General features: G+C 66.9%; 32 protein-coding genes and 2 pseudogenes. 15 read left to right on the top strand and 19 right to left on the bottom strand.

Going from position 1 to position 40,905, the window contains the following annotated elements; all coding sequences use genetic code 11:
- Positions 1 to 117: pseudogene (locus WAL33_RS01065) on the top strand (hypothetical protein); the annotation flags it as partial.
- On the opposite strand, the gene WAL33_RS01060 reads toward WAL33_RS01065, so the two are convergent.
- On the bottom strand, positions 114 to 278 hold the full coding sequence (locus WAL33_RS01060; protein WP_422177634.1) for a hypothetical protein: 165 nt from the start codon (positions 276 to 278) through the stop codon (positions 114 to 116). The pseudogene WAL33_RS01065 and the gene WAL33_RS01060 overlap by 4 nt on opposite strands.
- A gap of 129 nt (positions 279 to 407) precedes the next feature.
- Complete coding sequence (locus WAL33_RS01055; RefSeq protein ID WP_422177632.1) at positions 408 to 1,448, bottom strand: substrate-binding domain-containing protein; 1,041 nt, start codon at positions 1,446 to 1,448, stop codon at positions 408 to 410.
- Between the two features lie 324 nt (positions 1,449 to 1,772).
- Here WAL33_RS01055 and WAL33_RS01050 point away from each other — a divergent pair, with 324 nt between their 5' ends.
- Positions 1,773 to 2,192 carry an ester cyclase gene (locus WAL33_RS01050; RefSeq protein WP_422177630.1) on the top strand — a complete coding sequence of 140 codons (420 nt, stop codon included), beginning with the start codon at positions 1,773 to 1,775 and terminating at the stop codon, positions 2,190 to 2,192.
- Between the two features lie 7 nt (positions 2,193 to 2,199).
- Complete coding sequence (locus WAL33_RS01045; protein ID WP_422177628.1) at positions 2,200 to 2,799, top strand: TetR/AcrR family transcriptional regulator; 600 nt, start codon at positions 2,200 to 2,202, stop codon at positions 2,797 to 2,799.
- A gap of 9 nt (positions 2,800 to 2,808) precedes the next feature.
- Here WAL33_RS01045 and WAL33_RS01040 read toward each other — a convergent pair whose 3' ends face one another.
- The 4 genes from WAL33_RS01040 to WAL33_RS01025 form a co-directional block, all read right to left on the bottom strand.
- Complete coding sequence (locus tag WAL33_RS01040; RefSeq protein ID WP_422177626.1) at positions 2,809 to 3,951, bottom strand: aldose epimerase family protein; 1,143 nt, start codon at positions 3,949 to 3,951, stop codon at positions 2,809 to 2,811.
- Positions 3,952 to 4,264: 313 nt separating this feature from the next.
- On the bottom strand, positions 4,265 to 4,543 hold the full coding sequence (locus tag WAL33_RS01035) for an HU family DNA-binding protein (RefSeq protein ID WP_056447131.1): 279 nt from the start codon (positions 4,541 to 4,543) through the stop codon (positions 4,265 to 4,267).
- Positions 4,544 to 4,885: 342 nt separating this feature from the next.
- Positions 4,886 to 5,089 carry a hypothetical protein gene (locus WAL33_RS01030; protein ID WP_422177624.1) on the bottom strand — a complete coding sequence of 68 codons (204 nt, stop codon included), beginning with the start codon at positions 5,087 to 5,089 and terminating at the stop codon, positions 4,886 to 4,888.
- A 350-nt stretch (positions 5,090 to 5,439) separates the two neighbouring features.
- The gene (locus tag WAL33_RS01025) at positions 5,440 to 6,705 is read right to left on the bottom strand and encodes an SGNH/GDSL hydrolase family protein (RefSeq protein ID WP_422177623.1); all 1,266 of its coding nucleotides are present in this window, start codon (positions 6,703 to 6,705) and stop codon (positions 5,440 to 5,442) included.
- 184 nt (positions 6,706 to 6,889) lie between these two features.
- Here WAL33_RS01025 and WAL33_RS01020 point away from each other — a divergent pair, with 184 nt between their 5' ends.
- Complete coding sequence (locus WAL33_RS01020; RefSeq protein WP_422177621.1) at positions 6,890 to 9,295, top strand: glycoside hydrolase family 3 N-terminal domain-containing protein; 2,406 nt, start codon at positions 6,890 to 6,892, stop codon at positions 9,293 to 9,295.
- 182 nt (positions 9,296 to 9,477) lie between these two features.
- On the opposite strand, the gene WAL33_RS01015 is transcribed toward WAL33_RS01020, so the two are convergent.
- Positions 9,478 to 10,230 carry a FadR/GntR family transcriptional regulator gene (locus WAL33_RS01015; RefSeq protein WP_422177619.1) on the bottom strand — a complete coding sequence of 251 codons (753 nt, stop codon included), beginning with the start codon at positions 10,228 to 10,230 and terminating at the stop codon, positions 9,478 to 9,480.
- 137 nt (positions 10,231 to 10,367) lie between these two features.
- Entirely contained in the window at positions 10,368 to 11,579 is a 1,212-nt protein-coding gene (gene manD, locus WAL33_RS01010) for a mannonate dehydratase (protein WP_422177617.1), read from the bottom strand.
- A 235-nt stretch (positions 11,580 to 11,814) separates the two neighbouring features.
- Between manD and WAL33_RS01005 the strand changes: the two genes are divergently transcribed.
- The gene (locus tag WAL33_RS01005) at positions 11,815 to 13,929 is read left to right on the top strand and encodes an alpha-glucuronidase family glycosyl hydrolase (RefSeq protein ID WP_422177638.1); all 2,115 of its coding nucleotides are present in this window, start codon (positions 11,815 to 11,817) and stop codon (positions 13,927 to 13,929) included.
- Positions 13,930 to 13,936: 7 nt separating this feature from the next.
- Here the strand turns inward: WAL33_RS01005 and WAL33_RS01000 are convergent, their stop codons facing one another.
- The 6 genes from WAL33_RS01000 to WAL33_RS00975 all read right to left on the bottom strand — a co-directional run bounded on the left by WAL33_RS01000 (position 13,937) and on the right by WAL33_RS00975 (position 25,598).
- A complete protein-coding gene (locus tag WAL33_RS01000) occupies positions 13,937 to 14,569 on the bottom strand; it encodes a DJ-1/PfpI family protein (RefSeq protein WP_422177615.1) in 633 nt (210 codons plus the stop codon).
- Between the two features lie 241 nt (positions 14,570 to 14,810).
- Entirely contained in the window at positions 14,811 to 17,906 is a 3,096-nt protein-coding gene (locus tag WAL33_RS00995) for a TonB-dependent receptor (protein ID WP_422177613.1), read from the bottom strand.
- Positions 17,907 to 18,235: 329 nt separating this feature from the next.
- Positions 18,236 to 18,991, bottom strand: a complete 756-nt coding sequence (tpiA, locus tag WAL33_RS00990) for a triose-phosphate isomerase (protein WP_422177611.1) — start codon at positions 18,989 to 18,991, stop codon at positions 18,236 to 18,238.
- A gap of 64 nt (positions 18,992 to 19,055) precedes the next feature.
- On the bottom strand, positions 19,056 to 20,906 hold the full coding sequence (locus tag WAL33_RS00985; RefSeq protein WP_422177609.1) for a phosphoenolpyruvate carboxykinase (GTP): 1,851 nt from the start codon (positions 20,904 to 20,906) through the stop codon (positions 19,056 to 19,058).
- Between the two features lie 254 nt (positions 20,907 to 21,160).
- Positions 21,161 to 22,489 (bottom strand): glycoside hydrolase family 1 protein, encoded by a 1,329-nt coding sequence (locus WAL33_RS00980; protein WP_422177607.1) that lies wholly within the window; start codon positions 22,487 to 22,489, stop codon positions 21,161 to 21,163.
- Positions 22,490 to 22,598: 109 nt separating this feature from the next.
- Positions 22,599 to 25,598 carry a TonB-dependent receptor domain-containing protein gene (locus tag WAL33_RS00975; RefSeq protein WP_422177605.1) on the bottom strand — a complete coding sequence of 1,000 codons (3,000 nt, stop codon included), beginning with the start codon at positions 25,596 to 25,598 and terminating at the stop codon, positions 22,599 to 22,601.
- A gap of 237 nt (positions 25,599 to 25,835) precedes the next feature.
- On the opposite strand from WAL33_RS00975, the gene WAL33_RS00970 reads away from it, so the two are divergent.
- The gene (locus WAL33_RS00970) at positions 25,836 to 26,513 is read left to right on the top strand and encodes a TetR/AcrR family transcriptional regulator (protein WP_422177603.1); all 678 of its coding nucleotides are present in this window, start codon (positions 25,836 to 25,838) and stop codon (positions 26,511 to 26,513) included.
- 109 nt (positions 26,514 to 26,622) lie between these two features.
- Here WAL33_RS00970 and WAL33_RS00965 read toward each other — a convergent pair whose 3' ends face one another.
- Positions 26,623 to 27,933 (bottom strand): spinster family MFS transporter, encoded by a 1,311-nt coding sequence (locus tag WAL33_RS00965; RefSeq protein ID WP_422177601.1) that lies wholly within the window; start codon positions 27,931 to 27,933, stop codon positions 26,623 to 26,625.
- Between the two features lie 243 nt (positions 27,934 to 28,176).
- On the opposite strand from WAL33_RS00965, the gene WAL33_RS00960 reads away from it, so the two are divergent.
- The 5 genes from WAL33_RS00960 (at position 28,177) to WAL33_RS00940 (ending at position 34,494) form a co-directional block, all read left to right on the top strand.
- Complete coding sequence (locus WAL33_RS00960; RefSeq protein ID WP_422177599.1) at positions 28,177 to 29,865, top strand: carboxylesterase/lipase family protein; 1,689 nt, start codon at positions 28,177 to 28,179, stop codon at positions 29,863 to 29,865.
- Between the two features lie 12 nt (positions 29,866 to 29,877).
- Complete coding sequence (locus tag WAL33_RS00955; protein WP_422177597.1) at positions 29,878 to 31,455, top strand: AMP-binding protein; 1,578 nt, start codon at positions 29,878 to 29,880, stop codon at positions 31,453 to 31,455.
- A 128-nt stretch (positions 31,456 to 31,583) separates the two neighbouring features.
- Complete coding sequence (locus tag WAL33_RS00950) at positions 31,584 to 32,219, top strand: TetR/AcrR family transcriptional regulator (RefSeq protein WP_422177636.1); 636 nt, start codon at positions 31,584 to 31,586, stop codon at positions 32,217 to 32,219.
- A 101-nt stretch (positions 32,220 to 32,320) separates the two neighbouring features.
- Positions 32,321 to 33,211: an SDR family NAD(P)-dependent oxidoreductase gene (locus tag WAL33_RS00945; RefSeq protein WP_422177595.1), complete on the top strand. Its 891-nt coding sequence runs from the start codon at positions 32,321 to 32,323 to the stop codon at positions 33,209 to 33,211.
- A gap of 74 nt (positions 33,212 to 33,285) precedes the next feature.
- The gene (locus tag WAL33_RS00940) at positions 33,286 to 34,494 is read left to right on the top strand and encodes a DUF3089 domain-containing protein (protein ID WP_422177593.1); all 1,209 of its coding nucleotides are present in this window, start codon (positions 33,286 to 33,288) and stop codon (positions 34,492 to 34,494) included.
- 63 nt (positions 34,495 to 34,557) lie between these two features.
- On the opposite strand, the gene WAL33_RS00935 is transcribed toward WAL33_RS00940, so the two are convergent.
- Together WAL33_RS00935 and WAL33_RS00930 are read right to left on the bottom strand one after the other, a co-directional pair.
- Positions 34,558 to 35,274 carry a response regulator transcription factor gene (locus WAL33_RS00935; RefSeq protein ID WP_422177591.1) on the bottom strand — a complete coding sequence of 239 codons (717 nt, stop codon included), beginning with the start codon at positions 35,272 to 35,274 and terminating at the stop codon, positions 34,558 to 34,560.
- A complete protein-coding gene (locus tag WAL33_RS00930) occupies positions 35,271 to 36,431 on the bottom strand; it encodes a sensor histidine kinase (RefSeq protein ID WP_422177589.1) in 1,161 nt (386 codons plus the stop codon). The genes WAL33_RS00935 and WAL33_RS00930 overlap by 4 nt, the downstream gene beginning before the upstream one ends.
- A gap of 450 nt (positions 36,432 to 36,881) precedes the next feature.
- On the opposite strand from WAL33_RS00930, the gene WAL33_RS00925 reads away from it, so the two are divergent.
- Both WAL33_RS00925 and dusA read left to right on the top strand, forming a co-directional pair.
- A complete protein-coding gene (locus WAL33_RS00925; protein WP_422177587.1) occupies positions 36,882 to 37,856 on the top strand; it encodes a DUF3313 domain-containing protein in 975 nt (324 codons plus the stop codon).
- 337 nt (positions 37,857 to 38,193) lie between these two features.
- Positions 38,194 to 39,243 (top strand): tRNA dihydrouridine(20/20a) synthase DusA, encoded by a 1,050-nt coding sequence (gene dusA, locus WAL33_RS00920; RefSeq protein ID WP_422177585.1) that lies wholly within the window; start codon positions 38,194 to 38,196, stop codon positions 39,241 to 39,243.
- Between the two features lies 1 nt (position 39,244).
- Here the strand turns inward: dusA and WAL33_RS00915 are convergent, their stop codons facing one another.
- Positions 39,245 to 39,745 (bottom strand): TIGR02281 family clan AA aspartic protease, encoded by a 501-nt coding sequence (locus WAL33_RS00915; RefSeq protein WP_422177583.1) that lies wholly within the window; start codon positions 39,743 to 39,745, stop codon positions 39,245 to 39,247.
- Positions 39,746 to 40,021: 276 nt separating this feature from the next.
- Here WAL33_RS00915 and WAL33_RS00910 point away from each other — a divergent pair, with 276 nt between their 5' ends.
- Entirely contained in the window at positions 40,022 to 40,354 is a 333-nt protein-coding gene (locus WAL33_RS00910; RefSeq protein ID WP_422177581.1) for a hypothetical protein, read from the top strand.
- Between the two features lie 3 nt (positions 40,355 to 40,357).
- On the opposite strand, the gene WAL33_RS00905 is transcribed toward WAL33_RS00910, so the two are convergent.
- The gene (locus WAL33_RS00905; protein WP_422177579.1) at positions 40,358 to 40,576 is read right to left on the bottom strand and encodes a DUF1289 domain-containing protein; all 219 of its coding nucleotides are present in this window, start codon (positions 40,574 to 40,576) and stop codon (positions 40,358 to 40,360) included.
- Between the two features lie 80 nt (positions 40,577 to 40,656).
- On the opposite strand from WAL33_RS00905, the pseudogene WAL33_RS00900 reads away from it, so the two are divergent.
- Positions 40,657 to 40,905, top strand: a pseudogene (locus tag WAL33_RS00900) (nicotinate-nucleotide--dimethylbenzimidazole phosphoribosyltransferase); the annotation flags it as partial.

The following is a 40,905-nucleotide window of genomic DNA, read 5'->3' as shown; positions in this document are numbered from 1 at the left end:
ACCCCAGCCTCGCCCCCGCCGCCCGCCCAGCCGTCCGTCGACGCCCAGATGGCCGAAGACGCCGCCGCCGCGGGCATGACCTCGCGGGCGCCGGCGGAGCCGCAGCCGGCGAACTAGGCGGTTTCGTTTTCGGTAGACTTGCCGGTCCTGGCCAGAAGATCCCGCTGCGCCGTACGGCGCATGACCGCAAGGGCGTCCTCCAGGGCGTCGATGCGCTCGGCCTGCTTGAGGACAAGGCGTTCCAGGTCCTGCAGGCGCTCCTCGATAGGGTCTTTCATGGCGTCCTCCACGCGTCTGCTCATCGAACGCCAACGGCCCCAGCAGGTCAAGATTTGTGCGTTTGCACATGAATGAAAAAAGCCCCGGAGCGATCCGGGGCTTTTTCCGATCTGGGCGTGACGAAAACCCTACGACTTCGGTGCGGCCATCGGCGTCAGCTTGCCGGCGGCGGACTTCATGGCCTCGTGCTGGGCGGGGGGCAGGGGGATCAGGCCGCGACCCTGCAGATAGCCGCCCCGGCCGGTGGCCGCGTCGGACACGAATTCGGCGACGAACTCCTTCAGGCCGGGGGTCACGCCGACCTGGTCCTTCTTGACGTAGATGTAGAGCGAGCGCGACAGCGGGTACTGACCGCTGGCGATGGTCTGGGCCGTGGGCTTCACGCCGTTGATGCTGGCGCCCTTGATGCGGTTGCCGTTCTCTTCGAGGAAGCTGTAGCCGAACACGCCCAGGGCGCCCGGGGTCTTCTCGATCGTGCCGATGATGGCGTTGTCGTTCTCGCCGGCGTCGACCCAGGACCCGTCGGTGCGCAGCGGATCGACCTTGGCCTTGAAACCCTTCTCGTCCGTCTCGGCCAGGGCCTTGGCGGTCGGGAACTTCTTGGCGCCGGCCTCGATGCCCAGTTCGATGAAGGCGTCGCGGGTGCCCGAGGTGGGCGGCGGACCGTAGACCAGGATGCGGTTGGCCGGCAGGCCGGCCCCGACGTCCTTCCAGGTCTTGTACGGGTTGGCCGTGAACTGACCGCCGCGCAACACGGTCTGGCCCAGGCCCAGGAACAGGTGCTCGACCTTGAAATTGTAGTCGGGCGCGGACTTGTCCATGGCCACGACGATGCCGTCGAAGCCGATCTTCAGCTCGACGATGTTGTTGACGCCCTTGGCCTTGCAGGCCTCGAACTCGGACTTCTTCATCGGACGCGAGGCGTTGGCGATGTCGGGGAACTTCTCGCCCATGCCGCCGCAGAACATCTTGATGCCGCCGCCGGTGCCCAGGCTCTCGACCTTGGGCGCCTTCTTGCCGGTCTTCTTGGCGAAGTTCTCGGCGGTGCGGGTGGAGAACGGAAACACGGTCGACGAGCCGGCGGCCCAGACGTAGTCGCGGGCGGCGTGGGCGCTGGACGCTCCGGCCATCAGGCCGAGCGCGGCGGCGGCTCCAAGCAGGGTCTTCATGGTGGCCATTCCTACTTTACAAGGGGCGAGAAGAGGGGAACGAACAGACTTTACGCTTTGTGCCGCTGTCATTTGTCACAGTTTGGCGACAGATTTGCGACGGATTCCGTTCACGGACGATCAGCAGGCCCCGGAAATCCAGCCGCGCGGTCGGACGACCCCGCCGTCTTCCTGGTGATGCTTCTGGGCAGGACTCCAGAAGGTCGAGCTTTCGCGCCGAAAGTGGGCGTGTGAGGCATCGTCGCGCATTGCGAGATTCGCGTATTGCAATGAGACGAATATCTCATTAGTAACGCCGCTATCTCAATCACAAGGAAATCCCTCATGGCGCTCAGTCGCGCGGAGATGGATCGTAAGATCGACGAGCATTTCGGTTTCGAGGCCCTGGACGACATCGAGGGCGTTCTGTCCACCCTGGCGCCCGACGTCGAGCACGACATCGTCGGCTGGCCCACCGGCCCGACCGATCGGGAAGGCGCGCGGTCGTTCTACCAGACCCTGTTCGCCGATCTGGCCGACGGCCGGGCGGAAAGTCTGCGCCGGCTCTATGGCGAGGACTTCCTGGTCGACGAGGCTCTCTGGAAAGGCACGGCCGTGGGGCGCCCGTTCGGCCTGGAAGGGCGCGGCCGGCCGCTGGAGTTCCGCATGCTCCACGTCGTCCAGTTCGCCGACAACGGCGACATCAAGCGCGAGAACGTCTGGCTGGATCTGTCCGCGATCCTTCAACAATTGCCCCAGGCCTGAGGCGGCGATGAGCGACGGCAAGACGCGCCCCAACCAGCGGCGGCGCACGCGCAAGGATCTGCTGGAGGCGGCCGCTCGGCTGATGAAGCTAGGGCTCACCCCCAACCTCGAGGACATCGCCCAGGAGGCCCTGGTGTCGCGCGCCACGGCCTATCGCTACTTCCCCAGCGTCGAGGCCCTGCTGCTGGAGGCGGCGTTGGATCTGGAGACGCCCAGTCCCGAGGCGTTGTTCCCGCCGCACGCGTCGGAAGATCCTCTGGCCCGCCTGGAGCGGCTGGACGCGGCCATGGACGAGATGATGGCCGCCAACGAGGCGTCGCTGCGGATGATGCTGGCCAACTCGATGCAGCGCATCGTGCGGGGCGAAGTGGACGGCGAGGCGCCGCCCCGCCAGAACCGTCGCGGACCGCTGATCGAGGCGGCGCTCGAACCGGCCCGCGACCAGTTCGCGCCGGCCGATCTGGACCGCCTGGGCAAGGCCCTGGCGCTGATCATCGGCACCGAGGCGATGGTGGTGGTCAAGGACGTGCTGCAGATCGACGAGGCCGAGGCCCGGGACGTCAGGCTCTGGGCGATCCGGGCGCTGGTCGAGGCGGCGCGGAAATAGGGTCCAGCGCTATCGGCTCACCCCGAACCGGAACTCCGTCGTCTCCTTGAACACCTTCCCCGGCCGCAGCACGGTCGAGGGGAAGTTGGGATGGTTGGGGCTGTCGGCGAAGTGCTGGGTCTCGATGGCCAGGCCCGCCCCCTTTTCAAGCGGACGCCCGTCGGGCGTCTTCAGGGTTCCGTTGAAGCTGTTGGCGGTGAACAGCTGGACGCCGGGCTGGGTGGTGGCGACCTCCAGGGTGCGGCCGCTGGCGGGGTCGGCCAGGCGGACGGCCGGGACCAGCTTGCCGCGCCCGCCGCCGTCGACGACGAAGTTATGGTCAAAGCCGTTGCCGAACTTGATCTGCGGATCGTCGGCCGCGACCCGATCACCCAGGCGGACGGGCTTGCGCAGGTCCAGCGCCGTGCCGGCGACGGGCGCGATCTGGCCGACGGCCAGTTTGCGGGCGTTGATCGGGGTGAAGGCGCCGGCCAGCACCTGGACGGTCTGGTCGTAGACGGTCCCACCGCCCGCCAGGTTGAAATAGACGTGGTGGCTGAGGTTGATCACCGTCGGCTTGTCGGTGGTGGCGCGGTAGTCGATGCGCAGGACGTTCTTGCGGGTGACCGTGTAGGTCACGGTCGTCTTCAGGGTTCCCGGATAGCCGCCTTCGCCGTCGGCGGCGGTGTAGGCCAGGGTCACGCCGGCCTCGCCATGGCGCTGGAACGGCGCGCCGGTCCATAGCCGCGTGGAAAAGCCCGTGGCGCCGCCGTGCGACGAGACGCCGTCGGCGTTGCTGGGCAGGTCGTGGCGGACGCCGTCGATCGTGAAGCCGCCGTTCGAGATCCGGTTGGCGTAGCGGCCCAGCAGCGAACTGAAGTTGGCCCGCGCCTCGTAGGTCTTCAGATCGGCCAACTCCAGGGCGACGTTCTCGATCTTGCCCTTGCGGTCCGGAACGGCGACCTGGGTGATGACGCCGCCATAGGACAGCACCTTGACGGTCATGCCGTGGTCGTTCGTCAGCGTGAAGACCTCGACCGGGCCGCCGGCGGCGGTGACGCCGTAGGGCGCTCGGGTCGCGGCGGCGGTCAGGGCTTTCGTGGGGGCAAGGCCGGCGGCGAGCAGCAGGGCGGCGGCCAGCGCGGCCCGGGTCTGGTTCGCTGCGGGGGCCATGGCGTCCTTCCAAGATCGCTCGCGCCGAGCTGTCATGGAAACCGCTGTCAGCCAAACCGGAGCCGAGATCAAGAGGGCAGGCGAGACCTATGGTCGTCTGCGGTCGGGGCGCTGGGGGGCGAGAGCGTCGCAAGCGCCGCGAACGGGCGATCGGCGGGCCGACGGCCGGGAGGGGGCTTAGCGGGTGCTGGTGTTCGACGCCGAAGGCTGTCCGAAAACCGCGCCGGTCGAACCGACGGGCGGGCGCTTCAGGCTGTAGGCCTTTGAAGGCCGATGAGCGGCCGGCCTGAGAGACCGGCCGCTCGCCGAGGGATTAGCCGTTGACGGCGTCCTTCAGTTGCTTGGCCGGCGTGAAGGCGACCTTCTTGCTGGCCGCGATCTGGATGGCGGCGCCCGTCGAGGGGTTGCGGCCGGTGCGGGCCGGCTTGGCCTGGACCTTGAACTTGCCGAAGCCCGGGATCGAGACTTCTTCGCCCTTCACGGCGGCATCGGTCAGCGACTTGAAGACGCCGTCGATGATGGCCTTGGCCTGAGTCTTGGTCAGCTTGTCGTCGGCGGCCACGGCGGCGTCGACCAGATCCGAAACGTTCATAAATCAGCTCATCTGCTGGAATCAAAAGAGAACCAACCCTGCCGGGCGAAACGCGCTTTGTCACCTCATCATGAAAACAAGGGTTAACGCGCCCGTTCGGCGAGGATCGGCGGTCGTCAGGTTGCGGAAAATCTTCGCTATATCAACCCTTTATTGATGGGTGGCGAAGATGAGGCCTCGGCGCGCGGAACGGCCGGCGGGCAAGCGAGCCGATTGTGCGTTTGCGAAGACGACGGATTGAGCCTCGAGAATCGGTGCTCGAGACGATTTTCGAAGCCTGGGGATTCGGGTTCTCGGCCGCGTCGCCTGGGCGTCTGGAATCCCCTTCAAGGCGGTCCGGCGTCACGCCGCCTGGGCGAGCAGCCGTTCGTAGCGCTGCAGGATGCGCTCCATCGTCGAGCGCTTGATCGGCTTGCCGTCGCGCAGCTTGGTCCAGGTGGTTTCGCTGATCGCGTAGCAGTCGAACAGGTGCTCGCGTGTCACGGCGGGCAGCCGGGCGCGCAGACGCTGAACGATATCGCAGGGGACGGTGAGGGTTTCGGCCATGGGCTAAGCAACGCCCCCGAAGCGCGTCCGCTCCGGGGTCTCCAAGCTAAATCAGGGGCGGCGACAGTATTGGTGGCGGGGAGTTTCCAGTGCGCCCACGCGGGGAGGATGCGAAGGCGGGCGTGGGTCTTCTAGTCGGCTTTTGGCGCAAGCTGAACGGTTTTGGGTTTCAGGTCGCTCCGGCGTGGTCGGGAAAGGATCATCATGGTCGGCGGCGAAGCGACCTTGAGGGCCTGGCTTCGACGGTCATTGACGGTTCCCTAGGGTCATTCGTCTCAAGTCTTTAGCGGAAACCGGTGTCATTCAAAGCCTCCAAAATTAAGATGGTCGGGGCTCGGGCCGCGACCTGGTCAAGGAACAAACAGCTCCAGCGGCGCGGCGTCGGCCATGGCCTTGTAGCCGACCAGCGAGGGATGCAGCCCGTCGCCGGAATCGTAGGCGGGCGCCAGGCGGCTGGGATTGGCCGGGTCGGCCATCAGCTTGTCGAAATCGATCACCGCGTCGAAGCGGCCCGGAGCGCGGATCCAGGCGTTGATCGTCTGGCGGTCCTGCTCGTTGGCCGCGTCGGGATGATAATAGGCCGACCCGCCGTAGGGCATGACGGTGGCGCCGTAGATCTTGATCCCGCGCTCGCGGGCGCGGCGGATCATCTGGTCGTAGGACGCGATCATCCGGGTCACCAGGGCGGCATGGGCCTCGGGGCCGGCGGGCTGGTCGCGGGTCAGCGTGCCCAGGTCGTTTACGCCCTCCAGCAGGATCACGTATTTGACGCCCGCCTGGTTCAGCACGTCGCGGTCAAAACGGGCCATGGCGTTGGGGCCCAGGCCGTCCAGCAACAGCCGGTTGCCGCCGATGCCGGCGTTCAGCACCCCCACGCCCCTGGTGCGGGGATCGGCCTGCAGGCGGGCGGCCAGGACGTCGGGCCAACGGTTGTCGCCGTTGGTGGTGACGCCGTAGCCGTCGGTGATCGAGTCGCCGAAGGTCACCAGACTGGCGCCGGCCGGACGCTGCACGTCGACGCCCGAGATCACGAACCAGCGGTCGATCGACTTGCCGCCGGTCAGCTCTTTCGCCGCCAACTGGTCGCCGGGTCCGAACCACGACGTGGTGCGTGATCCTGGGTGGCTGGTCTGCTGAGCAGGGGGCGCGCCGTCGAAGCGGAGGGTGATCGCCACGCTCGCCAGGGGCATGGCGGGAAAGTCGATCGGGTCGGACAGGTATTCGGCCCCGGCCGGAAGGGTCACCTCCGGGCGGCCGGAAAAGGTCAGGGCCGTGTCGCTGGCGGTGTCGATGCGCGCCGAACCGGACGCCGCCGCCAGGGCGACATGGACGCCCGACAGCTTCAGCGGCTCGGTCCCGAAGGCGTTGGACAGGCGCACGCGGATCTTGCCGCCGCCAGTGCTGAGCCTCAACGTCTGGCGCAGGGTCCCGTCCGTGACGTCGGCGGCGGGCAGGGCGTCCTTGGCCGCCGGTATCATCTGGGCGGTGGCCCACGAGCCCACCCAGCGTTGGGCCGCCGGCGCCTTGGCCGCACCGGCCTGAGCGGTCGTGACGGGGGCGTTTGCGATCGAAACAGCGATCGCCAGCGCGATCAGGGCGCGTCTTCCGATATCCAATGTTTCCTCCAGCCCGTCCGACGAGGGTCTTGCCTTCACCCAATTCTAGGCGAGGAAATGAGACCGGTACCATAAAAAACTTGAGTGGTCTGATCTCACCTTCCATACTGCTGGGCAACGTCGGCGAGCAACGCCGCCACCGTCCGTTCGACGGTCCGTTCCATCGTGGGGAAACGAAAAGATCATGAGCCAGACCGTCACTCGCCGCACGCTCGGCGTCAGCCTGGCCGCCCTGGCCGCCGCCTCCTCGACCATCGCCCGCGCCGCCGTGCCGGCCGGCGGCAAGCCGCTCTACAAGGACCCCAAGCAGCCGGTTGAACTGCGGGTTCGCGACCTGCTCTCGCGCATGACGCTGGAAGAGAAGGCCGCCCAGCTGGTCGGCATCTGGCTGACCAAGAACAAGATCCAGACCGCGACCGGCGACTTCTCGCCCGCCGAGGCCAGCAAGAACTTCCCCAACGGCCTGGGCCAGATCTCGCGTCCGAGCGACCGCAAGGGCCTCAAGCCCGCCGCGGTGGTCGACGCCGCCGCCGGCGCCGATGACGGTTCGGTCAACCGCAACGCCAAGGAAACCGCCCGCTACATCAACGCCGCCCAGAAGTGGTCGATGGAGAAGACCCGTCTGGGCATTCCCATGCTGATGCACGACGAGGCCCTGCACGGCTATGTCGCCCGCGACGCCACCAGCTTCCCGCAGGCCATCGCCCTGGCCTCGACCTTCGACACCGACCTGACCGAAAAGATCTTCGCCGTCGCCGCCCGTGAAATGCGCGCCCGCGGTTCGAACCTGGCCCTGGCCCCCGTGGTCGACGTGGCCCGCGACCCGCGTTGGGGCCGCATCGAGGAGACCTACGGCGAGGACCCGCACCTGTGCGCCGAGATCGGCCTGGCGGCGATCCGCGGCTTCCAGGGCAAGACCCTGCCGCTGGCCCCCGACAAGGTGTTCGTCACCCTCAAGCACATGACCGGCCACGGCCAGCCCGAGAACGGCACCAATGTGGGCCCGGCCCAGATCGCCGAGCGGACGCTGCGCGAGAACTTCTTCCCGCCGTTCGAACGGGCGGTGAAGGAGCTGCCGGTCCGCGCGGTCATGCCGTCGTACAACGAGATCGACGGGGTGCCCTCGCACGCCAACCACTGGCTGCTGACCGACATCCTGCGCAACGAGTGGGGCTACAAGGGTTCGGTCCAGAGCGACTATTTCGCGATCAAGGAACTGATCGCCCGCCACAAGCTGACCGACAGCCTGGCGGACACGGCCGTGATGGCGCTGAACGCCGGCGTCGATGTCGAATTGCCGGACGGCGAGGCCTACGCGTTGATCCCGGAGCTGGTGAAGTCGGGCCGCATTCCTCAGGCCGTCGTCGACCAAGCCGTCGAGCGCGTCCTGTCGATGAAGTTCGAGGGGGGGCTGTTCGAGAACCCCTACGCCGACGAGAAGACCGCCGACGCCAAGACCGCCACGCCGGACGCGATCGCCCTGGCCCGGGAAGCCGCCCGCAAGGCGGTGGTGCTGCTGAAGAACGACAAGGGCGTGCTGCCGCTCAACCCGACCAAGTTCAAGCGCCTGGCCCTGCTGGGCACCCACGCCAAGGACACGCCGATCGGCGGCTACAGCGACATCCCGCGCCATGTGGTGTCGATCTATGAAGGCCTTGAGGCCGAGGCCAAGAAGAGCGGCTTTACGCTGGACTACGCCGAGGCCGTGCGGATCACCGAGGCGCGCATCTGGGCTCAGGACGAGGTCAAGCTGGTCGATCCGGCCGTCAACGCCAAGCTGATCGCCGAGGCCGTCGAGGTCGCCAAGAAGGCCGACGTCGTGGTCATGGTGTTGGGCGACAACGAGCAGACCAGCCGCGAGGCCTGGGCCGACAACCACCTGGGCGACCGCGACAGCCTGGACCTGATCGGTCAGCAGAACGACCTGGCCAAGGCGATCTTCGACCTGGGCAAGCCCACTGTGGTCTTCCTGCTGAACGGCCGTCCGCTGTCGATCAACCTCCTGGCCGAACGCGCCGACGCCATTGTCGAGGGCTGGTACCTGGGCCAGGAGACGGGCAACGCCGCCGCCGACATCCTGTTCGGCCGGGCCAATCCGGGCGGCAAGCTGCCGGTCAGCATCGCCCGCGACGTGGGCCAGCTGCCGATCTACTACAACCGCAAGCCCACCTCGCGCCGGGGCTATCTGTTCGACGAGACGACGCCGCTCTATCCGTTCGGTTTCGGTCTGTCCTACACCACCTTCGACATCTCGGCCCCGCGCCTGGCCAAGGCCAGCATCGGGACCAACGAGAGCGTCAAGGTCGAGGTCGATGTGACCAACACCGGCAAGGTGGCCGGCGACGAGGTGGTGCAGCTCTACATCCACGACGAGGCCGCCTCGGTGACCCGCCCGCTGCTGGAGCTGAAGCACTTCAAGCGCGTGACCCTGGCGCCCGGCGCCAAGACCACGGTCGCCTTCGAGGTGTCGCCGCTGGACCTGTCGCTGTGGAACCTGGAGATGAAGCGGGTGGTCGAGCCGGGCAAGTTCACCCTGCTGTCGGGCCCCAGCTCGGCCCAGCTGAAGTCGGCGACGCTGACGGTGGTCTAGGGCGCTGACCCTACTCCCTCTCCCCTTGCGGGAGAGGGTGGCCCCGCGAAGCGGGGTCGGGTGAGGGGTCGAAGATAAAAAAAGCCGCGGTCAGCCGAAAGGCCGGTCGCGGCTTTTGTCGTTTGAGAGACCCCTCATCCGTCAGCTTCGCTGACACCTTCTCCCACAAGGGGAGAAGGGTGTTAGATCGCGACCCGCTTGGCGATCGCGCTGCGGCGGGCGCCGGTTTCCTGCTTGGCCCGCTCGACGGCCTCGGTCTCGGTGGCGTGCAACAGGTGATCGATGACCCGTTCCAGGTGGTCGCGCATGGCCTGGCGCGCGGCGGCGGGATCATGGGCCTTCAGGGCCTCGAACACCCGGCGGTGCTCGACGATCCGGGGCTCCAGCCCCATGCCGCGGGCGCGCGTCAGGATGTTGCGGGCCAGGGCAGAGCGGTTGCGCCAGTCCCACAGGTTCTCGATCGTGGCGATGATCGCGCCGTTGCCGGAAGCGCGGGCGATGACCATGTGGAACTCGCGATCGGCGTCCTCGCCGAGTATCTCTTCTTCGCGGGCCATGCGCTCCATCAGCCCCTCGAGCTGCTGGATCTGGTCGTCGGTGATGGCCGTGGCGGCCAGGGCGGCGGCCTCGCCTTCGAACAGGCGGCGGGCCTCGATCAGTTCGAACGCCCCGATCTCGGAGGCGGGCTCGGCGTTGGGCGGCGTGGCGGGGCGCACATCGCCGGTGACATAGATGCCCAGACCGTGACGGGCCTCGATCATGCCCAGCATTTCCAAGGCGATCATCGCCTCGCGCAGGGTGGGGCGGCTGACCCCGAACTGCTCGGCCAGCTCGCGTTCCGTGGGCAGGCGGTCGCCAAGCTTGTACTGGCCGCTCTCGATGGCGTCGGCGATCGAGTCGGCGATACGGCGGTAGAGCTTGACGTTCTCGGCCATAGTTTTCGTCAGTTTCTCGGCGACGGACCTAGCGGCCCCCTGGACACGCGATAGCATAGCTGACCTGTGCCGCGGGGGCTATTTTTGACAGCGGTTGTCAAAGCTTGCCGACTGTCTGGAATAGCGTCGCTACGGCCTCACCAGTCGTGCATGGAGCCGTCCTCGCGGCGAGCGATGGGCAGGTAGGCGCGCTTGTACGGATACTTGGCGGCTTGCGCCTCGTCGATGTCGACGCCCAAGCCGATCGTTTCGCCCGGATGCAGCATGCCGTCGTCGAAGGTGTAGGCGTGCGGGAACACTTCGTCGGTCGCCTCGGTGTGGCGCATGTATTCCTGGATGCCGAAGTTGGGGATCGACAGGTCGAAGTGCAGGGCCGCGGCCATGCAGATCGGCGACAGGTCGGTGGCGCCGTGGCAACCGGTGCGCACGTGGTGCAGGTCGGCGAAGCTGGCGATCTTGCGCAGGTGGGAGATGCCCCCGGCATGGACAACGGTGGCGCGGATGTAGTCGATCAGCTGTTCCTCGATCAGCTGCTTGCAGTCCCAGATCGAGTTGAAGATCTCGCCCACCGCCAGCGGGGTGGTGGTGTGCTGGCGAATGATGCGGAAACTGGCCTGGTTCTCGGCGGGGACGGCGTCCTCCATCCAGAACGGGCGGTAGGGCTCCAGGTCCTTGCCCAGGCGTCCGGCCTCGATCGGGGTCAGGCGATGGTGGACGTCGTGCAGCAGGTGCAGGTCCCAGCCCAGCTTGTCGCGAGCGGCCTCGAACAGGCCCGGCGCGCTGCGCAGATATTTTTCGGTCGACCAAAGGCTTTCGGTCGGCAGGTCGCCGTCGGCGGGCTCGTAGAAGAACTTGTCCTTGGAGACGCCGTAGACGCCCTTCAGGCCGGGCACGCCCGACTGCAGGCGGATGGCCTTGTAGCCCTTCTCGGCATAGGCCTGGGCGTTCTCCAGGGTCTCCTCGATCGTCGCGCCGTTGGCGTGGCCGTAGACCATCACGCCGGTGCGGCAGGCGCCGCCCAGCAGTTGGTACAGCGGCAGGCCGGCGATCTTGGCCTTGATGTCCCACAGCGCCATGTCGACGGCGGCGATGGCGGCCATGGTCACCGGGCCGCGACGCCAATAGGCGCCCTTGTACAGGTACTGCCAGATGTCCTCGATCTGATGGGCGTCGCGCCCGATCAGGCAGGGAATGACGTGATCGGTCAGGTAGCTGGCGACGGCCAGTTCACGGCCGTTCAGCGTGGCGTCGCCGACGCCGTGGACGCCGTCGCTGGTCTCGATCTTGAGGGTGACGAAGTTTCGCCCCGGGCAGGTGACGATGACTCGAGCGGCGGTGATCTTAGGCATGTGACGCTTTCGTTGACCGCCATTGGCCTAGCTTGGCAAAAGTCGGATGGTAGCGGTATCGATCTAAATCAGGCGTGGCAGTTGTCAACCTATTGGTCTGACCATTAAGGTCGTAGTCCCTCGACCTTTCCTGAAGGTAGCGGTATCACAAGATCAAGACCGTCGCGCCCCCCAGCGCCGTACGGCATGGTGTCGCCAGGGAGAAAACATGCGTCTTGTGTCGTTTGTACCGTTTGTGCGGGGGCTGTGCCTGGCCGTAGGCCTGATTTCGGCGACCTTGACGGCCTCGGCCGCGCGGGCCGAAGACGGCTATGATCTGTGGCTGCGCTATCGGCCATTGCCGACGGCTCAAAGACCGACGGTCAGGACCATCGCCCCCAGCGCCGACACCCCGACCTTGAAGATCGCGCGCGCTGAACTGCAGCGCGGGCTGGACGGCTTGGTCGGCGGCGTGGCGACCTCGGACGGGTCCTCGATCCTGCTGGGAACCCCGGCCGGTTCGCCGGCCGTCGCGGCCCTGAACCTGCCGCTGAAAGGCGCGGGCGAGGAGGGCTATCTGATCCGCACCGTTGGGAAGACGACGGTGATCGCCGCCAACAGCGACGTCGGCGTATTGTACGGCGTGTTCCACTATCTGCGCCTGGTCCAGACAGGGCAGGGCGTCGACAGGCTGGACCTGCTGTCGGCTCCCAAGGTCAATCACCGCCTGCTGAACCACTGGGACAACCTGGATGGCCACGTCGAGCGCGGCTATGCCGGCGCCTCGTTGTGGGATTGGTGGAAGCTGCCGGACTACACCGATCCGCGCTATGCCGACTATGCCCGCGCCAACGCCTCGATCGGCATCAACGGCACGGTGCTGAACAACGTCAACGCCAAGGCCGACAGCCTGACCGCGCCCTATATCGCCAAGGCGGGAGCCCTGGCCGACGTGTTCCGGCCCTATGGGATCAAGGTCTATCTGTCGGCCCGGTTCTCGGCCCCGATCGAGATCGGCGGGCTGAAGACCGCCGACCCGCTGGACCCGGCGGTGCGCGCCTTCTGGAAGGCCAAGGCCGACGAGATCTACAAGGTCATTCCCGACTTCGGCGGCTTTCTGGTGAAGGCCAATTCCGAGGGCCAACCCGGCCCGCAGGACTACGGCCGCACCCATGTCGACGGCGCCAACATGCTGGCCGACGCGGTGGGACCGCACGGCGGCGTCGTGATGTGGCGCGCCTTCGTCTATTCGCACGAACAGCCGGACGATCGCGCCAAGCAGGGCTACAGCGAGTTCAAGCCGTTCGACGGCCAGTTCCGCGACAATGTCATCGTCCAGGTCAAGAACGGGGCGATCGACTTCCAGCCGCGCGAGCCGTTCCATCCGCTGTTCGGCGCCATGCCCAAGACCAATCTCGGCATGGAGTTCCAGATCACCAAGGAATACCTCGGCTTCGCCACCCACCTGGTCTATCTGGGCCCGCTGTTCGAGGAGACCCTGAAGGCGGACACCTACGCCGAAGGCAAGGGCTCGACCGTGGCCAAGGTGGTGGACGGGACGCTGGACAACCGGCCCCTGACCCTGATGGCCGGGGTCGCCAATATCGGCCGCGACCGCAACTGGTCGGGCTCGCAGTTCGATCAGGCCAATTGGTACGTCTTCGGCCGCCTGGCCTGGGACCCGGAGGCCTCGACCCAGGACATCGCCGCCGACTGGGCCAAGATGACCTTCTCGACCGATCCGCGCTTCGTCGCCCCGACCGTGGCGATGATGATGGGCTCGCGCGAGGCGGCCGTGGACTACATGACCCCGCTGGGCCTGCACCACCAGATGGGCCGCAGCCACCATTATGGGCCTGGCCCATGGGTGACGGGCGGGCCGCGCGCCGACTGGACCAGCGTCTACTACGCCAAGGCCGGCAAGGACGGGATCGGCTTTGACCGCACCGCCACCGGCAGCAACGCCACGGCCCAGTACGCCCCCGTCGTCGCCAAGCGCTTCTCCGACCTGAAGACCGTCGACGAGAAGGACCTGCTGTGGTTCCACCACCTGCCGTGGACCTACAAGCTGAAGTCCGGCCAGACCCTGTGGGACGGCCTGGTGACCCACTATTCGCGCGGTGTCGCCACGGTGGACGGCATGGGCAAGACCTGGGCGGGCCTGGCCCCCTATGTCGACCCCGAGCGCCACGAGCAGGTCGCCGACTTCCTGGTCATCCAGCGCAACGAGGCCCAGTGGTGGCGCGACGCCTCTATCGCCTACTTCCAGACCTTCTCGGGCCTGCCGCTGCCGGCCGGCGAAGCGCCGCCGGCCCATTCGCTGGAGTACTATGAGGGGCAGAGCTTCCCCTACGCGCCGGGAGGCGGCTGAACCCGCCTTACGACCAGGTCACCGGGCACGTCGGGGTGGGGGGAATGGTCCCCATCACCGGCGGGTCGGGGAAGTACTGGGTCGTCACCTGAACGCTCTCGGCTGCCGCCTGGCCGAACAGCATCATGATCAGCTGTAGGGACTCGTCGAGCCCCGACGAGATGCCGCCGCCGGTCAGCCGGTTGCCCGACACCACGAAGCGCGGATTGCTGGTGTCGACGTCGATCTCGCAGAAGCTCTGCAGACAGGCGATGAACGCCCAATGCGTCGTGGCCTTGTGCCCGTCCAGCAGCCCCGCCTGAGCCAGCAGCAGCGCGCCCTCGCACACCGAGCAGACCCAGCTCGCGGTCTGGGCCACCTGACGCAGATAGGCCAGATAGGGCGAGCAGGGATCGCTCATGATCTGGCCCAGCACGACGGGATCGCCGCCGGGCACCCAAAGCAGGTCCAGGCTCGGAACCTGGTCAAAGCTGGCCTGGGCTTCGAAACGGATGCCGTTCATCGCGGTCACCGGACCGCCGTCCTCCGACAGGATCAGGGTTTCCAGCGGCTGAGCCTTGCCGGCCCAGTAGAACATCTCGGCCGGACCGGTGACGTCGAGCAGATCGACTCCCTCATAGACGGGTATGCCCAGTCTCATCTCGCCCCTCCCTTGCACCGTCTCGGCTAGACAACCTTGGCGCGCCGACCCTCTCCCGGTCAATCCACGATGGCCGAGGCCAAAAAAAACGGCGCGTCCGAAGACACGCCGTTGAGGGACGCGAGGGGGAAAGGTTCGCGTCGGGGTTAGAACTGGCCGCGGACGCCGATCAGATAGGTGGCGCCCCGCGTAGCGTCGACGAGAACGGACGGCGTTGGCGCCGTCCGTTCCCGTCTCGCGCCTAGAAGGTCGCCCGCATACCCACGAGAAACTGGCGGCCGGGCTTGTAGTAAGTGAACGTGGCGTTGTCGTACTGGAAGTAAGAGCGCAGCTTTTCGTTCGTGATGTTGGTCACGTTGAAGGTCAGCTCCGGCACCCTCTCAAGGCCGAACATCTTCTCCAGATTGAAGCTGGAAGAGAAGTCGGTCTGCTTGTAGTCGTCCGAGAATAGCGCCGCGGCGGTGACACCGTTCTGGTTGGCGCCGCTGGACTGCGAGCCCTTCCGATAGGTGTGGCTCAGACGCAGGCTGACGCCGTCGTGCTCGTAATAGCCCGTCAGGTTGTAGGTGTACTTGGCCACGCCGTAGGCGACGGCCGGGCCGTTGCTGGTCTGGTCGACGATGGTGGCGTTGGCGTTGAAGCCCAGGCCTTCCACGCCGAAGCGGCTGGTCACGAAGTCCAGCGGTTGGACCCACTGGAATTCCAGGCCGTTGATCGTCAGCTTGTTCTCCACGTTGATCTGCGACTGGACCTGGACCGTCGCCGAGTTCGGGCCGCCGCGCGCATCGATCGCCGTCCTTTGGGAGGGGTTCAGCGTGTCGTAGGTGACACCGTATTGGGCCAGGTAAGAGAACGGTTGGGTGTCTGTCTTGTTCGTGGTGAAGCCGGTGATCGACTTGCGGAACGCATTAACCGCGACCACGCCTTCCGCGCCCGTGTAGAGCTCGAAGCCCAGGTCCAGGTTCTTGGAGAAGTAGGGCTCAAGCGCCGAATTGCCGATGCTGGCCTGGTCGGCTGACGGCGCGGAGAAGTTCAGGCCCGGCAACTGGGCGTTTGGATCCGGACGCGTCATCGTCTCCGACGCCGCCACGCGAACAACAGCGTGCTCGCCGACATCATAGGCGATGTTGGCGGCCGGCAGCCACTTCGAATAGGTGTTCTCGGTGGTGACGATGTTGACGGTGTTCGGATATAGCGCGCCGTCCGTCAGAGTGCCGTTTCGCGGATCCAGCGCCGTCACGCGGCCGGAGATCGTCTGCTTGGTATGAACGTAGCGGACGCCGACGTTGAAGCGCAGATCGCTGTCCATCACCTGGGTGACGCCGTTCACCTCAGTATAGGCCGCGCTGTTCTTCTCGTTGATGTAGCCGGCGTTGGCGCTGGTGTTGGTGGCGCCCGCTTCCGGCGTGCTGTCGTGCAGTTGGTCGTAGTTGGTGGCCTTCTTGACCGCGTCCCAGTCGACCGTGACGAAGCCGGCCCGTCCGGGCTTCAGGTAGCTGGCCAGGCTGGCGGTCGGGATCAGCGAGCCGCCATAGGTCACCGTCCCGGTTTGGCCGGCCGTGTAGCCCGTGCCGTAGCCTGGATAGGTCGGATAGCCCGCCGGCGCGGCGCCGGGCTGGTTCAAGCCCTGGCAGCTCGGCTGCGTGTTTGGCGCGGGCACGTAGATGCTCGGATTGTTGCCGCAGGTCGCGTTCTGCCACGGCTGGGTGTTGTCGTAGCCGCGGATGGTGCGCGAGACATCGTCGTAGTTGCCGCCGAACTTCAGGCTCAGCGCCTCGTCGCCCCAGGTGACGGCGGCGCGAGCACCCTTGGTCTCATACCAGCGCTTCTCGTCCTGCATGTTCAACCGGCCGCCGGTCCAGACGAAATTGGCCGGATTGTTCAGGTCGACGCTGCTCTTGATCGTCGGAATGCCGGTCGGGTTGTAGGTGTAGTCGACCGTCGTGCCGACGCCCATCGCGGTCACCGGACCGAAGGTCGGGCTTTCGCGGTGGAAGTTGCTCTTGGTGTAGTTGAGCTGACCTTCAACCTTCAGTTTTTCATTGATGCGCCACTCGCCGCCGGGATTGATGCCCCACAGCTCGGTCTTTTCGAGATAGGGCCGGAATTCCAGGAAGAACTGCGAATTGGCGTAGGTGCCCTGGGTGACCGTGCAGCCGGTCGAGCAGTCGGTCTTGTCGTATTTGGTGTTGAGCGGAATGACCGCGCCGCTCCGCACGATCCACATCATGTCTTCGCGGATCAGGTCGTTGTTCTTGTAGCCGTACATGCCGTCGACATAGAAATCCATGTCGTCGTTCGGCTTCCATTCCAGGCTGGCCACGGCGTTGAAGCGGTCGCGGCGACCGTACTCAGCCGAAGGGCGGCCCAGGCGCGGCAGCAGGCCGTTGTCGATCTGCTGAATCGAGGCACCGGGGTTCTGAGCCAGCAGGAAGGCTTGGCTGATGGGCGTGCCGGCCACCAAGCCCGCGCCCGCGCCCACCGGCACCGTGGCGGGGATCGTCCAGTTGCCGCCGCCGGTGGCGTTACAGGCCGAACCCAAGAGGCACTGAGGGAAGGCCACGGGGGGCCTGGTTTCGGGCGTCGTGAGGCCCGGGTTGGTGAAGCCGATCGTCTCGTAGCCGCGCGTATCGGTCTTGAGGCGCTGGCCGGACATCCCGAGCAGGAGGCCGAAATTGTCCCAGGTCTTGCTGGCGATCAGCGAACCCTTGCCGCCCCAGTCGGCGCCGTCCGGCTTAACCCCTTGGACGTTGTAGGTCAGGTGCTGGCCAGGCCGATCGAACGGACGCGCCGAGCGCATGTCGATGTTGCCCGCCGCGCCGCCTTCCAGCAGGCTGGCCGAATAGCTCTTGTTGACGGTCAGCTTGGTGAACAGATCGGTCGGGAAGAAGCTGAGGTCCACCGAGCGGTCGGTGCCCTGCGCGTCGGTCGGACCCGATGAGGCGACCGCGATCGAGGCGCCGTTCAGCGTGACGTTGGTGAAGTTCGAGCCCAGGCCGCGGATGGCGACATTGGTGCCTTCGCCGGTGATGTCCCGGGTGATGGTGATGCCGGGGATGCGGTTGAACGACTCGGCGATGTTGGAGTCTGGGAACTTGCCGATGTCTTCGGCGAAGATCGTGTCGGCGAAGCTGGTCGACTCGCGCTTGGCGACCGTCGACTGCGCCAGGCTGCTGCGATAGCCGGTGACGACGACTTCTTCGACGGCGTTGTCGGTGGAAGCGGCTTGGGCGGACGGCGCCTGCTGGGCGAAGGCCGGAGCGGCGACCAGACCCGTCAGGCAGCTGGCGCCGACAAGCGCCAGACGAAGCGCGCGTGAGTGTAGCGATTGAACCATGTGTCTCTCCCCTAAGTCTTGGCGCTCTGGGCGCCTTGTCGTTCTACGAACCTCCAGGATCCGCCTTCGGTCGTCGGCGTGCGACGACGGGGAAAGTGGTCATGGTAGCGGTCACAGGCGTGGATGGTTATGAGGTAAGGCCTCGCAAGTCAACGAGGTCATACCTTCGTAAAACGTGTGATCCGACCATTTGTCGCGTGGTGTGGCCCAAGAACACCGCCTGAACCGGCTTCAATCTTGCGAGATGACGATGAAGACGAAAAAACGGCCCCATTGGTCATACCAAGGGGCCGTGAGGCGCGGACTCGGGCGGGGGCGCCGCTTCTGGTTCAGGCGTGGGCGATGATCGGCAGGAACGTCTCGGCCGTCAGGCTGGCGCCGCCGACCAGCACGCCGTCGACATTGGGGGTCGCCAGGATCTCGGCGGCGTTGGCCGGGGTCACCGAGCCGCCGTACAGCAACCGGACGCGGTCGCCGGCCGGGCCCAGGGTCGCGCGACAGGTTTCGCGCAGCACCGCGTGCATGGCGGCGATGTCGTCGCCGGTGGCCGAACGTCCGGTTCCGATCGCCCAGATCGGCTCATAGGCCACCGACAGCCAGCCGCCGTCGGCGTCGTCCGGCAGGCAGTTCTCCAGCTGGGCGCGAACCACGGCCTCGGCCTGGCCGGCCTCACGGACGTCCAGCGCCTCGCCGACGCAGAGGATCACCGACAGGCCGTGCCGCCGCGCCGCCTGAACCTTGTCGCGCACTTCTGTGTCGGTCTCCTGGCGGCCTGCCCGGCACTCGCTGTGGCCGACGATGGTGAAGGCCGCGCCGGCGTCCTTGACCATCGGCGCCGACAGACAGCCGGTGTGCGCGCCCTTGTCGGCGGCGTGGATGTCCTGGGCGCCGACGTGGATCGCGCCGGCGGACTGCGAGGCGGCGGTGATCAGGGTCGCGGGCACCGCCACGCCCACATCGACGGTGGGCGTCCGGCGGGCCGCCGCGTCGATGGCGCCCAGGACGGGCAGGGCGGCCTGGTTGCCGTGCATCTTCCAGTTTCCGACCACGAACTTGCGGGCGGGTTTATCCATAACGACGTGCATTCGGTCTCCATGCGCCGGTCCTTCCCGGCGCTTGTTTCTCTAAGGAAGCAAGGCAGGCCAGCGGTCAGGCCTGCTGCAGCACCTTGGCGGGGTTGCCCAGGCGGGCCAGCCGTTCGCCGAGCGCGTCCAGCTGGCGCCACAGGGCAGGGGGCAGGCGATCACCGAACTTGGCGTAGGCCTCGGGGATCAGGGCGGCTTCGGCGCGCCAGATGGCCGGGTCGACGCTCAGCAGCAGATCGAGCTGGGCGTCGGTCAGGTCCAGGCCGGTCAGGTCCAGGCCGTCGCGCGTGGGAAGGCGGCCGATCGGGCTGTCCACCGCCTGCGCCTCGCCCTCAAGACGGTCGACGATCCATTTCAGCACGCGGCTGTTTTCGCCATAGCCCGGCCAGACGAACTTGCCGCGCTCGTCCTTGCGGAACCAGTTGACGAAATAGATGCGCGGCAGCTTGGCCGGATCGGCCGAGGCGCCGACCTTCAGCCAGTGATCGAAATAGTCGCCCATGTTGTAGCCGCAGAACGGCAGCATGGCGAAGGGATCGCGGCGCAGCTCGCCGATGCTGTTCTCGGCCGCGGCGGTGCCTTCAGAGGCGACGTTGGAGGCCAGGAACACCCCGTGCTCCCAGTCAAAGGCCTCGGTGACCAGCGGCACCGCCGAGGCGCGGCGGCCGCCGAACAGGATGGCCGAGATCGGCACGCCGGCCGGATCTTCCCACTCTTCGGCGATGACCGGGCACTGGCCGGCCGGCACGGCGAAGCGGGCGTTGGGATGGGCGGCGGGCTCGCCGGATTCCGGTGACCAGGCCCGGCCCTTCCAGTCGGTCAGACCTTCGGGCGGGGCGTCGGTCAGACCTTCCCACCAGACGTCGCCGTCGGCGGTCAGGGCGACGTTGGTGTAGACGCAGTTGGAATGCAGGGTGTCGACCGCATTGCGGTTGGTCTTCACGCCCGTGCCCGGCGCGACGCCGAAGAAGCCGGCCTCCGGGTTGATGGCGTACAGCCGGCCGTCGGCCCCGAACCGCATCCAGCAGATGTCGTCGCCGATCGTCTCGGCCTTCCAGCCCGGCAAGGTGGGCTGCAGCATGGCCATGTTGGTCTTGCCGCAGGCGCTGGGGAAGGCGGCGGCCACGTAGCGGACCTTGCCGGCCGGCGAGGTCAGCTTGAGGATCAGCATGTGCTCGGCCAGCCAGCCCTCGTCGCGGGCCATCACCGAGGCGATCCGCAGCGCGTAGCACTTCTTGCCCAACAGGGCGTTGCCGCCGTAGCCCGAGCCGTAGGACCAGATCTCCCGGCTCTCGGGGAAGTGGACGATGTACTTGTCGTCATTGCAGGGCCACGCAACATCGTCCTGGCCCGGCGCCAGCGGCGCGCCCAGGGTGTGCAGGGCCGGTACGAAGAAGCCGTCGTCGCCCAGGGCGTCCAGCGCCGCCTGACCCATGCGGGTCATCACCCGCATCGAGACGGCGACATAGGCGCTGTCGGTGATCTCCACGCCCAGGGCGCTTATGGGCGAGCCGACCGGGCCCATCGAGAAGGGCACGACATACATCGTGCGGCCCCGCATGCAGCCGTCGAACAGGCCGTTCAAGGTGTCGCGCATCTCGACCGGATCGCGCCAGTTGTTGGTCGGACCGGCGTCGGCCTGGTCTTGCGAGCAGATGAAGGTGCGGCTTTCGACGCGGGCGACGTCGCGCGGGTCCGAGGCGGCATAGAACGAATTGGGCCGAAGATCAGGGTTGAGACGCTTCAGCGTGCCGGCGGCGACCAGTTCGTCGGTCAGGGCGGTCCATTCCGCGTCGGAGCCGTCGCACCAGTGAACGGCCTTCGGCTTGGTCAGCGCGGCGACCTCGTCCACCCACGCCAATAGACGCGCGTGGTTCGTCGGGGGCGCGTTGGCGCCCGGCCCTTGGTTCTGCATGTGTCGTCCTGCTGCAAGTTGGCGAAACTAATGTTCGCCTTGAGCGCACCATAACGCGGCAAGCCGGTCGGAAAAGGCCAATGTTTTCAATGACAACGTTGTCGTTAAAAATCGAGCCGCAACTTGCCCCGGGACCGGCATGTTTTCGCGCCCGCCGCCTGACTATGAGGATATCGGTCCGCGACGGAGGGCGCCGCCGTCCCGAATGCGCGCGTTTCGGGCCGACTCACTTCGGCGGCGCGCGCCGGCGCGTTTCAGATCCTGTTCGCGCGGGCGATCCGGCCCAGGTGCACAGCGCTCGGTTTGGGCGTCCGCTTGAACGTCTGGCGATCCACGGCGACGAGGCCGAACGGAACGCCGTAACCGGATGTCCATTCGAAATTGTCCAGCAGCGACCAGTAGAGATAGCCGTGGACCGCGATGCCCTCGTCCAGGCATTGGCGCACGCCGTCCAGCGCCTGGTCGATGAAGGCGATCCGACGGGCGTCGTCATGGGTGGCGATGCCGCTCTCGGTCACGTAGATCGGCTTGCCGATCGCCTTGTGGGCCCAGCGGATCGTGTTGGCCAAGGCCTGGGGATAGAACTCGTAGCCCGACAGGGTCAGCTCGGCGCCCTTCGGCGGGGGGCGCACGCCGTTCTCGTCGACCACGAAGCGGGTGTAGGTCTGCACCCCGAAGAAGTCGGCGTGGGTGCGCGCCACCTCGACCCAGTCGCCGTAGAGCCGGCGCTGATAGACCTCGACCAGGGCCGGATCGGTCGCCGACTGGATGTCCTGGGTGGTCAGGGTCAGGCCGACGGGCAGCGAGGGCCGGGCCTGCTTGATGGCGTCGTAGGCCTGGCGATGGGCCTCGATCATGATCGGCGTCACCACCTGGGGATCCGCATAGGCCAGGCGCGAGAAGCGCGGCGAGTCCGTGGCCTTGGCCGCTGCGGCGATGGCCGCCTTGACCAAGGGGATCGCCGACTGGACGCCCGGCATCAGGTCGACCAGCAGCCGGATGTTGGCCTCGTTGAAGGTGGTGACCTTGTCCATCAGGGGACCCAGCCGTTCGATCACCTTCTTGCAGTAGCGGGCGAAGAGCTGGGGCGCGTCGGGAACCTCGAAGCCGCCCCGCTTGGCGAACCACAGCGGCGTGGTGAAATGGTTCAGCGTCACCATCGGCTTGAGGCCGCGCGCGCGGCAGGCCTCCAGCACGCGGGCGTAGTGGTCGAGTTCCGCTTCGGAGAAGAAGCCCTCGCTGGGCTCGATCCGCGCCCACTCCACGCCCATGCGATAGCAGTTCAGGCCAAGGCCGCCGGCGATGGCGAAATCCTCGGCGTAGCGGTGATAGCTGTCGCAGGCGTCGCCCGAGCGGTCCTTGAACATGCTGGGCTGGATGTTCTCCATCAGCCAGGCGTCGCTGTTGGTGTTGCCGCCCTCGCTTTGGTAGGCCGAGATCGCCGTCCCCCACAGGAAGCCGGGCGGCGCGGGCCGTCTGGCCTTGTCGGCCGCCTTGGCGAGGTCCGGCGAAAGGGCCAACGCCGCGCCGGCGGCCGCCAGAACGCCGCGACGCCCGACAGCCGAGGGCTCGCTTGTGCTCATGCTCGTCTCCCTCGGGCGGCCGCCGCGTCCGGCCGATGGGTTTCGGCCGTGGTCATTGGACAGAAAAAAGGGCGGACGGCCAAGCCGTCCGCCCAAGGCAGGAAGGAACCTAGAACGATTTCTTGATGCCGATCTCGAGGGTCCGGCCGATCGGGTTGCCGGTCCACGGGTCGTAGCCGAACTCCTCCTGGGCGGGCGGCGGATCGCGGTCGAAGATGTTGGCCGCAGTCAGGGTCAGCGCCATGTCGCCGTCCAACTCCACGCGGTAGGTGAAGTCGGTGGTGATCCAGTTCTCGCCGTCTTCGCCGTACTGCACGCCGACCCGCTCGTCCTTGACGGCCGAGACGAAATTGACGCCGAGGCGGAAGTTCTGGCGACCCAGGCCGTAGTTGACGCCGAGGTTGGCGCGCCACTTCGGAGCCGCCTGCGCGAAGGTCGCGAAGTTCAGCGTGCCCAGGCGATCATCGCCGGTCGAGATCGTCACGCCGTCCAGGGTGGTCGGGCCGGTCTTCAGCTCGGTCACCCGGGTGGCGGTGAGGTTGACGTCCAGATTGCCCGGACCCACCGGCAGGCCATAGCTGGTCTGGATGTCGAAGCCCTTGGTCGTCTGGCCAGGACCGTTGCCGTAACGGGTGGACACCGCCGAGAAGGTTCCCACGCCGCTCATGCCGACCGTGCAGGCGCCGTTGAAGGTGATGCGGCGCAGCAGCGGCTGGACGGCGGGATCGCAGGTGGTGATCCTGCCGCCGGCCCCGTTGAACACCAGGCTGGCGATCTGGTTGGGATCGGCGACCTGGCCGATCTGGTCCTCCGTCCGGATGTCGAAATAGTCGACGATCAGGCGGAAGTTGTGATCGTCGGCGAAGCCGCGGCTCTGCCAGATCGCGCCGATGTTCGAGGTCTTGGCGGTCTCGGGCTTGAGGTCGGCGTCGGTGATGAACTGGGCGGCCAGCCAGTTGTTGGCGGCGACCGTGTAGGTGCGGGCGGCCACGGTGATCGCGCCCGGCGTGACGCCCAGCGGCGGGGTCTGGTAGTTGGTGCCGTAGGAGCCGCGCAGGGTCAGCGGACCCCAGACGTTCCACTTGCCCGACACCTTGTAGACCGTCGTGCCCAGATCGTTGGAGAATTCCTCCTTGCGGACGGCCAGCTGGATGTCGACGTTCGACAGCAGCGGCACCTGCAGTTCGCCGAACAGCGAGTATTGGCTCTGTTCGGCCTGGGCGGGGATGGTCGGGGCGAACAGGACGAACGGGCCCGGCGCGTCGGGGGTGCAGCCGCGGAAGTTCGGGCTGTTGGTCGCTGTGGGATTGGCTTCCAGGTTCGGCGAACCCACGCCGTTGGCGCTGGTGGTGCCGCGCGGCCATTCGCACTGGACCGTCCCGTTGTTGAACGGGCTGGTGACGATCTGCCGGCTCTCCAAGGTGCGGTACTGGGCGCCCAGGGCCCAGCCGACCTCGCCGCCGGGCAGCTTGAGTCCCGACTGGCCGTTGAACACCAGGTCGGCGGTGAAGTTGTTGCTCTTGGTTTCGACGGCGCGCGGGTCAAACATCCAGAGGCTCAGGTCCTCGGGGTTCTCGTGGCCGGCGATGTAGTTGGGGTTGGCCAGGTCCAGGACCGGTTGGCCCTTGAACGAGCTGGAGAAGGGATTCCACCACATACAGCCGTTCTTGCCGGCCGCGCCTGGGTTCTGGGTGCCGAAGCGGGTCGGGTCCAGGTCGGTGGCCTGACAGCCGGCGCCGCCGAAGCCGTTCAGGGCCTCTTGCAGGCGATAGCCGATCGTGTCGGCGTGGGTGTTGAAGTTGTAGGCGTCGTTATAGGTCAGGTTGAAGTCGTAGCCGACGGCCTTGGCGAACGGGGCCAGATCGCCGAAGTCGCCGGTGATGCCGCCCGACACGCGCCAGACCTTGTTGGTGATCTTGTCGGCCACGCCGAAGCCGTCGCCGCCGGAATAGTAGGGATTCCCGCCGTGGCCAAACAGCCGGTAGGTGGTCGGGGTGAAGCCCTGGGCGCCGGTGATGCCGTTCGCGGCGGCGAACTCGGCCGCGAACGGGTTGGTGATCGGCACGTAGAACTGGTTGACGGCCCCGGTGGTCAGGGCCGGACCGCGCGACACCGGCTGGGCCGGCGACCCCATCACCTGCGGCAGGTCCACCTTGCCGTAGGACGCGTCGGCGTGGAACTTCATGTGGTCGGTGACCTCCGCCTTGATCTGGGCGTAGAGGCGGTAGGTGTCCTGGTTCTCCACCAGGCGGTAGTAGGGAATGTAGTTGTAGGCGCAGGTGAAGTTGTTGTCGTAGCGACCGCCGACCGCGGCGCAGCTGGCGGGGGTGAAGTCCGAAACGATGCCGCCCAGAGCCGGACCCCATTCGCCGACGTCCGTGGCGGTGGGAACGGCGGGCAGGGCGCCGCGCGGTTGCCAGCCGGTCAGGTTGGTCAGGGTCGACCACGGCGCGGGATTGTAGCCGGTCCCCGGCGTCAACGAGGGCTTGGTGAAATCGCGGTCCAGGGTGTCCAGGCGCGAGCGGTGCTCATACTCGGCCGAGACCAGCAGATTGACCCGGTCCTCGCCGACCCCGGCCATGACGCCGACCGAATAGTCGCCCTTGGAGCCGTCGATGTACTTGTACTGCGCCTGGGTCTCCAGGCCGACGAAACGGTCCCGGGTGATGAAGTTGACGACCCCGCCGGTGGCGTCGGCGCCGTAGATCACCGCCGCGCCGTCCTTGAGGATCTCCGTGCGGGCCAGGGCGATCGCGGGCACGTTGGCGGTGTTCTGGTTCATCCGCCGGCCGTTCAGCAGGACCAGCGTCTTGTCCGCGCCGAGGCCGCGCAGATTGTAGTTCACCGAGCCCACAAGGTTGGGGCCGCCGAAATAGTAGGACTCGCCCGTCGTCGGGCCGGAAATGGTCAGGCTTTTGGCGAACTCCAGGGCCGATGGCGATCCCTGCTTTTCCAGCGCCTGCTGGGAATAGACCTCGACGGGGAGGGCGGCGTCGAGCGCCGAGCCCCGGATGTTGGAGCCGGTGACGACGACTTCCTCGACCTGCGTGGCCTGGTTCTGCGCGTCCTGCGACCATGCCTGCGACGCAAAACCGGCGATCCCGATCATGAGCGCGACGCTCGACACGCTTGTAAGCCCGATTTTCATTTGCGACCTCCCCGTCGAATGAGTCACTTAACGCTCATTCTCACAAGAGTGAGTGTTGTACATTCGTCGCGGCAGCGTCAATAGATCATTGTTCAACGATCTTGATTCAGGTGCGTTTGAAGCGATTGACGCTACGCGACCGATTGACAGGAGCGCACCGCGCCCCGACTACGCACAGGCTGACACCAGGAGGACGGTTTGGCGGGCGTTACGGCTGAGGACACCAAGACGGGGCGGCGCACCAAGGCCGAGCAGCGTGCTCAGAGCCTTGAGCAGATTCTGGACGCGGCCGAATATCTGTTCTCGCAGAACGGTCTGTATGGCGTGACCCTGCGCGACGTGGCCAAGCGGGTGGGCATCCACACGACGCTGCTGAACTACTACTACAAGGACAAGGTGAACCTGTTCGAGGCCGTGTTCGCGCGCCGAGCCGGGGTGACGGCGGGGCGGCGCATGGTCGCCCTGGAACAATACGAGCAGGCGGCGGGCGACAATCCGACCGTCGAAGGCGCGTTGCACGCCTTCCTCGATACAGACCTGGACCTCTATTACGAGGGCGGCGAGCACTGGATGAACTACGCCGCCTTCTGCGCGCGCGTCAGCAACACTCCCGAAGGCGCCGCGCTGATGGACCAGCACTTCGATCCTGTCGTGCTGAAGCTGGTCGGCATCCTGAAAAGGGCGCTGCCGAACTACCCCGACGAAGAGATCTTCTGGGGCTATCATTTCGTCAGCGGCGCGCTGATGAACACCCTGGCGCGCACGGGGCGGATCGATCGGCTGTCGAGCGGCGTCTGTCACTCCGACGACTTCCCGGCGGTCAAGAAACGGATCGCCCGGTTCATGGCCGCGGGCTTCATCGCGCTGAAGGCGTAAAGCCCGCGTCCTTCGACAGGCTCAGATGAGGTTCTTCTAGCGTTTGGCCAGCAATGGTCCTCATCCTGAGCTTGTCGGAGGACGAGGACCACGCACGGAGCTTAAAGGGCTAACCGCCTTCCCGTTCGTTTCGGGCGAAGATCCGGGCCAGCCACAGGAACAGCCCCACCGCCACCACGTAGAACGGCACCAGCGTGTAGAGCGCCATCTGCAAGGAATTGTGCGGATGGCTGGCGCGGAAGAAGTCGCTGGCCGCCCCGACATAGGTCGGGCCAAGGCCCAGGCCGATGAAGTTCATGATCAACAGCAGCAGCGCGCCGGACATGACGCGCTGTTCGGGCCGCACCTCCTGCTGCACCAGCGTCACCGCCGACGACAGATAGAAGTAGTTCAGGAAGGTCGGGCCGATCAGGAAGACCAGGGCCAGCGGCCAGGTCGGGGCCCAGACGAAGCCGATATAGAACGGGATGGCCAGGGTCAGCGAAATGACCGGCGCCATGGCGTAAGCGATCTTGGACTTCTGGGTGTAGCGGTCGATCACCCGGCCGGAGACGAAGATGCCGGCGCTCATGCCGATCCCGACCACCAGCGCGTACCACAGCGCGACATCGCCCAGCGCCATGCCCTTCTCGCGCATCAGGAACAGGGTGGTGAAGTTGCCCAGGCCATAGGTGACGAACTGGGTCGCCCCGCTGCCCAGGGCGGCCAGCACCAGGGTCGGGCGCGAGAAGAACATCTTCAGAGTCGACCAGAAGCCGGCCTTCACGGGAGCCGCGCCGGCCAGGCCGTCCAGGCCGCCGCGCGGCGGCTCCTTGACGACGAACGGCAGGATGACCGCCGTCACGACCCCGACCGCGCCCAGCAGGACGAAGGCGTGACGCCAGTCGAACGCCGCGGCGATCGCCGCGCCGAAGGCGATGCCCAGCGCCGCCCCGACCGGCGGGCCGAGGTTGTAGATCCCCAGAGCCGTGCCGCGCTTACCCGGCGGGAAATAGTCGGAGATGATGGCGTAGGAGGGCGGCACGCCGCCGGCCTCGCCGAAGCCGACCGTCATCCGCGACACGGCGAACTGCGCATAGTTGGCGGAGAATCCGCAGGCCGCCGTCGCCGCGCTCCAGATTCCGCAGGCCAGGGACAGCACCGCGACGCGGTTGGTGCGGTCGGCCAGCCAGCCGACCGGAATGGCGATGAAGCAGTAGAACATCGCGAAATAGAGGCCGCCGATCAGGCCCAGCTGGCCGTCGGTGACATGCAGGCTGTCCTGGATCGGCTTGGCCAGAATCGACATCAGTTGTCGGTCCAGGAAGTTCAGGACATAGACGAACCACAGGGTGGCCAGGACGATCCAGGCGCGGCCGGTGACGGCGCTCGGGCGCGCGATCTGATCCGCTTGGGGCAGGGGAGAGGGCGAAGCGTTCATCGGCGGGCCGTCAGCTTCGACTGATCGCGCGGACGGGTCCGCGGCGCTACGATACGCGTGGTCTTCAAAGGCTTTCCTCCCAGCCGTTATTCTTCGAGCTTGGCTTTCCTGGAGCATGTGCCTAAACACGCTGGAAGGCAATATTCACGCGCAAGAGAGTGAAGATTGACAGGCCTCGGGATCGTCGGCACGCTGTTTGGCGCCGTTGGCGAACGACCGACGCCGATGCGGGGAGGAACATTGATGAAGGCTCAGCCATCCAAATTGGCCGTCGCCGCCGGTCGCCGGATCGCCGCCCGAACTTTGGCGTTCACCCTGGCGCTTTCGGCGCTGTCGATCCTGACGCCGGATGCGGCGCGGGCCGATCCGTCCGTGGTCCAGGCTCCGGCGGGCGCGCTTCGCGGTGTCGAGCAAGGCGGTCTGAAGGTCTTCAAGGGCGTGCCCTACGCCGCCGCCCCCGTCGGCGCGCTGCGCTGGAAGCCGCCGGTCGCCGCGCCGGCCTGGAGCGGCGTGCGTGAGGCGCTCGACTTCGGTCCGGCCTGCCAACAGCCCAAGCCCCGTCCCGGCGGCATCTACAGCTCGCCGCTGAAGGCGATGAGCGAGGACTGCCTGTCGCTGAACATCTGGGCGCCTGAAGAGATCAAGAAGGCCCCGGTCCTGGTCTGGATCCACGGCGGCTCGCTGATCGCCGGCGCCAGCAGCGAGGGGATGTACGACGGCACGGCCTTGGCCAAGCAGGGGCTGGTCGTCGTTTCGATCAACTATCGCCTCGGCGTGCTGGGCTACATGGCCCATCCCGAGCTCAGCGCCGAATCGCCGGACCACGTCTCGGGCAATTACGGCCTGCTGGACCAGATCGCCGCCCTGCGCTGGGTCCAGAACAACATCGCCGCCTTCGGGGGCGATCCGGCCAATGTCACCATCGCCGGAGAGTCGGCCGGCGGCTTGAGCGTCATGTATCTGATGGCCTCGCCGCCGGCGCGCGGCCTGTTCCAAAAGGCGATCGCCCAGAGCGCCTACATGATCTCCACGCCCGACCTGCGTGAGCCCAGGTTCGGTCACGTCCCGGCCGAGGCCATGGGCGCGGCGACGGCCGCCAAGCTGGGCGCCAAGAGCCTGGCCGACCTGCGGGCCATGGACGCGGAAACCCTGACGACCTCGGCCCTGATGGCGGGCTTCCAGACCTTCGGCGCGGTCGACGGCAAGGTGCTGCCGGCCCAGTTGGTCGACGTCTTCGATCGCGGCCAGCAGGCCCATGCGCCGATCCTGGCCGGCTTCAACAGCGGCGAGATCCGCTCGCTGCGCTTCCTGGCCCCGCCGCCGCCCGCCGACGCGGCCGCCTACGAGGCCGAGATCCGCAAGCGCTACGGCGATCTCGCCGACGATTTCCTGAAGCTCTATCCGTCCAGCGACATACCCGAAAGCGTGCTGCTGGCGCCGCGCGACGCCCTCTACGGCTGGACCGCCGAACGGCTGGTCGCCAAGCAGACGGCCGCCGGCGCGCCGGGCTATCTCTACCTGTTCGACCACGGCTATCCGGCGGCGGACGCGGCGGGACTGCACGGCTTCCACGCCAGCGAAATCCCCTATGTCTTCGGTACGGCGAAAACGACCCCGCCGGCCTGGCCGAAGAACCCGGACACCCCCGCCGAAACGAAGCTGTCGACGGCCATGATCGGCTATTGGACCTCGTTCGCCCGCGACGGCGTCCCCAAGGCGGCAGGTGAACCCGCCTGGAAGCCGTACGGCGGCGAGCGCGCCTACATGGCCTTCGTCGAGGGGCCCCAGCCGGGCGTCCGTCTGCGGCCAGGCATGTACGAACTGAACGAAGCCGTCATGTGCCGTCGTCGGGCGCAAGGCGACACCCCGTGGAACTGGAACGTCGGCGTCGTCTCGCCGCCGCTTCCGCCCAAGACCGGCCCGTGCGGATAACGAGTACGCCCTATGATCGATGGTGAGATGCAGGCGTTCGCGTTGACGCTCGACAAGTTCCTGGAGCACGCGGCCAAATGGCGCCCCGATGCCCAGGTGGTGACCGCGCGGGACGGTGGTGGGACCGAACGGATCGGCTATGCCGACCTGATGGTCCGCAGCCGCCGGGTGTCGGCGATGCTGGCCGGTCTGGGCGTCGGCGTCGGCGACCGCGTGGCCACCCTGGCGTGGAACTCCCAGGCCCACCTCGAGGCCTGGTACGCGATCATGGGCATGGGCGCGGTCTGCCACACGCTGAACCCGCGCCTGACCGCCGAGCATCTGGCCTCGATGATCGTCCAGTCGCAGGCGCGCATCCTGATTGCGTCGGCCGATCTGGCCCCGCTGGCCGGCCAGATCCTGGACCGCGTTCCCGGGATCGAGCACCTGTTGCTCATCGACGCCGTCGGCGAGGAGGCCCCGCAAGGCGCGCCCTCGGCGGCGCCGATCGAGCCGCTGCTGGCCGAAGCGACGGGCGAGGTGGTCTGGGGCGGCTTCGACGAGACCGCGCCTTGCGGCCTGTGTTTCACCTCCGGCACCACAGGCGCGCCCAAGGGGGTGACCTACACGCATCGTTCCAGCTTCCTGCACACCCTGCGGGCGCTGCAGGTCGACGGGATGGCGATCTCGGGCTCGGACAGCATCCTGGCGGTGGTGCCGATGTTCCACGCCAACGCCTGGGGTCTGCCGTTCGCCGCCCCGGCCGTCGGCGCCAAGCTGGTCCTGCCCGGACGCCACGCCGACGGCGCCAGCCTGGCGCGCCTGATCGCCGCCGAGGCCGTGACGGTCGGCGTCGGGGTGCCGACCGTATGGCTGGGTCTGGTCGAGCATCTGGAAGCGACCGGCGGCGAGCTGCCGTCGCTCCAGCGCATCATCGTCGGCGGCGCGCCGATGGCGCCGGCCCTGATGGAGCGCATCGAACAGCGCCTGGGCGTGCGGGTGCAGACCAGCTGGGGCATGACCGAGCTGTCGCCCACCGGCACGGTGGCGCCGCTGAGCGCGCCGTCTCAGGCGGCGCTCTCGGGCCGTCCGGCCATCGGCGTGGACCTGTTGCTGACCGACGCCGACGGGACCCCGCTTTCCCAGCAGCGCGACGCCGAAGGCCACCTGCGGGTTCGCGGGGCGGCGGTGGTCCAGCGCTATTTCGGCCATGACGCGCCGGCGACCGACGCCAACGGTTGGTTCCCCACCGGCGACCTGGCGCGCATCGACGCGGCGGGCAACCTGATGATCACCGGCCGGGCCAAGGACCTGATCAAGTCCGGCGGCGAATGGATCAATCCCGCCGAGATCGAGGCGGTGGTCGGGGCGCTGCCCGAAGTCTCGCTGGCCGCGGTCATCGGCCGGTCCGACGCCAAGTGGGGCGAGCGACCGATCCTGCTGGTCGAGACGCAGGGCGAAGTCAGCGATGAGGCCCTGCTGGCCTCGCTGCGGGGTCGGGTCGCTTCGTGGTGGATTCCGGATGCGATCTACCGCCTGCAGCGCATGCCCCTGGCGTCCACCGGAAAGATCGACAAAATTCGACTGCGATCGGAGTATGGCGGCGGGTGACGCGTTCGCCCGCTCCCATGTCTGTCTTCTCCGACAGGCTCGTCACGTTCGAAACGGAACTCCGCCTCGTGCCTCAAGACGCCCAACCTCGTCGACGCTCCACCAAAAAGGCCGAGCAGCGCGCCGAGATGATGGAGCAGATTCTCGATGCGGCCGAATATCTGTTCTCCAAGCACGGACTGTACGGCGTCACGCTCAAGGACGTGGCCAAGCGGGTCGGCGCGCACCACACGCTGATGAACTACTACTTCGACGACAAGAAGACCCTGTTCGATACGGTCTTCGCTCGGCGGGCGTCGATCACCAGCGAGCGCCGGATGCGGGCCCTGGACGAGTACGACAAGGCCACGGACGGCAAGCCGACGGTGGAGGGCGCCCTGCGCGCCTTCCTCGACACCGACCTCGATCTGTACATCGATGGCGGGGAGGGGTGGAAGAACTACGCCGCGCTGGGCGCCCAGGTCGCCAACGCCCCCGAATGGGGCGCGGCCCTGATGGACGAGCACTTCGACCCGGTGGTGCTGCGCTTGATCGACCTGCTCAAGAAGGCGCTGCCGGACTGCTCGGAGGCCGACGTGTTCTGGGGCTACCACTTCGTCACGGGGGCGCTGATGCTGACCCTGGCGCGTACGGGGCGGATCGACAAGCTTTCGGGCGGGGTCTGCAAGTCGGACGACTTCGTCGCGGTGAAGGACCGCATGGCCACCTTCATGGCCGCGGGCTTCCTGTCGGTGTGCGGCGGGGCGGGGGCGGACAAAGGCTAGGATCGCTCGCCTGGCGGGGGATGAGTCTGTTCAAGATATTCACTAGCGGTATAGTGAGCGAATAACGCGACCCTGTTCGCGAGTTTGAGAAGGAAGCCTGAATGTTGCTGCAAGGACGCGTCGCGATCGTCACCGGGGCCGGCGGGGGCTTGGGCCGCGCCCATGCGCTGTACCTGGCCAGCCAGGGCGCCAAGGTGGTGGTCAATGACCTGACCCAGGAGGCCGCCGACCGCGTGGCCGCCGAGATCGTCGCCACGGGGCAGCAGGCGATCGGCGTCGCCGCCTCGGTGACCGACGAGGCCGCGATCGGCGCGATGGTGGCGCGGGTCATGGACCACTGGGGCCGCATCGACATCCTGATCAGCAACGCCGGCATCCTGCGCGACAAGAGCTTCGCCAAGATGAGCCTCGACGACTTCCGCCTGGTGGTCGACGTCCACCTGATGGGCGCGGCGGTCTGCGCCAAGGCCGTCTGGGAGATCATGCGCGGGCAGGGTTACGGCCGCATCGTGATGACCACCTCGTCCTCTGGCCTCTACGGCAACTTCGGCCAGGCGAACTACGGGGCGGCCAAGATGGCGCTGGTCGGCCTTATGCAGACCCTGGCCATCGAGGGCGAGAAGTACAATGTGCGGGTCAACTGCCTGGCCCCGACGGCGGCGACCGGCATGACCGAGGGCGTGCTTTCCGAAGCCAGCCTCGCACGCTTGGATCCCGCTTTCGTCAGCCCCGGGCTGCTGGCCCTGACGGTCGAGGACGCCCCGACCCGGGCCATCCTCTGCGCCGGCGCGGGCCACTTCGCCGTCGCCAACGTCACCTTGACCGACGGTCGCTATATCGGCGGCGGTTCGGACGCGGGCGAACAGGTGATCCGCCAATGGGCGGGGATTTCCGAGCGGGCTGGCGAGATCGTCCCGGCCTACGGCTTCACCCAGGCCGAGCGCGAGGTGGCCAGCGCGGGCATGATCGCCGCGGTCGCGGCCGAGCGGTGATCTGAAAGGCGCTTCGGCGCCCGGGCTTCGAGTTCCAAGGGCGCGACATGACGCCCGGTCAGGGAGGGTTACCGATGAAGGCGTTGTCCAACTTGTTCCGAGGGCTGATGGGGCTGATGGCGCTGGCGTTCGCGCACGGCGCCGCCCACGCCCAGGTCCAGGCGCCCGACCCGGCCGTCCAGCACCCCGACTATGCCGACCCGGCGCTGTGGCTGTGCCGACCCGACCTGCTGGACAATCGCTGCAAGGTCGATCTGGACGCCACGGTGATCGCGCCCAACGGCGGGATGACGCTGGAACGATACGTTCCGGCCAAGGATCCGAAGATCGACTGCTTCTTCGTCTATCCCACCGTCTCCAACGATTCCGGCTGGATCTCGGATTTCTCGCCCGACGCGGCCGAGTGGGACGACGTCAAGGTGCAGTTCGCCCGGTTCGGATCGGTCTGTCGTCAGTTCGCCCCGCTCTACCGCCAGGGGACCCTGCGGCGTCTGCGGGCCGCCGCCGGCGGCCCGGCTCCGGTCGGCGCGCAACCGCCTCCGGATCTTGGCGGCTTCTCGGACGTGGTCGAAGCCTGGAATTGGTACCTGACCCACCAGAACAAGGGCCGCGGCGTCGTCCTGATCGGCCACAGCCAGGGCACGGTCATGCTGACCCGGCTGATCGCCGAGGAGATCGAGGGCAAGCCCGTCCAGAAACAGATGATCTCGGCCCTGCTGCTGGGCGGGCTGGTCATGGTCCCGCCGGGCAAGGACGTCGGCGGTTCGTTCAAGTCGGTCCCGCTGTGCCGCGCCGCCACTCAGGTCGGCTGCGTGATCACCTACGTCACCTTCCGCGACCGCCTGCCGCCGCCAGCCGGCTCGCGCTTCGGCAAGGCCCGCGACGGGCTGCGTGCGGCCTGCGTCAATCCCGCCGGCCTGGCGGGCGGGACGGGCAAGCCGGAGTCCTACTTCATCACCAAGGGATTCCTGAACGGCTCGGGGGGCGACATCCCGCCGGAGTGGGTGCGGCCCATGCGCCCGATCGGAACCTTCTTCGTCAAGACGCCCGGCCTGATCTCCACCGAATGCGTCGAGAACGGCGACTTCAACTATCTTGCCCTGCATGTGAACGCGGTCCCGAGCGATCCGCGCACTGACGAGCTGGGCGGTCAGATCATCCGGCGCACGGGCGTGGACCTGTCGTGGGGCCTTCACCTGATCGACGTCGACCACTCGATCGGCTCGCTGATCCGCGTGGTCCGCAAGCAGGGCGAAACCTACCTGGCCCAGGCGCGTCCCTGAGCTTGAAAATAGGCTTGGGAACCCGAAGTCCCGCCGAGATGCGCGCAAAGGCGCGCAATCCTTTCAGCTTGAGCGCTCGCCGACTCCCGCAGGCGGAGAATTACCGGCCGACCTGATCACCGCCATGTAGCCCAACCCACGCAGGGCTCGGATCGAGACGTGAGCGCCCAGGTCCGCCAGTTTCCGGCGCACCCTGTGGACGTGAACGTGGATCGAATTGTCGGTGAAGTCCTCTTCGAGCGAGTGGAGACTTTCGCCGAGTTGGGCCTTGGTGATCACCCGGTCCGGCGCGCGTAGAAATCGCTCGAGGACGACGCTTTCGCAGCGCGACAGGCTGGCTTGCCCATCGCGCACCGAGAGTTCCCGGGACGCGCTGTCGTAGACGATGTCGCCAAGGCGGATCACTGGGTCGGCCAGAGGAAGCGGTCGCCGCCCCAAAGCGCGCAGCCGCGCCACAAGCTCCTCGATGGCGAAGGGCTTGACCAGGTAGTCGTCCGCGCCGGCGTTCAAGCCGTGGACACGCTCGCCGATGCTTCCCAGAGCCGTGAGGAGCAGCACGGGCGTCGACAATCCAGCAGCGCGCAGGCGAGCCAGTAGGTCCAGTCCGCTTTGCTCCGCCAACATGATGTCGAGGATGACGACGTCATAGGGAGCCACCTGCAAGGCGTGCCACCCGTCCTCCGGTGTCTCGAAGAGATCGACCGCGAAGCCCGTCCGGGCAAGAGACTTCCGGGTGGCCTCGCCCAGCTTGGCGTTATCCTCGATGAAAAGCACCCTCATGCGTGTTCAACGCGATAATCGACGGTCAGCGCCGCGGAGGGCGACATTGAGCGCGGCCATAGTCTTGAGGTGCGCGACCGGTGTGCGTTGGTAAGCCCGGCATCGCCACGCCAGGAGAAGTCCAGCACGAAGCGCGCCCCGACGGGGGAGGGGGCCAGTCGCACCTCGCCGCCATGCAGCGCCATTATCCGGTCAACGATCGAGAGCCCGAGACCCGCCCCGAATCCGCGAGTGTCGGCCTTGCTGAACCTTCGGAAAAGGCGGTCCTGAAAGCCTGGCGGCACGCCGGGTCCGTTGTCGCTGACGACGAGCTGGCCGCCGAGCTCGATCGACACCAGAATCTCGCTTCCGGCCGGCGTATGGCGCGTGGCGTTTTCGAGCAGGTTACGCAAGGCCACTTCCACCAGGCTGGGCGCACCATGGCAGTTCCATTTGTCGTGAGCGCTTTCGAACGCGACGTCACGACCGCTTGCGAGGATGGAGCCGGCCATCTCGCTCGTGACAGTGTGGGCGACCGCGACCAAATCGAAGGGGCCTCGGGGTGTTTCCTCGCCGCTGTCCGCCTCGGCAAGAGTCAGCAACTGGGCGATGAGGCGCGAGAGGCGGTCGAACTCCTCAATGGCGTCCTTCCGGTCTTCCGGCTCAAGCAGGCTTTCGACCTGCGCGCGCAAGGTCGCCAAGGGCGTTCGAAGTTCGTGCGCGGCGTTGGCCGAGAATTCCTGCTGGGCCCGCCATCCGGCCTCCAAGCGGTCGAGAGCGGCGTTGAAGGCGACGACCAGGGGCGCAATCTCCCGTGGGGCCGCGTTCAAGGGCAGCCGTTGGCTGATTGTGGCGGGGCCGATGCTGGCGGCGCGCTCGGATATCTTCCGCAGGGGCTGCAGGCCAAGATGCAACGCGGCCAGGACGCCCGCCATCATCAACAGCACAACAAAGCTGAGCACGAACAGGTGCTCGTTCGCCTCGCGGGCCAGACGACCAACATCCAAGCGCTCCGCGAGCGACGGGGCGCCCCCGCCTGGATCGATGCCCAGCACCTGGACCGCCAAGAAAGCCGTGGCCATGACCAGGACGACGGAGGGTAACAAGGCCCAGACCAGAGACCGTCCGCTTCCCTGACTGAGCGGCTTGCGGTCGCGAACCTTGAAGCGGGTGGACATGGTGCGCCTCCTGACAACGGGATCGGCGATGTGGCCGCCGCCCATGCCGTCGTGACCGGTCAAACTTTCATGAACCTTTCGCCCTGGTCCATGCCTGGCGCCTGTACACTGGCGATGTGATCGCGGCATTTGCGGGACGCCCCGGAGCTGAAAGGCTGTTTCCGGCCTGGGGACCGACGTAGGCCTCCAACCGAGTCGAGTTTCGGCTTGGGGGGCGCCGCTTCGGTGACCCTGCGCGCAGGGAGCGTCAACGCGAGTAGATCATCGCGATTGACCGCGCGGCCAGGCGCCGGCCCTGGTACTACACGACCGCACGGGGACGATCCGTCCCTCTTGCCGCAAGTCAGAAGACGGCGTCCCGCGCGCCGCCGCCGCGGTTGTTCGTGACCCGAAAGGTTGGCGAAAGGTTGGGGCTCAAGTTTGCCGCCGGGGCGAGATGGAGACCGACGAATGAACCTTAAGTCTAGCGATCGCGCTCAACCGCGCAAATCCCAGACCTCGACGGATAAGGGCGCGGGGTATTGCGTGATCTACAGCTTCCAAAGGGAAAAATTGCTGAGGAATAGCGATCGCGTCGAGGGAAAGCGGCCCCTTGCCACAGCCTTCGCCCTGGTCCCGCTGATGTTCCTGGCCGCCTGCGCCTCCTCGCCCTCGACCCGCAGCGGCGCGCTGACGTCGTATGAAGGCCTCGCTCCTTCAAACAACACGTCGACGAAATCGCAGATTCGGGTGAACAGGGAGGCCATTCTGGCCGCGAACACGGTGCGCATCGCGCCCACGCGGTTTGAAAACGGGGTCGGGTCCGAGCTCTCGGACGCGGATCGCCAATTGGTGGTCAATCGCGTCGATCGCGCCCTCTGCAAGGATTTGAGCAAGCGGCTCGATGTGGTGGGCCCCTCCGGTCCGGCCGACCTCAGCGTCCAGGCGACGATCACCCACCTTGGAATCACCAATCGGCTCGCCGCCGCCGGCTCCGTCGCGGTCAGTTTCGTCAGCGTCATTCCGATGGTCACGCCCCGCGTGCCGTTCGGGCTCGGCAGTCTCACAGTCGAGGCCGAGGCGCTCAATCCCGCCGGGAAGCAAGAGGCGGCGATGGTGTGGTCGCGCGGGGCCCAATACGTCAGCGTGATGGGCTCAACGACGGTTTCCGAGGTCTCGGACGCCTATCAGCTCGCCTCGGTCTTCGGCGAGAATTTTGGCGAACTGCTGACGACCGGCGAAACGCCCTTCGAGCGACGCTCGCCCATGAAGCTCCCTAAGTTCGGCGGGAAGAAGAAGGACGTCGACTGTGAGGCGTACGGACGCGGATCCGGCGTTATGGGTTTCGTCGCGGAGAATTTCGGCGCGCCGCCGGGCTGGACCGACAAGGGCGCTCAAAAAGCCGCCGATCCCAACGGCGCCGATGAGGACGGGGTTCGCCCGTAGCGCGCCGACCGCCGTTGCCGGACTTTACGCTCGACCGGAAGGACCTCGTCGCTCGTGCTCTTCACGAGCGACGATCGTCGTCGGCGCTCGTACCGCAGCCCGAAGATCACGCCGATGCGCCCTGGGCGAACCCGGCGAGGAGCGCCCATTGCCTGGCGTCCTCGCAGCGCAGGAACGTTTCGCTGATATAGCGACCCTTGCGGCGAACTCGGGTGCGCCACGACCCGGGTGGGAGCTTCGTGAAGGTGGCCATTTTTCGTGTGCGCTCCGTGTGCGCTGACTCGTCGAAAGGCCGCGAAAAACGTCGTGCTATAGCGTAAAACGGAATGCACACGACGTGAACGAACCCTTTGAAGATACGAGAAAAGTGCAACAATTTCAAGCGCATAGATTGTCTGTCGCCCCCATGATGGATTGGAGCGATCGCCACTGCCGGTCGCTGCATCGGGTGCTGTCGCGCCGGGCGCTGCTGTATTCCGAGATGGTCACCAGCGGCGCGGTGCTGAACGGCGACCGCGAAAAACTGCTGGGGTTCGACGCCGCCCAGCATCCGGTGGCGCTGCAACTGGGCGGGTCCGAGCCCGCCGACCTGGCCGCCGCCGCGAAGATCGGCGAGGACTACGGCTATGACGAGATCAATCTGAACGTCGGTTGCCCATCCGATCGCGTGCAGAGCGGCCGGTTCGGGGCCTGCCTGATGCGCGAGCCGCAGCTGGTGGCCGACTGCATGGCGGCCATGGCCGCGGCGGTGTCGGTGCCGGTGACGGTCAAGTGCCGGATCGGGGTCGACGACCAGGATCCGGAGCAGGCCCTGTTCGAGCTGGTCGACCTGTCGGCCCGGGCCGGCGTCACCAGCTTCGTGGTCCACGCCCGCAAGGCCTGGCTGAAGGGGCTGTCGCCGAAGGAAAACCGCGACGTGCCGCCGCTGGACTATCCGTTGGTCCATCGCCTGAAGGCCGAGCGCCCGAACCTGACCATCGTGATCAACGGCGGGATCCCGGACCTGGACGTGGCGCTGGAGCAGCTGGAACACGTCGACGGCGCGATGTTGGGTCGGGCGGCCTATCACGAGCCCGGCTTGCTGGGTCAGGTCGATCGGCGGGTGTTCGGCGAGGACGTCGCCGATATCGACGCGTTCGCGGCGGTCGAACTGTACAAGCCTTACATGGCCGCCCAACTGGGGGCGGGCACCCATCTGGCGGCGATGAGCCGCCACATGCTGGGCCTTTTCCACGGCATGCCGGGCGCGCGAGCCTGGCGGCGGATCCTGACCGTCGAAGGCGTTGCGGCCGGGGCCGGGCTGGATGTGGTGGACCGCGCCGTGGCGGCCGTGCGCCAGGCGATGGACGCGCGTGAAGCTCGGGCGCTGGAAAGCGTCGCGGTCTAGGTTAAGAGCGCAGGACCAGGGCGCGCGGCGTGGCCTGGAAACTGGACAGCCGGCCCAAATAGGTCATGCCCAACAGCGAAGTCTCCAGACCCTTCTCGACGACTAGGGCCTCGACATCGCGCACCTGGGCGCCGGCCACCGAAATGCTGGCCAGCTTGACCGCGGCGGCGCGGGTCTCGCCCGAGGCGGTCATGACCCGGTAGTTGTAGTCGAGGGTCTTGGTGTCGATGCCCAGCCGTTGAGCGTCGGTCTGGCTGAGGGCGACGGCGGTGGCGCCGGTGTCGATCAGGAAACGCACGGCGCGGCCGTCGACCTTGGCTTCGGCCCAGAAATGGCCGTCGGCGGCCTTGACGATTTGGGCGGCGCCGTCGTCGACGGCGGCCACGGCGGGGGCGGGACCGCGCAGGTCCGGCTGGCGCAGGTCGTCCAGCGATACGACGGCTTTCGCCGCCCCGACCGCCGAGAGCGCGCCTACGATCGCGATGGACGCGAACTTGAGCATCGAAGTCACCCCGCCATACAGGCTTTGTGGCCGCTTCTACGGCCGTTGCGGGGAGTTTAGTCGCGAATGGGTTTTCAACCTGTGAATCATCTTTTTCGCGAGCTTTTACAGTTAACAACCTAGTAAGTAAACGGCAAGTTAAAAAGTTGTAATACTTTCATACATCAATATTACATTGAAGTAATGTGCAACATGACTTCGATTTAACTTCAAATCTGGACGTGGCGGCGGCACATGGTTGTTCACGAACTCAATATTTGTCGAGGGAACGACGCCATGAAAAAGATCCTCCTGACCGCCATCATCGCCGCTTCGGCCCTCGCGGGCGCTGCCCAGGCCGGAACCGCTGTGAGTGATTTTGATTTCCTGCAAGCGGCGCGCTGCCGCGGATTGGCCGCGTCGGACGGTCTGGGCAAGTTGGACACCGCCAATATCGACGCCTTTCTGAAAAAGGAGTCCGGCAACCGGGAGTCTCACGTCCTCAATTCGGCCCGCGCTAAGATTTCGGGCGCGCAGAAGGATGGTGACAAGGCCGCCGGCGCAAAAAAGGAAAAGCTCTTGGCCGAACGTTCGGGCGCTTGCTCGACGTTCCTGAGCGTTTCGAACTAGGGCCTAGCCCAGGCTCGCCATCGGGTCGGGGCGGAGGGGTAGGGCGGTCATGATGGCCGCCCGTTCCTCGTCGCTGAGGCGCGACCAGCCGGCGATTTCCGGCAGCGTCCGCCGACAGCCCAGGCAGACGCCCGTCATGCCGTCGACCGCGCAGACCTTCACGCAGGGCGTGACGATCGGGCGGGGAGGGCGTTGCGCCGGGGCTGAGATGTCCGAACTCATCGGCGATATCTCGCCGCTTGGCGGCGCCGACGCAAGGGGCGCCCTTTGCATCGGGCTCGGGCTGGCTTAAGTCCGCGCCCATGACCGCTTCTCCTTTCGACGACATCCGCAAATTGGCCGCCGACGCGCCGGCCGTTCCGATCTCGAGCTTCGGAGGCGGCGACCGCCTGGCCGAGATCTCGGCGTGGCTGACGGACTGGACCGGCAAGACCCCGCCTGTGGTGCTGCGCCCCGTCGTCGCCCTCTATGCCGGCGCACGCCAGGGCGTGGGGCCGCGCGGCTGGGCCCGTGAGCGCCTGGAGGCCGTGGCCGCCGGCGGAGCCAATGTC

The organism is Caulobacter sp. (assembly GCF_049283275.1).
Lineage (GTDB): Bacteria > Pseudomonadota > Alphaproteobacteria > Caulobacterales > Caulobacteraceae > Caulobacter.
Note: the sequence above shows the minus strand (reverse complement) of the source record. Positions and strands in the feature narration are given on the sequence as shown.

Bases quoted from the DNA above. Each gene is read 5' to 3' on its own strand.
- WAL33_RS01000 (WP_422177615.1), bottom strand. From the start codon at position 14,569: ATGAGACTGGGCATACCCGTCTATGAGGGAGTCGATCTGCTCGACGTC.
- WAL33_RS01020 (WP_422177621.1), top strand. From the start codon at position 6,890: ATGAGCCAGACCGTCACTCGCCGCACGCTCGGCGTCAGCCTGGCCGCC.
- WAL33_RS00945 (WP_422177595.1), top strand. From the start codon at position 32,321: ATGTTGCTGCAAGGACGCGTCGCGATCGTCACCGGGGCCGGCGGGGGC.
- WAL33_RS00940 (WP_422177593.1), top strand. From the start codon at position 33,286: ATGAAGGCGTTGTCCAACTTGTTCCGAGGGCTGATGGGGCTGATGGCG.
- WAL33_RS00930 (WP_422177589.1), bottom strand. From the start codon at position 36,431: ATGTCCACCCGCTTCAAGGTTCGCGACCGCAAGCCGCTCAGTCAGGGA.
- WAL33_RS01040 (WP_422177626.1), bottom strand. From the start codon at position 3,951: ATGGCCCCCGCAGCGAACCAGACCCGGGCCGCGCTGGCCGCCGCCCTG.
- WAL33_RS00975 (WP_422177605.1), bottom strand. From the start codon at position 25,598: ATGATCGGGATCGCCGGTTTTGCGTCGCAGGCATGGTCGCAGGACGCG.
- WAL33_RS00995 (WP_422177613.1), bottom strand. From the start codon at position 17,906: ATGGTTCAATCGCTACACTCACGCGCGCTTCGTCTGGCGCTTGTCGGC.
- WAL33_RS01030 (WP_422177624.1), bottom strand. From the start codon at position 5,089: ATGGCCGAAACCCTCACCGTCCCCTGCGATATCGTTCAGCGTCTGCGC.
- WAL33_RS00955 (WP_422177597.1), top strand. From the start codon at position 29,878: ATGATCGATGGTGAGATGCAGGCGTTCGCGTTGACGCTCGACAAGTTC.
- WAL33_RS01050 (WP_422177630.1), top strand. From the start codon at position 1,773: ATGGCGCTCAGTCGCGCGGAGATGGATCGTAAGATCGACGAGCATTTC.
- WAL33_RS01060 (WP_422177634.1), bottom strand. From the start codon at position 278: ATGAAAGACCCTATCGAGGAGCGCCTGCAGGACCTGGAACGCCTTGTC.
- WAL33_RS00910 (WP_422177581.1), top strand. From the start codon at position 40,022: ATGAAAAAGATCCTCCTGACCGCCATCATCGCCGCTTCGGCCCTCGCG.
- WAL33_RS01045 (WP_422177628.1), top strand. From the start codon at position 2,200: ATGAGCGACGGCAAGACGCGCCCCAACCAGCGGCGGCGCACGCGCAAG.
- WAL33_RS00960 (WP_422177599.1), top strand. From the start codon at position 28,177: ATGAAGGCTCAGCCATCCAAATTGGCCGTCGCCGCCGGTCGCCGGATC.
- WAL33_RS00915 (WP_422177583.1), bottom strand. From the start codon at position 39,745: ATGCTCAAGTTCGCGTCCATCGCGATCGTAGGCGCGCTCTCGGCGGTC.
- WAL33_RS01015 (WP_422177619.1), bottom strand. From the start codon at position 10,230: ATGGCCGAGAACGTCAAGCTCTACCGCCGTATCGCCGACTCGATCGCC.
- WAL33_RS00965 (WP_422177601.1), bottom strand. From the start codon at position 27,933: ATGAACGCTTCGCCCTCTCCCCTGCCCCAAGCGGATCAGATCGCGCGC.
- tpiA (WP_422177611.1), bottom strand. From the start codon at position 18,991: ATGCACGTCGTTATGGATAAACCCGCCCGCAAGTTCGTGGTCGGAAAC.
- WAL33_RS00935 (WP_422177591.1), bottom strand. From the start codon at position 35,274: ATGAGGGTGCTTTTCATCGAGGATAACGCCAAGCTGGGCGAGGCCACC.
- WAL33_RS00985 (WP_422177609.1), bottom strand. From the start codon at position 20,906: ATGCAGAACCAAGGGCCGGGCGCCAACGCGCCCCCGACGAACCACGCG.
- WAL33_RS00905 (WP_422177579.1), bottom strand. From the start codon at position 40,576: ATGAGTTCGGACATCTCAGCCCCGGCGCAACGCCCTCCCCGCCCGATC.
- WAL33_RS00980 (WP_422177607.1), bottom strand. From the start codon at position 22,489: ATGAGCACAAGCGAGCCCTCGGCTGTCGGGCGTCGCGGCGTTCTGGCG.
- WAL33_RS00925 (WP_422177587.1), top strand. From the start codon at position 36,882: ATGAACCTTAAGTCTAGCGATCGCGCTCAACCGCGCAAATCCCAGACC.
- manD (WP_422177617.1), bottom strand. From the start codon at position 11,579: ATGCCTAAGATCACCGCCGCTCGAGTCATCGTCACCTGCCCGGGGCGA.
- WAL33_RS00950 (WP_422177636.1), top strand. From the start codon at position 31,584: ATGATGGAGCAGATTCTCGATGCGGCCGAATATCTGTTCTCCAAGCAC.
- WAL33_RS01035 (WP_056447131.1), bottom strand. From the start codon at position 4,543: ATGAACGTTTCGGATCTGGTCGACGCCGCCGTGGCCGCCGACGACAAG.
- WAL33_RS01055 (WP_422177632.1), bottom strand. From the start codon at position 1,448: ATGAAGACCCTGCTTGGAGCCGCCGCCGCGCTCGGCCTGATGGCCGGA.